This is a genomic window from Croceitalea sp. MTPC5 (assembly GCF_036985505.1).
GTDB lineage: Bacteria > Bacteroidota > Bacteroidia > Flavobacteriales > Flavobacteriaceae > Croceitalea.
This window is the reverse complement of sequence record NZ_BTGQ01000001.1, coordinates 518264-575934: the sequence shown is the minus strand read 5'-3', so window position 1 is coordinate 575934 and position 57671 is coordinate 518264. Positions and strand designations below refer to the sequence as shown.

The following is a 57671-nucleotide window of genomic DNA, read 5'->3' as shown; positions in this document are numbered from 1 at the left end:
CTGGCGGCACGCGAATGCGGCTATGTGGAACAGCCCTTAAAAGAAGGCCAAGAATACGATCTTCCCCAACTTTATAAAAATAGGCCACTACCCATTTTTGTTGATGAATCGTGTCGTTTCGCTACTGATATTCCCAAATGGGCCCATGCCGTTGACGGGGTCAATATGAAATTGATGAAATGTGGTGGTATCACGGGTGCTTTAAGAATAATTGCTACGGCCCATGCCTTTAAATTAAAGACCATGATCGGTTGTATGGGTGAGTCTTCGATTTCAATTGCCGCTGGAGCCGCCGTCTCAGGAATACTTGACCATATTGACCTCGATTCCCATCTAAATTTGAATCCTGACCCCTGTGAGGGGGCACCCTTGGTCAATGAAATTACCATGCCCTTGGATATTGCCGGTCACGGAGGTGCCTTTAAGCATAATTTATAAAACGTTTTTTATGTTCGATTCCACCAAAAAGCTATGCATCTATATGGAAGATGCCTTGGATAACGATTCAGGAAAAATGGGCTATGGCCTTATGCGGTTCTCGAAACACCCCATAACCTGCATTATAGATTCCAACTATGCGGGCATGACCGTGCAAGAAGCGGTCGGCTTACCCTATCAAATTCCGGTTTTGGGCTCCGTTGAAAAAGCTGTTGCCCTTGGTAGTGAAATCATTGTGCTTGGTATCGCCCCCTCTGGTGGGCGGTTTCCCTCAGCATGGGATGAACCCATTTCATATGCCCTAAAAAATGGACTTTCATTGATAAATGGCTTGCACGATGATCTGAATGCCCGTTTTGGCCATTTTTTGACCCAAAAGGAACAGGGCATATGGGATGTTCGAAAACCGGCTCCCTCCTATCCTATTGCCACGGCTAAAGCTGCTAAGCTTGACAACAAACGTATTTTAATGATCGGTACCGATATGGCAGCAGGTAAGATGACCTCAGGCCTTGAACTTTATGCGGCTTTAAAGAAAAGGGGCAACAAAGTCGGTTTCGTACCGACCGGACAAATAGGGATTACCCTTATGGGCAATGGAATACCTTTGGATGCCATCAAGGTAGATCAGGCTGCTGGAGCCGTGGAACAGGCCGTTTTAGAGCAAGCGGACAAAGAAATCATTATTATTGAAGGTCAGGGTTCTTTAGCACATCCAGGTAGTACGGCGACCTTACCTTTGATTCGAGGTTCACAGCCCACACACCTGATACTTTGCCATAAAGCGGCCCATACCCATTTACGCTATCCCGTATCGCATATTAAAATTCCTCCTTTAGATGAATTTATTCGTTTAAATGAGGCCGTAGCAAGCGTTTGTGGTGCACATACCCTGACTAAAACCATAGGGGTTGCCTTAAATACCGTAGGATTAAAGGATGCAGAAGCCCACGGCAAAATTGACGAAATCTCAAAACTTACCGGATTACCCACCACTGACGTGGTGCGTAACGGAACGGAAGTATTGGTCAATGCGATATTTGAAAATTGACTGCTTTGGGTTTAAAAGAAGTGCTACAAGGGGAATATGGTTTTCAGGCACCGGAAATCAAAAAATTGGTGGGCTATGCCAATGCCAACTACTTGGTGGTAAATAATACCAATCGTTTTATTTTTAAAACATACCAGTACACAAAGCCTTTATGGGATATACTTACTGCTGAGAATACCGTTCTTTTGCACTTGGCCAAAACGAATACCGGCGATTACCCAGTTCCTATTCCACTATTGGATTCAAATTACCTCAAGGTGGTCGTCATTGATGGCAAAAAGAATATTATAAGGCTGTTGTCTTTTCTAGAAGGTACTTTCGTGGGTGATGTGACCATCGCTAAAACAATCGCCAAATCGATTGGAACGTTCTTGGGAAAAATGGATATACAACTCGAAAAGTTTGATGATTATGTGTTAAAGGCACGCACCTGGGAGTGGGATCTACAGCACTTTCATTTGAACAAAAAGTTTTTACCGTTCATTGAAAATCGACGAAATCGAAGCCTAGTCCATTATTTTTTCCAACAATATGAGATTCATGTAGCCCCCTTTTTACCGGTGCTTCGCAAACAAGTCATTCACAATGATGCGAACGAATGGAATCTACTCTTAAAAGGAGCACGTGTTTCCGGAATCATTGACTTCGGAGATCTGACTTACGCCCCATTGGTCAATGAGGTTGCCATTGCCATGACCTATATCGCTTATGATAAAGATAACCCTTTGGTATGGGCTTGTTCGGTTCTTCAAGGATATCATGATAGTGTACCCCTTAAAGAGGATGAAATAGCCCTATTGTATTATTTGATTGCCGCACGGCTTTGTACCAGTGTTTGTAATGCTGCCTATGCCAAAAGGATGCATCCAGAAAACAGTTATGTAGCTGTTAGTGAAGAAAATGCGTGGGCTATGCTATACCGATGGATTAAGTTGAATCCAGTAATGGTGAATCAAGAATTCAGAAGTACGGTTGGATTTAAAAACCAAAAAAAGGGTACTACGGATGACCTTTTGAAACGCAGGCAAAAGCACCTGAGCTCTATTTTATCAGTCAGTTATATGAAACCTATCCCTATGTCTGGTTCCGCGTTTCAATACATGTATGATCAAGAGGGGAATACATTTTTGGACGCTTACAATAATATTCCGCATGTAGGCCATTGTCATCCGAAAGTCGTGGCGGCTGCCCAAAAACAAATGTCAGTATTGAATACCAATACCCGCTATCTCTATGACTTATTACCGGAGTATGCCGAAAAATTGCTTTCCAAGTTCCCCAAATCATTGAATAAGGTCTTCTTTGTCAATTCTGGAAGTGCGGCCAGTGACCTTGCCATTCGAATGGCAAAAGCCCATACCAAAAAGGAAAAGATTTGTGTTGTCGAACATGGTTATCATGGCAACACCCAAATTTCCATTGATATAAGCGATTACAAATTCAATAGCGCCAAAGGGCAAGGACAGAAAGATTATATTATAAAAACCAAGCTTCCGGATACTTTTCGGGGTGCCTATACTGGTTCTGGAGCGGGAGCGCATTATGCGGATGATTTCAAAAGCTTGATTGCCAAAAACACCGAACAGATTGCCGCCTTTATTGCCGAACCTATCGTTGGCTGTGGGGGTCAAATACCTTTGGCACCTGATTATTTAAAAAAAGTCTACCCTATGATTAGGGAGCAAGGTGGAATCTGTATCAGTGATGAAGTACAAACGGGATTTGGAAGATTGGGTGATCATTTTTGGGGTTTTGAAATGCATGGTGTCATCCCTGATATGGTGATTTTAGGCAAACCTATGGGCAATGGCCACCCTATCGGCGCTGTAGTGACGACGGATGAAATAGCGGCTTCCTTTGAAAAAGGCGTGGAGTTCTTTAGTTCTTTTGGAGGGAATCCCGTATCATGCGCCGTTGGTCTATCGGTTTTAGAGGTCATAGCAGAAGAAGGCCTGCAACAAAATGCCAAAGCTGTTGGCGATTACTACAAAGAGATGCTTACAGCGCTACAAAAAAAACACAAGACCATTGGTGATGTAAGAGGTTCAGGACTTTTTTTAGGAATCGATATTGTTCATGCCGGTACTACCAATACCCACCATAAACTTGCACAATATCTAAAAAATGGCCTTCGCCAAAGACATATCCTCATTAGTACCGATGGTCCGGATGACAGTGTGCTAAAAACCAAACCTCCCTTGTGTTTTACGAAAACGGATGCCGAACAGGTCGTGGAGGCCTTAGATAAGCTGTTATCTGAATATACCGGCTAAAAACGCATGCATACCGTATAAATGGTAAGCTGTCAGAATACGTATCTTTGCCAGCGCTAGAAAAAGAAAATGCAGCAGATAAACACAAAAACACTTCAAGACTTAGAGTTCCCTACCGTATTGGAGCAACTAAAGGCCCGATGTAATACAGAGTTGGGTAAAGAGGAAGTACTTCATTTAATGCCCTTAGCTGACCAAGGGTCCTTGCTGACCGTTTTAGGACAAACGTCGGAATACCTGGCATCTTTTGCGAATGATAACAGGATCCCCAATCACGGTTTTGATGCGATTACCAAAGAATTGAAGTTATTGAACATCGAAAACACGACTTTAGAGCTTTCCGGTTTTAGAAGGATAGGGGCGTTGTGTAGGCAGGTGACGGTGCATAAAAAATTCTTCAAAAAGTTTAAAGACTATTATCCCCTACTCTTCGCGTATGCCGAATTGTTTGAAGAGAACCTTACCATTCCCAATAGTATTGACAATATCATTGATAAGTTTGGTGAGATCCGCGATGATGCTTCTTTGGATTTGAAACATATCCGTCACCAGATCAACCAAGTACGTGGTAAGATCAACCAAAGCTTTAATGCAGCCATGACCCGCTATCAGACGGCTGATTTTTTAGATGAGATTCGTGAATCGGTTGTGGATAATAGAAGGGTTTTAGCGGTAAAGGCCATGTATCGTAAGAAAGTACGGGGTACCGTAATGGGTGCCTCAAAAACAGGAAGCATCGTTTATATCGTTCCTGAGACCACCTTGCAATTCAGTCAAGAACTCAGTAACCTTGAGTTTGAGGAAAAAGAGGAGATCCAAAGGATACTAAACGCGCTGACCAACGAGATCAGGCCCTATCAAGAATTGTTATCCAATTACCAGCACTATTTTACCCATATTGACATCACTTCTGCTAAGGCAAAGTATGCTGAAGAACTCAATGCTATCCTTCCTGAACTATCTGAAAAACGTCATTTAGTATTGCGTGATGCCTACCATCCACTCTTATATTTAAGCAATAAGTCAAAAAAGGAAAAGACATGGCCCCAGACCATTGAGTTGCATCCTAAAAATCGAATCATTGTCATTTCGGGGCCGAATGCGGGGGGCAAAAGCATTACGTTGAAGACTATCGGGCTGTTACAAGTCATGTTACAAAGCGGTTTGTTGATTCCGGTACATGAACGGAGTAAGGTGTGTTTTTTTGAGAAGATCCTAACTGATATTGGCGACAACCAATCCATTGAAAACCATTTAAGCACCTACAGTTACCGTCTAAAGAACATGAATCAGTTCTTGAAAAAGTGCAACGACAAAACACTTTTTTTGATAGACGAATTTGGCACGGGTTCAGACCCGGAATTAGGGGGTGCCCTGGCCGAGAGTTTTTTAGAGGTCTTTTACGAAAGGGGCGCATATGGCGTCATTACGACGCATTACGCCAATTTAAAGCTTTTGGCCAATGAACTACCACATGCCGCCAATGCGAACATGCGTTTTGACAATAAGACCCTACAGCCTACTTTTCAATTGATTTTGGGTGAAGCAGGCAGCTCATTTACCTTTGAGGTAGCACAGAAAAATGGAATCCCCTACTCACTGATTAATAAGGCCAAAAAAAAGATTGACCGCGGCAAGGTCCGTTTTGATGCGACCATTTCAAAACTACAACAAGAACGTAGTAAAATGGCCAAAACGGGTTCCCGTTTGCAAGATGAGGAAACCAAGGCCCGGGAAGAGGCCAAAAAATTGGAAGCGCTTAACGCCAAGGTCAAATCGAAGTTGGAGAACTACCAAGAGCAGTATGACCACAACCAGCGCATGATATATTTGGGCAATAAATTGAACGATGCCGCCGAAAAGTACTTTTTGGACAATAAAAAGCGGCCGTTGATATCTGAGTTGTTGCGTATTGTGGAAACTGAAAATAGCAAACGCAAAAAGACCACCGCGAAGCAGGCAAAGGCCAAAAAGGCACAAAAGAAGCAGGTTGCCAATGAGCTGGAACAAAAAATAGTCAAGGTCCGTAAAGAAAAGGTCATCAACAAGAAAAAAGCGGCTCAAGCTGAAAAGGCGAAACCAAGACCTGTTTTCAAAGTCGGTGACCGAGTGCGCCTCTTTGACGGAAAAGCTGTAGGAACCATTGATAAGTTGGAAAAAAATAAAGCCGTAGTCAACTATGGCCTATTTACCACGAATGTAAGCGTGGAGCAATTGGATTTGGTCGAAGCCAAAAAATGAACATTGCTTCTTTTAGGACAATTACCTCTTAAATCATAACCAAATTCTGTTGGGAACTTATTATTTTTAACAGAAATACAGAAAACCGTATTTCATAATCGGTGACCAACCCTTAAATCATTTCTTCATGAAACAAAGCACGATCATTACCCTATTAAGTATCATTTTCATCATCTCTTGCCGTACGAAGTCGGCACCTGATTCCGAATCGAATGAAATGACCGAAACGACCCAAGAAGCAGCATCGAAAACACCTGACATTCAAATTTCACTTGCCCAGTGGTCATTTCACAGGGCATTTTTGGGGCCAAAGAAAGAGGGATATTGGGAATGGTTTGTAAAAACGTTGCAAGAATCACCTGATGACATCTTATTGGGGGATGCCGACCCAAGGGATTTTCCAAAGATGGCCGCCGAATTCGGCGTCAACTCCATTGAATTGGTAAACACTTTTTACTACGGAAAAGTCGATGATCAGGCCTTTTGGGACGATTTTAAAAAGCGATGTGAAGAAGCAGGTGTTTCCGTTGGATTGATCATGTGCGATGCATTGGGTAACCTTGGGGATGCGGATGCAGAAACTAGAAAACATGCAGTAGAAAATCACTTTAAATGGGTGGATATCGCTAAGTTTTTAGGTGCTCATTCCATTCGTGTCAATGCGGCGGGAGAAGGAACTGCGGAAGAAGTAGCTGCAAATGCCGTTGATGGGCTCACGCAATTGGGCAAGTATGGCGCTACCCAAGGGATTAATGTTATCGTTGAAAATCATGGAGGATACTCCTCAAATGGAACTTGGTTGGCCGGGGTTATGGCCCAAGTAAATATGGATAATGTAGGCACCCTTCCCGATTTTGGTAATTTCTGTATCGAACGTGGACCGGATGGTTGCCTCGATGAGTATGATCGCTATAAAGGCATGGCTGAGTTAATGCCCTATGCCAAAGGGGTAAGTGCAAAATCACATCATTTTGATGAGCAAGGGAATGAAATCCATACCGATTTCTATAGAATGTTGAAGATTGTAAAAGATTCGGATTTCAAAGGGCATATCGGTATTGAATACGAAGGTGACGGTCTTTCGGAAGAAGATGGAATTGCCGCTACATTGAGTCTTCTAAATAAGGCTATCGATAGCATACATTAAAAGTGAGATAAAAAATAAACAGCCGGCATCAGGTTGTTGAATCTACAACCTGAGCGGCCGACTGCTACCAATATGATTTCTTCTTACTGACAGGTAACCCGCTGTATTTCTAGGCAACATCCTAAAAATCCAGTAGTAGCTCGGTGACAACTATTACTGCTGCTAGTAGTATCCCCTATATCGTATTGATAAATATCAGCTTCATCATCATCTTGCACCCATATTCTGATGTTATATGCCCCATTGGGTGGTTGTATGGTTTTAATTGAACCACTGGTAGTGCTATCCACCCAAAGACCAGCATTTTCCGTTTTATCCAAATCATCTTTGGTAATGGAGCCACCTGACCCCTGCAGCTCATTCTCATAACTCAATGCGAACCTAAAATCACGACCGGTATCATTGATAAAATCAACCGTTCTATGCTGAATACCTTCACTACTGCAAATTTCAGCCTGGTAATTATCCGTATACCCCATCTTGGCAATGGTATTGTCTTTTAAGAAACGTACCGTATACGAAATGGGGGATCCGGGATTATCTCTGCTGTACACCGCATTGGACCCTTGTATGATTGGCGCCAAATCTCCAAAGTCACGGGCTGTAACCGCCTCTGTTGCCACTTCGGCATTACCACCTATGACCACCGTTGTAATACTGGAGTTGGCCAAAATACTCTTCAATGTTGCTTCGCTCTCCACTTCAATGCTATTGTTTTTTCCTGCGGCATATCCTAAGGCAGCTTCTAGCTGAACATCAGTTGATTCATAATTGGTTTCCAATCGGAACATGATGATTCTTCCATAGCTCACTGATTGTATGTATCCCGGAGGTGCACTCGAACTAAAAGTCGAAGCTACATCTTGCGAGCTCAAATTTTCATTGAACACTGCGGTGGGTGAGGCCGGTGGAACCATGGATACTGTATAGAACACTTGTTTGAATACCATATTGGCGACCCTTCTTTCTTTAGTGCTTTGAAAATTGAGTTGTGAGCTAAAGTCAGATGAGGCCCATTCAATATTAATTCCCAATTCCAAACTTACTTGCTTTGAACTATAAGCCGTCTTCTCGCTTGTAAATGAACTTCCTTCATTTACGTAACCTTCATCGTAGGCATTGGCATTCCACCATTCCAGCGCCGTATCAATACCAGCATCTACAGAATTAAAAGTAGGGTTGTCTACAGCTACATTACCATTTTCTCCAATACCTGGTAAATCTACCCTCAAATCAACAGGTGCCCTGCCCAATGTTACTGGAGTGGGAAGTCCACCACGAAGGTCATTATCAATTTTCACCAATGCCCCTGGCCAAATGATACCTGCATTCGGTTTCAAAATGGCAATATCCTCAAAATTCGTTTCTAAACTATAAGTCGTTGTCGTACAATTTGTTGTGACATTGTTTTCAAATTCGGGAGGGGCATCCACGGTATTCGTTGGTACTTTTTGACTGGTAGTGCTTCCTGAACCTACAACTCCTAAAAGCTCGTCGGGATCGTAAGAAAGATTGGCTATAACCTCACTGATGGATTCTTCCCCGACGGGTCCATCATCATCCGAACCTCCAACAGGTTCCATAGAATCATCGCTACTACAGCCAACAATGATGAATAAAATCATAATAGACAAGACCCTTAAGGTAATTTTTAATTGTGATTGATTTGTTTTCATAATTTCTTGGTTTTTAAGATTCAACACCCCAAAACTAGAAGCAGACCGACCTCAGACCTAATTTTGTCCATGGACAAAGTATGGACAGCCTGTATGGATTTTAACAAATCTTGCTATGGACAAGTCACAATTTTAATATGTCCTTATTTTTAGACAAAGTCACTGAAATCAATGTTTAGACGACTATACACGACCTTGTTCCCGCCATATAATTTATGGACTTTTCATGGACAATTGAATTAGAACCGCATCATTTAGGTTTTAATAGTGCGGTTCTATTTAGTACCTTGATCCAATAACACATAACGTTTATGAAAACTAAATTGGCACTACTTTTTTTTAGCTTACTTCAATTCGTTCTCACCTATAGCCAAAATCAAAAGTATATTGATAGCTTAAAAACAGAATTACAAAAAGTATCTACTAATGATTCTGTAAAGGTCGTTTTACTGACTATGCTTCACGAGAATCTTATGTTTTCCAAACCAGAAGTAGCAAAAAAATATGCTGAGCAAGAGATTGATATTTACAACAAAACGGGTTCGGAATTTGCTTATGGCCTGGGAAATTTGCATATCGGAGATTATTTCTACAATAAAAGTATGAACGACACTGCACTATATCATTACCAATTGGCAAAAAAATCCTTTGAGAAAAACAATAAGTCTCGTGGATTAATATTTGTCAATTTTACTTTAGGAGACATTTATAAATCTCAGGGTGACTACGAAAGTGCACTTGAAATTTTTATAAATAGCATCGTAGAAATTGAAAGAAACATAAAAGATGAACCTTATAAAAGTCAATTTCTTGCCTCTTCTCACTTATCTATTGGTTCATGCTATTTTGAAAAAGGAGATTTAAATCTCGCACTCAAAGAATCTATTGTTGCACTCGGTTATTTTGAAAAGATTAAGGATGAACTAAGAACAGCAGATACTTATAAACAAATAGGTGATATAGAGACTAAATTAAATCATCTTACATCTGCTATAGATTATTATAGCAAAGCAATAGAGCTTTATAAAAAAAATGATGATAATATTTATGAAGCGAATACCATAATTTCAATTGGAGCTGTTTATTTGTCACAAGGCAATTTAGTTAAGGCTGAAAGCTTTTATCTCACGGGAATTGATCTTTCAAGAAAATTCAATCTAAAAGGATCCTTATCAAGCGCCTTAAATGATTACGGCCAGATTTTAATCCAAAAAGGAAAATTGAATGAAGCAGAAAATGCCTTGAACGAAGCAAATAATATTGCGACCAAAGAGCAGCTTACTATACAAGCCATTCAATCATTTGAAGGGTTAAGCCAATTAAACTTACAAAGAGGTAATCTTCAAATCGCTCTTAGAAATATTAATAAAGCCATAGATATTGGAACTGGTAGCGGAGTAGTTATTACCCTCCGAGATCTCTACAATGTAAAATCTGAAATACTCGAAAAGGGAGGTGATCATAAAAATGCCATGAGTTTCCTAAGGGAGTCATTTGCTATTCAAGACAGTATAAGTTCAGTCGAAAAGATTAGGCAAGTAGAAGAATTAAAAACAATCTATGAAACCGAAAAAAAAGAGGCTGCAATAGCTTTACAAAAAGAAGAAATCAATACGCTAAATGAAAAAGCCAGGGCGGATAACCTGCAAAAAGGCTTGTATGCCGGTGGAATGGCCTCCGCCCTAGCCCTCTTTGGCCTCTCGGTTTTTGGGTATCGCCAACGAATCAAAAAGAACCGTATCGCCCGCCAAAAACAAGAAGAAATCCTGAAAAATGAAATTGAGCATAAACAAAAAGAGCTAGCCAGTCAAACACTGCATTTGGTACAGAAAAATACCTTTATTCAAGAGTTGATGGAAAATCTAGAGAATGTAAAAAACTCACCCGATAAATTTAAAACGGAGTTTCGGCGAATCGTAATGCTACTTAAAAAAGAGAATGCCTCTGACAAGGATTGGGAAGTTTTTAAAACCTATTTCGCAGAGGTACACAATGACTTTGACCAAAAATTGAAAACCCTTTCTGCTGATATTTCTGAAAAGGAAATCCGCCTTGCGGCATTTTTACGCATGAGTTTGACCACCAAAGAAATTGCCGCCACTTTAAATGTACTACCGGACAGTATCTTAAAGTCAAAATACCGACTCAAAAAGAAATTGGGTCTTGATAAGGAAACTGATTTAAACGGTTTTTTAAATTCGCTGTAGTGCTTGGTGGCTTTGACAAGATGGCATTGTTCGTTTTAAGATAAGTATCTTAAGAAATCGGCATAATTATTGGAACTTCATTTAGGTACAAACCAATACAACACACCCATGACCAAAAAATCAACCGTTCTCATTGGTTGTTTGCTCACTTTTTGTCTGCAAAGCGCCGTAGCATTTCAGCACAATGACCTCGCCAAGAAAAATTTAAAAGGTAAAGTAGAAAAGACCATATCCCATTACTACGAACCTATCCTTAATGGCGAAGGGATTGAAAAAGGGGAAAAGAAAAACACTTTTATTTATGCCTATAATGAGGATGGAAACGAAGTGTTGTATGATGGAGGCCACTATCAAACGATTTCTGAATATAATGAAAAAGGATTCAAGAACAGGCTTTATTTAACGGATGGGGACAAGATATACCAATCGGTAGAAATAGTTGTCGATTCAAATGGCCAACGACGTTCTGAGGTCATCTACGATATCAGAAAAAATATTTTGGGCAAACGGACATATCGGAAAAAGGAAAATCAAGTTGAAATGACGGAGTTTGGCCATACCAATGACACCATCCCAAAAGAGGTCATCATTTATGATCAGCAGGAGAATAAAATCCATAAAGAGAAATACAATCCGCAAGGCGACAAATTATTATCCATAGATTATATGTATGATGGGAGCGGTCGTGTAGTGAGGGAATCCCAATTCAACTTTAAGCCTTGGACGCTTTTTACCGAGACTAAATTTCAATATAATGAAAATGGGGACGTTAGCTATAAAAGAACCTTAAGCAGCCAAAATACGGAAGAATTTAAGTACGATTATGTGTACGATTCAGAACGGAATTGGATTAAAAGAATCAAATATCAAGATAAGAAAGCCATCGAGATCCAAGAGCGCGAAATAGTTTATTTTGATTAGTACCACCAGAGAAATCAAGACTACTTTGCTATGTTACAGATGGCATTTTAAATACTTTTTAGGTTTGGCTTAAAGACCAATAAATCAATAGCGGTCTCCTTAAGATCTTCAACGGAAAAAGGTCTCGCCTGCCTTCCCAAATTCGTCATTCAGACGGGTGCCCAGTCTATCCGTTTGAAATTGCTATAGCTATTACTGACCATAAATTCATTTGTTCGGGCTTTTGGTTTTGATTAGCTTAGAACCATAATTGTCTAAAGTATGGCCATAAAAAACCATTATCGCGTATGCAACCTCTGTGAGGCCATGTGTGGTCTTGAAATAGCGCATGAAGGTGATACGATTATCAGTGTCAAAGGCGATGAAAAAGACCCCTTCAGTAAAGGGAGTATATGCCCCAAAGGCGCACACATTCAAGAGCTTCATGAAAGTCCGGATCGATTAAAAACCCCAGTAAAGAAGAACAAAGAAGGGGGTTGGGATCCAATCTCGTGGGAAGAAGCTTTTGATGAAGTGGGCCGGCGCATTAACAACATTAGGAAAGCGCATGGTGAAAATGCTGTTGGACTTTACTTTGGCAACCCCACGGTTCATAATATGGGTATATTGTTCTATACCAATGAGCTCAAGCGTATTCTGGGGACACACAATGTCTTCACCCCTACCTCAATGGATCAGTTGCCCCATCATGTCATGGCGTATTACCTTTTTGGGCATTCCCTCCGTATTCCGATACCAGACATTGACCATACGGATTATATGATTTTGATCGGGGCCAATCCTGCAGCTTCCAATGGCAGCATTATGAGTGCGGCTGGGGTGACCCAACGCTTAAAAGCGATAAAAAACAGAGGTGGAAAAGTAATTACTTTGGACCCGAGAAAAACAGAAACCTCCCGTTTGGCCAGCGAACACCTCTTTATCCGGCCCGGAGCGGACATTTATTTTCTTATCGGTTTTCTAAAAGTGCTTATTACACATGAAAAAATCAATCCCGGTAGGCTTCAACCCTTTCTTAAAGGGGAAGACACCATTCTGAATTTGGTTGAAAATGCCGATGCTACTCAAATTGCATCCTTGACTGGAATTCCCTCCAGTGTTCTGGAACGCCTGGCCCTAGAGTACGCCGACACACCCAAAGCGGTGTTGTATGGACGAATGGGCATGTCAACACAAGAACATGGCGGGCTGTGCCACTGGTTGATGCAATCCATCAACATCTTAAGTGGCCATTTTGATAGACCGGGCACTACACTGTTCCCCAATCCGGCCGTTCCGTTGATTAAGGAAAAGCATTTCAAGAAAAAACATGGGCGTTGGCATAGTAGGGTCAGTCAAAAACCCGAGTTTCAAGGCGAGTTCCCCGTATCGGTCATGGCCGAAGAACTACAAACCCCTGGAAAGGGTAAGATACGGGCATTGATTACGCATGCGGGTAATCCCGTATTGGCAACCCCCAATGGCAAGGAATTGGAAAAAGGCTTGCAAGAACTGGACTTTATGGTATCCATTGATATCTTTATCAATGAGACCAGTGCTCATGCCGATATCATTTTGCCGCCCGCTTCCCATTTGGAAGTTCCACATTACGATTTGATCTTTAACTTGTTTGCAGTACATAATACCGCGAAGTTTTCCAAACCACTGTTTCCCATTTCCAAAGAACAACGTTATGATTGGCAAATTGCCAAAGCCTTGCTCCTACGCTTTGAAAAAGCATCGCCCAAAAAACTTCCTTGGATATTGAAACGACTTTCTCCGGAACGACTGCTTAATTTAGGGCTGCAACTTGGCCCCTACGGCCGCTTGTCACATCCCAAAAGATGGTTTACCGGCCTTACCCTTGGGAAATTAAAGCGAAATCCCCATGGTTTGGATCTTGGACCGCTTCATTCCCAAATCCCCCAAGTTTTGTTGACCAAAAGCGGAAAGATTGAATTGGACCATGAAGTTTTTGTAAAGCCCTTTACCCAACTTTTAGAAGCACTGCCCGAAAAAAGGGTGGAAAAGGTAAAGGAAAACGAATTTTTACTGATAGGCAGAAGGCATCTGCGTAGCAATAACTCTTGGATGCACAACAGCCCCTCTTTAATGACCGGAAAGAATCGATGTACCGTTATGCTACATCCAGATGATGCCACGCGATTGAACATTTTGAAAAATGACACCGTTTTGGTGCAATCCCGAACGGGACAGTTGCAGATAGCCGCGGAAATCACCCCTAATATCATGCCCGGGGTGGTCAGTATCCCCCATGGATTTGGACATCATCGCAAAGGGACCCGATTACAGGTAGCTTCCAAACATGCGGGAGTTAGCTTAAACGATATCACCGACAATTCAAGAATGGACCCAGTTACCGGCAATGCGGCCTTTTCAGGGCAACCCGTTACGCTTATAAAACAGACTACATGACAAACCAACCTAACATCGAATGTGGGATTTCAGCTACCACAAAGATTTTGATTCGCGGAGTGGACGAAACCGCTGATTTGGAAAATCCCATATATGCCATCAATTGGTTCTATTGCAAACGACCATGGCTCTATGCACTATATACTAAGATAGCTGGTAAAATTGCCCGTGCCAATGGCGCCCAAGCTGTTTTTAAAGGCCAACTAACCGCCACCCTACCTGAGAATGGGGTCAACGAACGCGATACCCTGCTTATAGTGCGCTACCCTTCAGGCCATCATTTCAAGAACTTGGTAGAAAACAAGGTATTCCAGCTAAGCAGTCTCCTACGGAACAAGGCCCTTCAAAAGTTTTCCTTTGGTTTTTCGAAGATGCACCAACTAACGGAGAAGCCGCTTGATGGTAAAACCAACTATCTGCTACAATACTTTGGTTCGGCTCCCAGATCCGCTTCATTTTGGGAGAGTGTAACCGAATTGGCTGCTTCCCATTCTGTAGAACTTTTCTATGGCGGAACCATTCAGGCCAATTTAGTGGTTCAAAAGGAAGAGGAACAAAAAGTGCCTTGTGTGATGGACAGCCTCGTCGTTTTGAGTGGCAATCAAGAGGCTTTAAAAACACTTACCCAATCTGAAGAATATCAAGTACTCCTGGGTAATATGGAGGTGCTTTTTACGGGGTTTCTGAATAGGCAATTGTAATTATTTGTATCATTATCAAATAACCTTTAAAAGAACCCATGGCCCTAGATTCTTAAATCCTTCCTAAAAAATAGGCTTTCCGCATACCCAGTGGTATCTTTACAACGTGGAAGAAGGCAAAAAAATAATCCTTTTTGATGGGGTCTGTAACCTCTGCAACGGCGCTATTCAATTTGTCATCAAGCGCGATAAAAAAGACACCTTTCGGTATGCACCCTTACAAAGTGCGATTGGGGAACAAATGATTGCCGAACGGGGTATTGATACTTCGAAGACCGATTCCATTATCTTGGTAGAACCCGGAGTTTCGTATTACACCAAGTCTGATGCTATATTAGAGATCAGTAGTGAATTTGGTGGCCTTTGGACATTGTTTTCCGTATTTAAATGGCTGCCTACACCAATTCGTAATGGCATTTACGATTTCGTGGCCCGTTACCGCTATCAATGGTTTGGCCGAAAAGATGCCTGTATGATTCCCACCCCCGAGCTACAGGCTAAATTTTTGGGCTGACTAATTCAAATCACCCCTTCCCTAGCCCAATAGGCACGATTGATCATTGTTAATTTTCAAAACAAGTTTTTAAATGGAAGTTTGGTTTAAATTCTAAACTGACCCTCATGAAAAATCTAATAGTATTCGTATTTCTTATTCCCGGCCTTCTTTTGGCCAATGACCTAAAAATTCCTTCTGAAATCAAGAAGGTCACCGTGTATTTAAGCGGCGCTGAAATCACCCGAACGGCTACCTGCCTTTTGAAAGAAGGTTCCAATGAAGTAGTGTTCACAGGGCTTTCCCATAAAATTGATGAAAGTAGCATTCAAGTCTCTGGACTCAATGCCGTTTCCATTCTGTCCATTGCCTATGACATCAATTATTTGAGTGTGCAAAAAAATAGCCCTGAAATTGAAAGGCTTCAAGACAAAATAGAAGCATATGAAATGGAACTTTCAAGGTATAGGAATATTATTTCCGGACTTGAAGAAGAAGAAAAAGTGATTAAAGAAAATAGAACCGTGAACTCTAGATTGAAAGGAATCGATTTGGAAAAAATAATACAAGTTAGTACGTATTACAGAGAGCGTATTACTACTATCAAAAACGAAGTCTTTGAAGCCCATTTAAAGATCAATAAGCTAAATGAAAAAATACGTGCTATACAAAAACAGATGGCTGAATTCAATAATACTCCTGAAAAAGCACAGGGAGAACTTACTTTAAAAGTTGACGTTCCTGTTGCTATAAAGCTATCATTGACCTTGAAATATTTAGTGAACGATGCGGGTTGGATTCCAAACTACGACATCAAATCCAATATGATGAACACCCCGTTAAATCTGGCCTATAAAGCTCATGTTTATCAAAAAACTGGTCAGGACTGGAATAATATAAAACTAATGCTATCTACGGGAAATCCAGAATTCAATATTACAAAACCTAATTTAGGGCCTAAGTATCTAAACTTTACAAACCAGCACAAAACAAAGCCTATTTCTATAAAGAAAAAATCTAAGTATCTATACAATCCAATGGTAAAGCAGATAATCGGTATGGTGACGGATGCAAGTGGTGCAGCTTTACCTGGTGCAAGTGTAAAAATTAAAGGAACATCAAAAACAACTCGGACCGATTTTGATGGCTCATTTAAATTGAATTCAGAAAAAGGACAAGAACTAATAATTTCTTATATCGGTTTTATGACCAAAGAGTTACCTATTTATTCTTCTGTCATGAATATTAGATTAGAAGAAGATACCTCAACATTAGATGAAGTGGTTGTAATAGCTCAAGGGATAAGAAGTGAGAAAAGATCGCTTGGCTATTCCGTAAGTAGCATTGGTTCTGAAAAGGTACTTCGAGGTAAAACACCTGGTATAGATTTAAAGAAGAAATCTAACATCCAAAAAGTATTACGACCTCTATACATCATAGATGGCATTCCTTCTGCTCATTTTGAAGAGGGAGATCTTGATGAAAATGAAATTCAATCTAAGAAAATAGTGGTAGGTGAAGAAGCATCTGCAATCTATGGAACTCGAGGGAGTAACGGTGTTGTAGTCATTACCACCAAAAAGAGTACTTCTAACGAAGGGGCCACCAAAACGGAATTTGCCATCAAAAAATCATATTCCATCCCTTCCGATAACGATATTACCGCAATTGAGATCAATACTTTCAGATTACCAGCGACCTACGAGTACTTTGCGGCCCCTATTATCAATGAAAATGTATTTCTAACGGCTAGTTTTAGCAATTGGGAGCAACACCAACTTTTACCTGGAGAGGCCAACATCTATTTTGAGGGTACTTATGCAGGTAAGACCGTATTAGACCCCTATACCACAAAAAAAGAAATGATACTTTCTTTGGGTATCGACCCGAATATTACCGTTACCCGAGAACAAGAGCGTAACTTTAAGAGTAAATCCTTTACCGGAAGTAACCGTATTTTGGATCGTACCTACAATTTAGAGGTCAAAAACAATAAAGGAATAGCCATTGACTTGAAATTACTGGATCGTATTCCCAAATCACAGCAAAAAGAAATAAAAGTAACCGATATTGTAACGAATACTGCAGATTACGATGTAAAGAAAGGATTGCTTACTTGGAAAATGGAACTACAACCCCAAGAAACCAAAACGGAGAGCTTTTCGTTTCAAGTGAAATATCCTAGAGGCCGTTATATTTCGCTTTAAAAATGTAAGTGTCGTCATTTCGTATTGTCAGACCGACTGCGGTCGAGACCTTATTATATAACCTCTCGACTATAGTTTACACTGAACGAAGTCGATGACCCTTAAGTTGAATTTGTGTTACTTTAAATTATTCAGAATAAAATCCAATGTAGCATTGGTATTCAGTTTTTGTTTGAAAGAGTGGCTTTTGTGTGTAATTGGTTTAACCAAACTTAATGACTTCATATAATTGATAGACTGTTCGTTATCTAATGCTACTTTACCAGTTAATAGAACATCCAAAGGTTCTTCGTTTTGATAGCGCCTGTAGATTTTTCGAAGTCCACTTAGGTACAAGCGGTCTTTGGTAAACCCCCCACCGCGATGTGCGCGGAGTGTTATTGCAAAGGCCTCGTCGCGGTTTAGCTTGTACTGCCCATGAATCAAATCATAGGTATCGGCAAAGGAATAGCCCTTGATCAAGCTGTCTGCTGCCATGACACGATATGCCAGCTCTTTTAAACGCTTAAGGGTCAATGCCCCACCCATATATTCACTAAGCACGGCCAGACCTTCTTGGGTTTCCACATTTTTAGGCAATCCGTTTGAAAAAATGGCCAAGGGCTGTTGTAGTCCATTGTAGGTGGTGACCAAATGAACCCCAATTTCATGATTCGCCAGGGTCAATAGCTGATTTTTACTGAATTTACTGTTCTTTTTTATGAAAAGGGTCTTAGTGGCATTGCTAACCATAGCGTCAGCTGCAATATGCACTGAAAACCGAATGTTCAACGGAAAATCGTATTGCTGCGCAAATTCTTCAAAATAGGTTTTGGCCTCCTCAGGGGAGTACACCTTATCCATATCGGAAGATGTTGGTTCATCTTTGTAATGCAAGATAAACCGGGCATTATCCACATCTTTCTCTGTTGGGGTACCATGCACCCTCAGGGAGTTGTAGTAGAATTTTTTGCCCCTGCCAATAGTTTCGATACATTGGATCATATTGGCGTAGTAATACACCACCTCTTGGTAAAATTTTCTAATGGTATCGTCTTCGATACGTTCTAAGCGCTGCGAAAAAAACAACCGCTGCAACTTGTACGGGTCAAATTTGAGTTTTGGATATTTGAATTCAGGCTCACAAGTGCATTTTGAGGCAAAAAAGCGATGCTTTTCTTTCTCGGTATTCAATGGGTTCACATAGCTTAACAATTCAATACGCTTCACCAATCGATTCAAGTTGGAATCAATATCGAAAAGTGCGGGATATTGCCGTTGCAGCTCGTTTTGTTGTTTTACCGGAATCATAGTTGGGCCAAAAATTCTTCAGTCTGTAAAGGTATCAATTGTTTTAGTCGTTCTTCAACGGTTTTTACCACTTCTGGATAAATAATACCGGTTAACTCATCACAATAGACCTTGGAAATTTCCGTGGCCAGTACCAAAGTGTCCTTAAAGTTCTTGGTGATGTACTTTAAAAAATAACCATTACCCTGAAAGGTATCATTGATCAAGGCCGTCTGTGGAATATCATAAGGGAATTCGATACTCCCCAATTTTGACCGCCACTGCTCAACAATATCACCAAAACGTTGGTTATCAATATTGCTTGTGCCCAAATTCCAAGTGGGTACTTCCCTATCCCATCGTTTCCAATTGTAACTGTGCATATCATACACAATGACTTTATCGTGTAGGGATTCCAGTTTGGCAATAAGCGCATGCACCACTTGGTAGAAATGTTCATGCTTTTGAAGGCTATGGTCTTTTTCTTTTTCAGGAAGTGGGGTTTTCCAAAGCTTTTTACCCCATGCGGTATCAAAAATAGCCGTTTCGGGAGGACGGTTCAAATCGTACTCAAAACGACTGTCACAACCCGCAATTACTATGGGATGTGATCGTACCATTTGTTTGGTACAGGGGTCTTCCTCATACCATCGTTCGTATTCCGTATGCAAACAATTGTCCCAAAGCGATTTTCGGAATTGGTGGCCATCATGGACCGCACCACAGACATAGGGAACGTACTCTTCTATCTTTAACGTAAAGGAATAATCATCGGAAACAGCCTCAAAGGGCTGTTCCATCTCAATTTTTGAAATAATCTGAGCTACGGAAAGCTTAAGCATTCTGTACTTCGTTACGTAGACGTGACCTTCGATTAAAAGCTTCCAGTTTATCTAGGACCTTACTTTCAATAAAATCAATCACCTTGCATTGAATTTTGGTCTTGTACACCTTGTTCATATAGGTAATTCCCCCAGGTGACATTACATTCACCTCGACCAACTTGCCCCCGATAACATCGATACCGACAAAATAAAGGCCATCTTTGACCAATTTGGGGCCAATTTGTTTGCACAGCGCCTTTTCTTGCTTACTTAAACTATGCTTTGCTACGGAACCCCCAGCAGAAACATTGGAACGATGGTCATCATTGCCAGGCACCCTTTTCATGGCGCCAATGGGTTCTCCATTCAATAAAAGAATACGGACATCCCCTTGGTCAGCCCCTTCAATATATTCTTGAAGTATGACATAGTTAGAGGTTCCATCTGAATTAGTTACATAAAAATCCAACAAGGATTTAATGTTGCTCATTGCGGACTTCTCAATCAGAATGACCCCTGAGCCGCCAAAGCCGTTCAGTGGCTTTAAAATCATCTTATCAGCAGCTGATTCCTTGATCTGTCGCACCAAATAATTCTTGTTCTTGGATACGTGGGTAACCGGAATGATATTACTATGACTATCCCCGAAAGCGGCCGTATATAACTTGTTATTGGCCTCTCGTAATCCCTGTAGGGAGTTCACGATGAAGACATCATCCTTTACGGAATCCAAAAAGTTGAGCATTAAGGGATCCAAAGGTGGATTGGCCCTCATGAAAATGACGTCAAAACCAGCTAAAGGCAACATCTCTTCCCGTAAATTGGACTGTTTGTAAAAGGTCTTTAAATTACTGGAGACTTTTTCCATTTTATTGACCACTGTACAAAAAGCGTTGGTAACACTATTGCGAATCGTGAGATTAGCCGGACTGCAAAGTGCCACACCATGCCCCCGTTTTACACATTCATGTATTAAAGCTAGACTCGTGTCGTTTTCAGGGTCGATCTCTTCCCATGGGTACATTAAAAAGCAGATGTTCATGGTTGTTATTTTTGATAATTTACTTTACTTCTTCGTAATGGTCATCCCATTCTTTGATTTTTGGTTTTCCCAATTTACCCACTGATTTGGCCACTACCATGGAAACCGTGGCATCCCCGGTAACATTGACGACCGTCCGGCACATATCCAACGGTCGATCCACTGCGAAAATGAGGGCCAACCCGATGGCCAGTTTGTCGGCAGGAAAACCAATGGTCTCTAAAACGATCACCAACATGACCATACCAGCCCCAGGTACCGCCGCGGAGCCTATAGAGGCCAACAATGCGGTCAAGACAATGGTCAACTGATCACCTAAAGTTAAGTCAAATCCCAGAGCTTGCGAAATAAATACTGCGGCCACACCTTGGTACAGGCTTGTGCCATCCATATTGATGGTAGCCCCTACGGGCAATACAAAACTGGAGACTTCTTTATCGACCCCAATATGTTCTTCCACACGTTCCATCGTAACAGGTAAGGTGGCGGCACTTGAACTTGTGGAAAACGCCAGAAGTTGCGCAGGACTCATCTGTTTTAAAAACCAAAATGGATTTTTCTTGGTCACCGTACCCACTACGATGCCATAAAATACGATCATCAATAGTAACCCGACCACGACCGTAGCGGAATATTTAAGTAAGGCAAGCAATAAATCGGGATCACTCGACGAAACGACTACACCTGCCAAAAGTGCAAAAACGGCATAGGGTGCCGAAAGCATGATCAAATCTACCATTTTAAGCACGACGTCATTTAGGGAGTCAAAAAAATCTTTTAGGGGTTTTGCCCTTTTTTCCCCAATCAATAGCATCGAAATACCTAGAAAAATGGTAAAGAAAATGACTTGCAACATCAAACCGTTATCACTCATCGCCTTTAGGGCATTGTCGGGAACCATATCGACCAAAAATTGAAGTGGTCCGCTACCCTTTTGCTTCATGGCTTCATCCATTTTTTTGGTAACACCCTCAGAACTGGCATACGTATCAGTCAATTTAGTGACCGTTTCTTCAGAAATACCGTTGCCAGGTTGTACGATATTTACCAAAACCAAGCCGATGGTAATCGCAACTACGGTAGTGACGATGTAAATGCCTATGGTTCTTAGACCGATATTTCGAAACTTCGAAATGTCCTTCAAATCAGATATTCCCTTGACCAAGGAGGCTATGATGAGTGGTATGGCGATGAGCTTCAAAAGCTTTACGAAGATAGTCCCTAAGGGCTGTATCCAGTCCCCAACGAATGAAGCGCCCCAATCAAACCCGGTCATCAAAAATCCAAATAGAATACCCAGGACCATCCCAATCAGGATTTTCCAATGAAGTTCAAGTTTACGCATAGTAGAAATTTGCGAGGTAAGATACTATTTAAAGTAAGAAGTTCAAACTCAAGTTCAAATTCAAGTTTAAACTCAAATACAAAAATCGAAAACAAATACAACTTCAAAGATTACGGACCAAGTATTGCATTTATCCTTGTTCCATAAAATTCACGAAATGGGATTTTTTATAATTAGGAAAATAAGAAATTAGAGGTATGCCCTAAATATTGTATCAAACCTTATTTGTTCTGGCCAAAAGGGTATGATCGGCCAAAACCAAGGCCGCCATTGCTTCCACAATCGGTACCGCCCTGGGCACTACACAGGGATCATGCCTGCCCTTACCTTGGGTAGTCACCTTATTTCCATCTTTGTCGATAGTGTCATAGGCCTGTAAAACCGTGGCTACCGGCTTAAACGCGATATTGAAGTAGATATCCATGCCATTACTGATACCGCCTTGTATGCCTCCACTTAAATTGCTACGGGTACTGCCATCACTGTTGTACTGATCGTTGTGTTCGCTGCCCTTCATCTCAACGCCGGCAAATCCGCTACCGTATTCAAAACCTTTGACGGCATTAATGGAAAGCATGGCCTTGCCCAGTTCAGCATGCAATTTATCAAAAACTGGCTCTCCAAGACCGATTGGTACATTTTGAACCACACAACTAATAACACCCCCAATGGTATCACCTTGTTTTTTGATGAATTTAATGTATTCCTCCATTTTAGCTGCCGTAGCGGTATCAGGACATCGAACGGCATTCGATTCAATCGCATCAAAATCCAATTCTTGGTACGGGGTGTCCAATTTCAAGGTACCCACCTGTGAAACAAATGCATGAATGCGTATGTCTGACAAGAACTGTTTGGCAATAGCGCCAGCTACGACTCTACTGGCCGTCTCACGTGCCGAACTGCGCCCGCCACCCCGGTAATCTCGAAACCCGTATTTTTTGTCATATACGTAATCGGCATGTGAGGGGCGATACGAATCTTTAATATGTGAATAGTCCTTCGATTTTTGATTGGTATTGTGAATGGCAAACCCGATAGGGGTTCCTGTGGTTTTTCCTTCAAAAACCCCGGAATAAATTTCCACGGTATCTGGTTCCTTTCGTTGTGTCACAATAGCCGACTGCCCTGGTTTACGTCGGTTGAGCTCATCTTGAATGGCTTTGAGATCCAATGCTATCCCTGCAGGGCAACCATCTAGAACACCACCAAGCGCCCTGCCATGTGATTCACCAAATGTGGTCAGTTTGAAAAGTGTTCCGAACGTGTTGCCAGCCATAGTCTTGTTTTAAAAGTTCTCAAAGGTAAATGTTAATTGTTTTTTAGAAAAGGATATATGCACTTAAGGATTTCTAAACATTGCTATTTCTTGGTAATATTAACTTAACGATATGCTTATAAATACTTGACCTCAAATTAATTGTAGGTTTATGATTACGTTCGTTCTTTGCAAAAAACTAATCGGTATTGAAAAAGCGTAAGGTAGAGGTAGCGGTAATTTCAGACGTGCATTTGGGCACCTATGGTTGTCATGCGGATGAATTGCTCGCTTATTTGAACAGTATTGACCCTAAAACCCTAGTGCTCAACGGAGATATCATTGATATCTGGCAATTCAACAAGCGTTATTTTCCGCCCTCACATTTACGTGTGGTAAAGAAAATCATCGGAATGGCGGCCAAGGGCACCAAGGTGAATTACATCACCGGAAATCATGACGAAATGCTCAGAAAGCTTGACGGCACTTCTTTGAACAATATTCAAATTTCGAATAAAGTAGTTTTAAACCTAGACGGGAAAAAAGCATGGATTTTTCACGGTGATATTTTTGATGTGTCCATTCAGAATGCCAAATGGCTGGCCAAACTTGGTAGCAAGGGTTATGATTTGTTGATTTTACTGAATCGTATGGTCAATTGGGTACTTCAAAAACTGGGGAAGGGGAAATATTCACTATCCAAAAAAATCAAGGCCAGTGTCAAAGGCGCTGTAAAGTATATCAATAATTTTGAAAAGACGGCCACTGACCTGGCTATAGAGAATCATTACGACTACGTTATTTGTGGGCATATACACCAGCCCAAAAAAGAGCTGTATGAAAACAGGCATGGTAAGACCCTATATTTGAATTCTGGGGATTGGGTAGAAAACCTTACCGCACTTGAATACTCTTTTAAACGCTGGAAGATCTACCATTACGACCATGACAAGTTGTTACCCTTTTATGTGGATGATGATGTGAAGCATATGGATATGGATGAGCTTGTCGCTTCGATATCCGAACAGTCCGCGAGGGAAAACGAGCCTATTCCGTCGTCTGAAAAAATGAAAGCAGATTTAGGGGACTAATGCTTGTTTTAAGATGCTGACGGGGTGCAGTGCGGCTCTTTTGGTGCCATCCATGATTTGATGACGACAACTGGTGCCATTTGCAGCAATTATCGTATCTACCGGTGCTTTTCTAACCGCTGGAAATAATTTTAGTTCCCCAATTCGCATGCTCACATCGTAATGTTCTTTTTCATAACCAAAAGAACCCGCCATACCGCAGCATCCTGATGCAATTATGGTCACTTCATAGTTTTCGGGTAAATTCAAAATATCAAAAGTCACCTTTTGATTGGATAGGGCCTTTTGATGGCAGTGGTTATGGATTTTCACCTGTTTTTGCTCTTTGGTGAAGTAAGTACTGTCCAATTTGCCTTTTTCAATCTCGCGCGCAAGAAATTCCTCTATCAAAAAGCAATTGTCCGCTATTTTATTGGCCAATACGACATCACCATGCAATCTTTTGTATTCGTCCCTAAAAGATAATATGGCTGAAGGTTCCAGCCCAATAACCGGTAAGTTTTTATCTGCGTAGCCACCTAATATTTGACTATTATCGACGGCCAATTGTTTCGCTTCCCTTAAAAAACCTTTCGATAAATAGGTGCGTCCACTCTCGGCATGGAATAGTTCGACCCCGTAACCCAAACCGGTTAAAAGGGAGATGGCATCTTTACCAACTCCGACATCAAGATACTTCGTGAACTCATCTATATAGAGTATGACTTTTCCCTTACTGTTTGACTTAATCTGCAAAGCCTTTAAATAGGATTCAAAATCAAAGTCGTATACTTTTGGAAAACTGCGTGCTGCGGCAACTCCCGATACTTTTTTGAGCAAACTCCCCAAAGGCGACTTATAGACCGTATTCGTCAAGCCAGCTACCTTACTCGCCAACTTATTTATTTTGGTATTATGCGCAAACAACTTACTACGATTAGAGTAACCTTTCGTTTCTTGGTATTGGTACTGAAATTCAGCCTTTAAGCTTGCTATATCAACATTACTCGGACATTCACTGGCACAGGCCTTACAGCTTAAACATAGGTCAAAAACAGTTTTTAGCGACTCATGATCGAATTGGTTGGGCTTATCTGAATTGGTCAAAAACTCCCGCAGCGCATTTGCCCTGGCCCGAGTAGTATCTTTTTCATTTTTGGTCGCATGGTAACTGGGGCACATAGCCCCAGGCATTTGATGTGTTTTGCGACAATCACCGCTTCCGTTGCATTTTTCAGCTGCCTTTAAAATGCCCTCACTATCTGAAAAATCCAATAACGTGCTAATCTTCGGCTCCTCACGGTCTATTTCATATCGCAGTGATTCATCCATAGGAAAAGCATTCACAATCTTGCCCGGGTTAAAGATATTTTGGGGGTCGAACGCCTTTTTAATACGTTTGAGCAACTCGTAATTGCGCTCCCCTATCATTAAGGGGATGAACTCTGCCCTTACAATTCCATCACCATGCTCCCCGCTAAAACTACCTTTATACTTTTTTGTCAATTTGGCAACATCGGTAGTAATGGATCGAAAGAGTTTCACATCGTTCGATTCTTTAAGGTTCAGTATCGGGCGTAAATGCAGTTCCCCTGCCCCAGCGTGGGCATAATACACTGCACTTTGCCTGTACCCTTTCATGATGTGGGTGAATTCTCCAATAAAATCCTTTAAATCCTCCAAGGCTACAGCAGTATCTTCGATACAGGCCACTGCCTTTCGATCGCCGACCATATTACCCAAAAGGCCCAAGCCTGCTTTTCTCAGCTCAATTGCTTTTTGAATGTCGTCACCGTAAAGCACGGGACTCGCATAGCTTAATCCTGATTTCGAAATTGTCTGTTGTAGTTTAGAGACTTCATCTTTAAGTTTTTCTTCGTCATTCGTCTTCACTTCCAACATTAAGATAGCAGCTGGATCACCTTCTACAAAAAATCGATTGGAAAGTTGTTGCCGGTTATTTTTGGTACAATCTAAAATGACCTTATCCATCATCTCGCAGAGATGAAGGCTGTGCTGCATTACTGGGGCGACATCACTCAAACAATCTTCAAGGGTATGGTAATGAGTAGCGACCATAGCAGCAAATCTAGGAGGTAAGGGGTCTAATGCCAAGGTAATCTCCGTGGTGAATGCCAAGGTGCCCTCACTGCCGCTGAGCAACTTGCACATATTGAAGTCTTCATAGGTTTCGTCAAAAACTGAACTCTTTAGCACTTCATCGACAGCGTAACCTGTATTACGCCTATGAATTTGTGGTTTCGGAAACGCCTTCCCAATTTCTTGTTGGGTGTCTTTGTTTGATAGTTCGTTCCATAATGTGGCATAAATCGTTCCCTCTAACCCCGTTTCCTTTGTTTTTTCTTCAAATTCTTTTTTAGACAAGGCCTTGAAAGTCGCTTCGTTTCCGTCAGATAAAACTGTTTTTAAGGTCATTGTCTTGTCTCGGGTCACCCCATATTGAATCGAAGTCGTACCCGAAGAGTTGTTACCCACCATGCCACCGATCATGCAACGGTTCGAAGTAGAGGTATTCGGCCCAAAAAACAAACCATGCGGCCTTAAAAACTGATTGAGCTCGTCGCGCACTACCCCGGGTTGCACCGTTACTTCCCTTTTTTCTTTATCGAGATGTAGAATTTCAGTAAAATGCCTTGAGGTGTCGACCACAATACCGTCCCCAACGCATTGTCCGGCCAAAGAAGTTCCTGCAGTTCTTGGTATTAAACCAATTTGATTTTCAGCAGCGAATGCTATCAATGTTTTGATGTCCCCAATATTTTTAGGATAAGCAACTGCCATAGGCAACTTGCGGTATACAGAAGCATCGGTGGCATAAAGGGCCTTTGTCAAATCATCGTTTAACAATTCCCCATTTAAACTTTGTGAAAGGCTTGAAAACAATTTTTTTTTCAATTTGGAACAATTTTTAGACCGAAAAATAAGTTTAATTTCAACATAGCTGAAACAAAGCTATTCTTAATTTTCAACTAAAAGAGCAACTTATGAAGATTACCACAATTTTTACCTGTGTTTTCGTATTTACAACAGTATTTGTAAGTGCCCAAAGTATCTCAGAACACACCCTTGGGCTCCGCTTGGGGGATAGCGATGGTTTTGGAGCAGAAATATCATACCAAAAATCCATCGGTCGTTACAACAGGGCCGAATTCAATCTCGGAATACGGAACAGTCGTGAATTCAACGCCTTTAAGTTGGCCGGAGTCTACCAATGGGTACACAATTTAGATGGCGGTTTTAACTGGTATTATGGTGTTGGTGGCGGTGTCGGGAGTGTCGATTTTGAGCCCATCCCCAGTGGTGAGGACAACGATGGTATTTTTGTATTCGTAGCAGGTAACCTAGGTATTGAATATGATTTTGATATTCCCTTGTTGATCTCATTGGATATTAGACCTGAGATTGGCTTGTTAGGATTTGATGGATTTGACAACGACTTTCTGTTTGATATTGCTTTAGGACTTCGGTATCAATTTTAAGGCATCATCTTTTTAAAGATTCATAGTGCTTCAATGGAGCACTTTTTTTATGCCTTGTATATAAGTAACTTTGTAAAAAAATATTTTATGTTCAAAAAAATTGCTCTAGGTCTGTTTGCCCTTTTGCTTTTTGCAAAGTGTAACACGAAACCGGAAAGTTTCGAAATAAACGGACAATTTACGGGGGAGATTGAAAATGGAACCAAAGTCTTTCTTAAGACCGCTGATTCCCTAGCCAGAAATCTGATAGAAGTGGATACTGCTGCCATAACGAATGGTACTTTTCAATTTCAAGGGAAGGTTGATGAACCCCGTGTGCATTATATAATGATAGACGGACAAGAAGGTAATTCACCTTTAATTGTAGAGAACGGAAACATCTCTTTTGAGGCACAAAAAGATAGTTTGGCTTTTGCCAAGGTCAAAGGTACCCCACAAAATGTCGTTTTTATGGAGTACTTGGATGAGGGTCGAAAAATGGCATCTATTTCAAAATCATTTAGCAATGATCTTAGAAATGCAAGGTTAAAACAGGATACTGCTGCCATGGAATCATTGCGCGAAGAATACTTCGATTTACAAGAACAGGCCAAGAATTATGAGATTGATTTTATCAAAGAGCACCCAGATGCGTTGATTTCTGTTTTGATTCTTGATAAAACGGTAACCACCAAAGCACTTTCGGTTAAAGAACTGAAAGAACTTTATGATTTTTTGACACCTGAAATAAAGACTACCGAAACGGGAAAGCGTGTCGAAAAGAAACTCAAAGAGTTGTCGGCCACGGCCATAGGTTCCCCAGCTCCGGAATTTTCGGGTCCAACGCCAACCGGTGATGTATTGGCTTTAAGCGAAGTTAAGGGAAAAGTTATCCTCATAGATTTTTGGGCAGCTTGGTGTAAGCCCTGTAGAAGGGAAAACCCAAACATAGTATCGGTTTATAATAAATATAAGGATAAGGGATTGAACATAGTGGGGGTTTCTTTGGATAGGAAAGCGGAGGATTGGACCCAGGCCATAGCGGCGGATGGATTGGAATGGAACCATATCAGCAACCTTCAATATTTTCAGGATCCCATTGCCCAAATGTATAATATCAATGCGATACCCGCAGCTTTTTTATTGGATGAAAATGGGGTTATCATCGCAAAAAACCTAAGAGGTCCCGCCTTGGAAGAAAAGGTTGCAGAACTGCTGAATTGAGAAACTTTCCAATTGAAAAAGTCTAAACGGGTTCATTAATAAAAAGCCGCTATCTAATTTAGATAGCGGCTTTTATTTTGCAATTATTTATATTCAGAATTTACCTTGAATATCCTCAAAATCACCAAGCACGTTGGCATCGGCATCTTTGTCTACGCTTCCGAAGATGTTGACCCTGGAATCTGGGCCAATAAACTCAATGGTAGCCCCTTCTTCCAATATCAGGTCGCCATATATGGTCAAATCTCCCTCGACCCTAAAAGTAGCGTTCTCCCCTACAGTGATATTTCTCCTTCTATTGTTTCTGGCACATATAAATGTTCCGCGCATTTCAAAAAGACCATTTTCGAAAATAGTCACATTATTATTGACCGTCCAAGTCCCACATAATAGTAAGGAACCTTCCACTTCAATCCGACGAAAACGTTTTGATCCACTGTAAGCCAAGGTCTGTGATGCTCCAACACGTAAATTTGAACTTCCAGAATAACGGGGTGTATCCGCACACCTCGCTTCTAAATCGTCAGAAGGTTTGTTCATTTTTATGATTTGGAGTCCTTCCCGCCCTGAAGCAGCAAAAATATAATCTCCCTTTGATGCCACATAGTTGATGGAACCGTCCAATTCTATGATACCAACCAAATCTACAGAACCATTATCCTCAGAGAGGCATAGTCCCGCTCCCCCGTTGGCCATTAACAATGCCCCATCGTTCAATGCAGTTGCATTGGTAACAATATTCGTGTCTGCAACGTCATCTGGCCTAATAAGTATGGGTACGTATTCTTGAAACGCACCAGTATTCGCATTGTATATACCTGCACCCCTTTCCCCTTCTGCCACAACAATTTGGTTTCCAGAGAAATCAAGGGTTCTCTTATCCGCCACCCTAAAATCAGAGTTGATGGCAATTTGGTTGGTCATCTCTAGATTATCGTCTAATACCAATACGCCAATACTAGCATCCAATACCATGGTTCTCCCTTCTTTGGCGACTACCGATCGTAAATCTTGATAAGGGGCCTCGGTAATAATCTCTAAGCTATTTTTATCAAATGCAGTCACATAACCGTCTTTTCCACTGGTCATGAGCACATTTTCATTCGTAACCGAGATATCCGTGGCCACAAACCCCTCTTGAAAGCCATAAGTGATTCCGCCACTAAAATCAAACCTGCCATTGAATACGGGAAGTTTGGCAACAAATGAGTTTGCCGTCGCCAATGCCGATTTTTCAGCATCCACACCACCTACGGCATAAACAAAACCATTGTCGTATTGTAATGAGCTGATGTCAGCATTGGTATAATACAGACGTGAAGTGATCCGAGGCCTATTGGGGTCGCCTACGTAAATGATGTCAATACCACCGGCATATATGTCATTTACCGTATTGTAAGAAACATAGGCATAGTCACCGTCAATGTGCACATGGGATGCGGTTAGATTTTCCCCACCACCGCTGTACGAAGGAGGTTGCACTTGGGCAACCAACGTCAACGGGTAATCACCGGCCTGTTCATCGACAAATCTTGCCTGTTCCCCTCCATTAGTGTCTTCTCCATAGATTTCAAGAACACCACTTTTATCAAAAACAAGACTGTTTTCCAATACGGCATTATTGGTTTCTAGTTGTAGGTTATCGGTTTCCTGCTCAAAAACAGTGGTAGTATCAGAACATGAAAAAATAAAAAGCACCAATACAAGAACCGGGGGTAATTTCTTATACATAACTAGTAGGTTTGGTTTGTAAGTTCACTATCTAACGTGCAAGTTCTAAACTTATTACCGCATGAAAACCAGATTTCGACGAACGACAACCTACTGCATGTGAACGAATCAAAAATTACTTTAAGTGTATTCGCCCGCTACTTTACTTTAGATTTTGCTCATTTTTGCTAAAACGAAGAGAATAACAATGGGAAGTGCCAATAATAGCACCATAAGCGTATCCGTAACCAAAAGACTCGGTCTGAAGAGTAACGTGATCACATAGCCCCCAATGGCCCCGCCAAAATGTGCGGTATGTCCAATATTGCCCAAGCGGCTCTTCATTCCGTAAATGGAATACAACAGATATCCAATACCGAGAACATAAGCTGGTAGGGGAATCGGAATGAACAAAATACCCAATTGCATATCGGGTTTTAAAAGAATGGCTGCATACAATATACCCGTTACCGCCCCGCTAGCCCCAACTGCACTATAGTAAGGCTCATCTTTATGAAAAAACAAAGCCAGTAAACTACCCGCTACAAGACTGATAAAATAAATGATCAAAAATTTGGTCGGTCCGAACCAAGTAATGACCACATTCGCAAAAAAATAGAGCGTGAACATATTGAAAAAAAGATGCGATATGTCAACATGTAAAAAACCTGACGTAAACATACGTTCCCGTTGGCCGGCTTTAATGGCCCCGATACTGAACTTATATCGTTCAAAGAAATTTTGATCGTTGAAACCACGAAGTGAAACCAATACATTGGCGGCTATAATCGCTATTGTAGCTAAATGCAAATTATACATGGCAGCTTAAGTTTGGCGTCAAATATAGCTATATTTGCGCATACGTTTTTTACATGCAATTGTTAGTTTTCTATCTGGTTTACCCCATACTCTGGGTAATCTCGAGACTTCCATTCAAAATTATTTATACGATTTCAGATGTACTGTTCCATCTTATTTATACAGTCATCGGATATCGTAAAAAAGTAGTACAGAATAATTTGGAATTGGTTTTTCCCGATAAATCAAAAGATGAAATTCTCAAGATCCAGAAAAAATTCTATCGCCATATGTGTGATATGTTTTTAGAAATGATCAAAACCCTTGGTATTTCCAATGAAGAGATGCAACGGCGTTATAAGATTACCAATATTTCCGTTTTAAACGAATTGGAGCAAAATGGATACAACTGTATGACCATGATATCGCATTATGCCAGTTGGGAATGGGCCTTGTCCATAAACACACAAATGGATTCCCATGGCTATGGCATTTATCAAAAAATCCAAAATAAATATTTCGACAGACTAATTCGTGATATCAGGGGAAAGTTCGGCACCAGGCTTATCAGAACTTATGAGGCCCCCCGTATTATTTCAAGACTGTCGAAGGGTGAAGAAACCTTTACAGTAGGTATTTTAAGCGACCAATCGCCCATGGTTTCCAGAACCAAGTATTGGCGAAAATTCATGGGTATAACGGTTCCTGTGCATGTGGGAGGGGAAGAGCTCTGTAAAAAGTACAATTTGATTCCGCTCTATCTTAAGGTTAGGAAATTAAAAAGGGGGCACTATGAAGCTACCTTCAAATGCCTTACCGAAACACCAAGTACAGTACCGAATTATGAAATAACGGATGCTTTTCTAGCCGAGACTGAAAAAGCCATATACGAAGCCCCCGAATATTATTTTTGGACCCACAAACGTTGGAAGCATCGAGGTAAACAGCAAAATGCGGTTTGAATTGGTTTTTTGTATCTTCTTAGCCAATTTAATTGAAAATGACCGACCTTGAAATTGCTCGAAAAGTAACGTTAAGACCTATTGCGGAAATAGCTGGGAAATTTGGTGTTCAACACAATGATTTAGAGCCATACGGAAAGTATAAGGCCAAATTACCATTATCATTGATCAATAAGGAAAAAGTCGCCGAATCAAATTTGATCTTGGTATCGGCCATATCCCCTACTCCTGCTGGTGAGGGAAAAACGACCATGTCCATCGGATTGACGGAAGGGTTGAATCAGCTTGGCAAAAAGACGACTGTCGTGCTACGGGAACCATCATTAGGTCCGGTTTTCGGAATCAAAGGGGGAGCGACCGGTGGTGGATATTCGCAAGTATTGCCCATGGAAGATATCAATCTTCATTTTACCGGTGATTTTTCCGCTATTGAAAAAGCGCATAACCTTTTGGCCGCTTTAATAGATAACAATATTCAGAGTAAGACAACTTCACTTAACCTCGACCCAAGAACAATTTCTTGGAAACGTGTTATCGATATGAACGACCGTGCCCTAAGGCATACCATAGTAGGATTGGGCGGTACTGGTTCTGGAATACCCAGGGAAACAGGTTTTGATATTACCGCTGCCTCTGAGATCATGGCCATTTTATGTTTGGCGGGGGATTTGATGGACCTCAAAAAAAGATTGGGTGCTATTTTTATTGGATACACCTTTGACAAAAAGCCCATTTATGCTCGTGACTTAAAGGCTGAAGGGGCCATGACGGCATTATTAAAAGAGGCCCTACAACCTAATTTAGTTCAAACCATTGAGGGAAACCCAGCTATTATCCATGGTGGACCTTTTGCCAATATTGCCCAGGGAACCAATTCGGTCATTGCTACCCGAATGGGCATGACCTTTTCAGATTATGTCGTGACCGAGGCTGGATTTGGATTTGACCTTGGTGCTGAAAAGTTCTTTGACATCAAGTGTCAAAGTGCAGGGTTATCGCCAAAAGTAGTAGTGCTTACCACTACGATACGAGCCTTAAAATACCATGGGTGTGCTGCCCTAGACCGACTAAAAGAAAAAGATACGGAGGCACTCTTAAAGGGGATGCCCAATTTAGAGAAACACATTGAAAACATAAAACAGTTCAATGTTACACCAATAATCGCCATCAATAAGTTTGTGTCCGATAGTGATGAAGAAATAGCATTGGTACGAAAAATCGCAGCAAAGCTCGATGTCGAAGTTGCGCTCGCTGAAGGTTGGGAAAAAGGAGGCAAGGGAACTTTGGACTTGGCAAAAAAGGTAATTGCAATAGCCGAGAAATGTACCACGCAATTCACACCAATGTATCGATGGGATACCCCGGTTAAAGAGAAGATAACGCAGATTGCTACTAAAATTTATGGTGCACGTCATGTTGATTACGCTGCTCAAGCCCTGCGGGACTTGAAGAAAATCGAAGATCTGGGATTGGACCACTTGGCGATATGTATCGCCAAAACACAAAAATCGCTCTCTGATAATCCAAAATTATTGGGGCGACCAAAAGACTTTATAATTACCGTTCGGGAAATCGAAATTGCAGCGGGAGCGGGCTTCTTAATCCCTATAACGGGAAGCATCATGCGAATGCCCGGGTTACCTGCGCATCCTTCTTCAGAAAAAATCGATGTTGATTCTGAAGGAAATATTACAGGACTCTTTTAAAAGTTGTAATTTTCAGTAAGTTTTTCGACTAAAAAACCGATTTTTCACAATCTCAACTCAACCAAAAGGTCTTGAAGAAAGTTTTAAAAAAAAGATATTTCATTTTCCTTTTTTTGATTGCCTATGTTTCATTCAACCATTCTTGTTTGACTTTAAGATCCTCTAAAAAAGAGACTGCCCGTTATTTTCAAGAGAAAGGTGTTGCGTACATTGATTCAACCGTCTTGATTGGGAAGCGAAAGCTCCACTACCTCGAAACCGGCAAAAAAGATGCACCGAACTTGGTCTTCATACATGGGTCCCCAGGAAGTTGGGATGGCTGGAAGGCTTACCTATCAGACTCCATTCTAATGGATGATTATAGGCTTATTGCCCCAGATAGACCTGGCTTTGGTAAAAGTAATTTTCGTCGAAGTTTATCGCTTGAACCACAAGCGAAAATTTTGAACGAACTATTGACCCAACTTGATAATGGAAAACCCATCACCTTGATAGGGCATTCTTATGGAGGGCCATTAATTGTAAAAATGGCGTTGGAGAACCCGAAATTCTATGAAAACCTAGTTATTCTGGCAGGTGCGCTCGACCCTGAAGCGGAGAAGCCGGAAAAATGGCGAAAGCCTTTGCTTTATTTCCCTTTAAAACACCTGGTTCCGGGGGCATTAAGGCCTTCTAATGATGAGCTTTGGGCACTTAAAAAAGACTTGTTTGAACTACAACCCGAACTCCACCAACTTTCTGAAAGGGTTCTGATCATACACGGTACGGTCGACAATCTGGTTCCCTATCAAAATGTCGGTTATATGGAACGTGAATTTACCAACGTCGATACCTTAAAAACCATCACCTTGCAAGATGAAAGGCATTTCATTGTTTGGGAAAGGGAAAAATTGGTCAAAGACTCCATTCTTTCCTTTATCGAATAATCATTTTAAATTTTTTCACTCTTTTCTGTAAGCTTTCAATCGGTACGTGCGACCTACCCAAAAAAAATGCTATGAAAAAGATTTTTTATGTAATCGTATTTGCTTTCACCATAGGTTTTAATCTTAACGCACAAGATTTCAATACGATACCGTACAATACCCAACTGAAATCATTCGCTGATGGATGGTACCAACTTGAATTGGAAGGTGTACAATTGGATGTTGAATTGCGGGCCGGTAAGTATGTCAAAGGAAACGTGACTTGGCCTGATGGCGCTTCGTACTCAGGAGGGCTTTCTGGAGCTAAACTTTCAGGAAAAGGTACTTATGTTTGGTCAAATGGCCATCGCTATGAAGGCGCTTTTAAAAACCATCAACGTCACGGTATAGGTTCTCAAATTGATGCCGATGGCATGAAATGGAGCGGTAAATGGAAAGGAAATCAAAAAAACGGAAAGGGAAAGGTATTTGATCCTAACGGTATGGTTACCCAAAAAGGAGTTTGGGCCTCAGACGAATTGGTGGCCAGAAAATAATCTTTATTCATAAACAGAATGCACAAAGAAAGTGGCTTATGCGACACTTTCTTTGTTGCTTTACAAGTTTGCGATTTCTTTTATTTGACCTATAATACGTTCCGCTAGTCCATCCGCTTCCTTTTGACTCTTTGCCTCTGTGTAAATGCGTATGATTGGTTCCGTATTTGATTTACGTAGATGCACCCAATTCTGGGGAAAATCAATTTTCACACCATCAATGGTCGAAACATCTTCATTCTTATATTTTTCGGCCATAGCACTTAAAATTCCGTCTACATCTAATTCGGGGGTCAATTGAATCTTATTTTTACTCATGAAATAGCTTGGGTAACTTGCCCGCAATTCGGCAACCGTACCTCCCTTTTCGGCCAGTAACATCAAAAACAAGGCAGTACCTACCAAAGAATCACGGCCATAATGGCTTTCGGGGTAAATAATACCGCCATTGCCCTCACCACCAATGATGGCATCAGTGGCTTTCATTTTTGCGACTACATTCACTTCACCAACAGCAGCAGCTTCATAGGTGCCTCCATGCTGCTGTGTGATATCGCGAAGTGCCCTGGAAGAAGAAAGGTTGGAAACGGTATTCCCTTTGGTCTTACCCAGCACATAATCAGCACAGGCTACGAGGGTATACTCTTCTCCGAACATTTCCCCATCATTACTGATGAAGGCCAAACGATCCACATCGGGATCCACGACGATACCAAAATCAGCACCTTCTTTGACCACCAAGCCACAAATGTCACCAAGATGTTCTTTTAAAGGTTCAGGGTTGTGGGGAAAGTGCCCGGTAGGATCACAATAAAGTTCAATTACCTCTGCACCCAGCTCTTTCAATAACTTCGGTATCGCAATACCCCCTGTACTGTTTACACCATCAACGACCACTTTGAATTTTTTAGCTCGAATAGTGTTGGCATCTACCAATGGTAATTTTAAGACCTCATCAATATGTATATCTATATATGCGTCGTTTCTGACGATACTTCCTAAATCATCCACTTCGGCGAAATCAAAAGCTTCCTTTTCTGCCAACCCTAAAATTAGGGCCCCTTGTTCGGCATCTAAAAACTCCCCTTTCTCATTTAACAGTTTTAAGGCGTTCCATTCTTTCGGATTATGACTTGCCGTCAATATGATTCCACCATCAGCACCCTCAATAGGCACGGCAATTTCTACGGTTGGTGTTGTCGATAGCCCTAAATCAATAACATCAATACCCAAGCCCACCAAAGTGGACACCACCAAATTTTGTATCATCTCACCAGACAATCGGGCATCTCGACCGATAACTACTTTCAGTTCTTCTTTCTGTGCATATTGCTTTAACCAGGTTCCATAAGCAGCGGCGAATTTAACCGCATCGATTGGGGTAAGGTTATCCCCTGTGCTTCCTCCAATAGTTCCCCTAATTCCTGAAATGGATTTTATTAATGTCATGGTGTTTATAAAGTTTTTGCAAATATAGATTGATGACTGTTATTACGTGTACCTTATTCGTAAATTCCAACAGTGAATTTTTTGGCACACATATATCTATCATTTGATCATCCTGAAATTACATTGGGCAATTTTTTTGCAGATCATATTCGTGGCAATAAATACAAACACTTACCGCTTACCATTCAAAAAGGTATTTTACTACATCGCGAAATAGATACTTACACGGATACCCATCCTATACCTAAAAAAAGTAGCAAACGTCTTCACAAGAACTATGGCCATTACAGTCGTGTTATCGTGGATATTTTTTATGATCATTTTTTAGCAAAAAATTGGAAGGAATATTCGAACGTACCCCTAAAGGAATATGTTCAAGTGTTTTACCACTTATTGGAAAAGAATTATGAACTATTGCCTTCAAAAACCCAAAATATGATGCCTTTTATGCTGGCTGATGATTGGTTGTACAATTATTCGAATTTAAAGGGGATATCCCAAGTATTGGAAGGCATGAACCGAAGAACGAAGAATAGATCTAAAATGAATCTTGCCACACGGGATTTAGAGATGTATTATTCCGATTTTGAAAAGGAGTTTACCGCTTTTTTTGAAGAATTGATTACCTTTTCACGACATAAATTTAACTCACTATGCGAAAACTAATACTACTTTTCATTGTCATCCCATTAATCAATTGTCGAAAGGCTCCGGTGATACCTACCGGCGAAATAGCCGAAAAGGCGATGGTCGTCTCCGCTCGCGAGGAAGCTTCAAGAATTGGGGTTGAAATCATGCAAAAGGGAGGAAACGCTTTTGATGCCATGGTTGCTACGGAGATGGCATTGGCAGTTGCCTATCCATTTGCAGGTAATCTAGGCGGTGGTGGTTTTATGGTCTATCGAAATGCAAATGGCGACGTAGGCGGATTGGATTATCGCGAAAAGGCGCCTTTAGCGGCCCATGCCGATATGTATTTAGATTCATTGGGCGATGTTATACCCAACATGAGTACGGTTGGAGCTACTGCAGTTGGCGTACCAGGCACGGTAGCAGGTGTCATTGAGGTCCATAAAAAGTATGGTTCTTTATCATTGGTCGAAATTTTGGAACCGGTAATTGCCCTGGCCAAAAAAGGGGTTGTCGTTACTGAAAAACAAGCGAAAAGATTGGATAGTTATAAAGAACGCTTCGTTGCGGTAAATGGTGATAGCACCAAATTTGCCCAAGGATATGCCGAAGGCGATACTATAAAATATCCAGAACTGGCAAATACCTTGACCAAAATCATGAAGGAAGGGCATGATGGTTTTTACAAAGGTACCGTAGCAGAAAAAATAGCTTCTTTTGTTCAAGAAAATGGGGGGTTCATCACCAAAGAGGATTTGGAAAAGTATAAAGCGATATGGCGTTATCCGGTAATATTTACGTACAAGGATTTAAAGATCATATCCATGAGTCCACCTAGTAGCGGGGGCGTTACCATGAATCAGATGTTCAAAATGATGGAACCCCACGATTTGGCATCTTATGGTCATAATTCAGAAAAAACAATCCAAGTGTTTACCGAATCGGCCAGAAGGGCCTATGCGGATAGAAACTACTTTTTAGGAGACCCTGATTTTGTGGATATCCCATTGGATATCCTGCTTTCAAAAGACTATTTGACCGAGCGTATGGAAAGCTTTTCATTTGAGGGGGCAACCTCGTCCGCTGATGTTTCGCATGGCGAAGTTGAAATAATCGAAAGTATGGAAACGACCCATTACTCCATAGTCGATGCAGAAGGTAATGCCATTTCGGCAACCACCACCTTGAACGGGGGGTATGGTTCAAAACTATACTCTGAAGAATTAGGTATTTTCTTTAATAATGAAATGGATGATTTCAGTGCAAAACCCGGGGTACCCAATATGTTTGGGTTAATCGGTGCAGAAGCAAATAGCATAGCCGCTGAAAAAAGAATGCTAAGTTCAATGACACCAACGATTGTGGAAAAGGATGGCAGATTATGGCTGGTGGTAGGTACACCAGGCGGATCTACGATTATTACTGCGGTAGCGCAGACCATTTTAAACACCTATGAATTTAATTTAAGCATGCAAGAGGCGGTAAACGCCCCTCGCTTTCATCATCAATGGCTGCCTGATGTCATTATGTTTGAAGAAGAAGGTTTTTCCCTAGAATTAAAAGACGGGCTCAAAGCCAAGGGCTACCAAATTTTGGAAGGAAGAACCCCTATTATTGGTAAAGTAGATGCCATAAAGGTACTTGCTGATGGACGTTTGGAGGGGGGTGCCGATAAACGTGGGGATGACAAGGCAGTTGGGTTTTAAAATTCAAGTTCAAATGTTAAGTTCAAATTCATCAAAGTCTATTGAAATACACCAATCCAATGTAAAAAAGGAATTTTGTGAATTACATTTCAAAAAGGGAGTATGAGGTTTGATATTACCTTGTTGACGGAGCAGAAATATATCGCGCCGGCCAAAATCGACACCTATAATACAAATATCATGTTAGAAGACAAATTGGTCTTCGACGCCCTTACTGAGATAGGACTCAAGGTGAATCGTGTGGCATGGAACGATGTTGATTTTGACTGGAATACAACAAAATTTGCCTTGTTCAGAACCACTTGGGATTATTTTGACCATTTAGATGCATTTTCCAATTGGTTTGTAAAGACCGCCAAACAGACCACTTTCATAAATTCTAAAGACCTTATTGATTGGAATATTGACAAACATTATTTAAGGGATTTGGAAAATAAAGGGATTGCTATACCCAATACCCTTTTTATGGAACCCAAAGAAGACCTTAATTTGTTGCAAGCAATTCAAAAAGCTAAGGATTCCCATGGTTTTAATACGGACACTTTTGTATTAAAGCCCTGCATTGCGGCCGGGGCGAGGCACACCTATAAATTTCATTATTCCAACTGGGAAAAATTAAATCAAACCTTTAAGGATTTGATTTCACAAGAAGCTTTGATGCTCCAAGAATTTCAGAAGAATATCGTTACCAAAGGTGAGGTTTCCATGATGCTTTTTGAGGGAAGGTTTACCCATGCCGTATTGAAAACTGCCAAAAAGGGTGATTTTAGGGTTCAAGATGATTATGGAGGTGCCGTTCATGAATATAAGGTAAACCAAAGGGAGATTTCCTTTGCTGAAAAGGTTATAAAGGCCTGTCCAGAACTACCATTATATGCCCGAGTGGATATTTTTGAGGATAATTCAGGGGAAATTGTCCTGGCAGAGCTTGAACTGTTCGAGCCAGAGCTTTGGTTTCGCTTGAATACTGAAGCCGCCAAATATTTCGCAAAAAGGTTAAAAGAAAGGTATTTCAGATGAAACAGGTATTTCGAAATGTTGAACGGTGTCAATTGCAATTAATCACTAAAACGTAGTCGGATGAAAAAGCTTTTAAAATACCTTGGCGTATTCTTGGGTCTTGTGCTCGTATTTCTAGTCGTATTTGCCTGGATAAAAAACGAACCCTTACCTAAGGGTAGACAAGGTCAAGAAGCCGATGAATTGGCTCGAAAAATGCTTGCCGCATTGAATTATAAGGCCTACGAAGATACCCGGTATTTGGAATGGTCATTTCAAGGTGGTGCCAACAAGTATGTCTGGGATAAGAAACTGGGTAGCGTTAAGGTTAGTTGGAAAGACTATGCCGTTCACCTCAATTTAATCAATACATCCCAGAGCACGGTGCTGCGAAAAGATACTCAAATAATGGGCTCGAAAAAAGCAAAGCTTATTGAAAAGGCACTTAACTATTTTAATAATGATTCCTTTTGGTTGGTGGCACCATACAAGGTTTTTGACAAGGGCACGAAAAGAAGCTTGGTAGTATTGGAAGATGGCACGAACGGTCTTTTGGTCACTTATGAAAGTGGAGGTAGCACTCCGGGGGATAGTTATCTGTGGCGATTGAATCCCAACGGATTCCCCAACAGCTATAAAATGTGGGTTCAGATAATTCCGATTGGTGGATTGGAGGCTAGTTGGGATGACTGGATGGTTAGTGAAAGTGGGGCTTTTTTACCAAAATCACATTCCCTTGGCCCTATGTCACTTGGTATGGGAGATGTTCGGGGGTATAACTAGTCAATTCAACTTTTGAAATTTCAATTACAGAACAACCGAATTCGAATCACACCACTATCCCAGACTGATGCACTTTTCATGTATGGATTGATGAACACCCCCAAGTGGATTAAATTCATCGGAGATCGCGACATCAATTCGGTTGCTGATGCCAAGGGATACCTTAAAAGTTCCATTATAGCCCATTATGAAACCCATGGTTTCGGACTTTATAAAATAGTTTTAGTTCACAGTGGTGAACCAATCGGGATATGCGGTTTTCTTAAAAGGGAGTATTTGAATCATATGGATTTAGGATTTGCCATACTCCCGGAATTTGAAAGAAAAGGATATGTAAAAGAAGCATCTGAAATACTACTTTCGTATGCGCATACAACATTGAAGGTAAAAACGATCATGGCAATAACTACGGTTCAGAACTTCGCCTCAATTGGCCTATTGCTCAAATTGGGGTTTAAAAAACATCGTAGGGTACGGCCCAATTTAGAAAAAGAACCGCTTTTGGTGTTCATCAAAAACCTATAATTCCGTTAAGCCATATTCAGATAGTACGATTCCCCATTCCTGTGTTTCCATAATCTCAAGAATACGTTGTGAGATAACCTGTTCTAAGAGCATGGAATCTTTTCTGATTCCGAAGGCATAAAATTGCACGTCGAACTTCATCGGCAAAAGTTCCACTTTACGCAATGAAGGATCTTTTCGAATACGGTATTGTAAAATTGGTTCATCGTAGATAAAAGCATCGATTTTATGCTTACTTAGATCTTGAAGACCGGGCACAAGTCCTTTATACAAAGAAACATCCCTAAAAAAATGACTTTTCAAAAAAGCGTCAGCTTCCGAGATTTTGACCGTACCTACCCTCTTTTTTTTGAAGGAATTCAAATCGTCTGAGCTACTCTCCAATTGGTTCACGGTCAAACTTGAAGCAATACTTGCCGTTAAACCTGAGACGAACAACAACCCACTGAGCATGAGTCCGAATGCTATCACCTTGCCAGAACGGGTTTTTGGGGCCTTATCACCGTAACCGACTGTGGTTAGGGTCACTATCGACCACCAAAGACCATCCCAAATCCCTTTTAATCCAGGTCTGAATTCCTCTGGATTCCCCTTTCTTTCCGTAAGCCATGCAAGACTGCCAAAAAATAACAGCAATACCAATAAAAGTAAAAAGCCCCTTAAAAAATTGATATGGAAAAAAGACCCTAAAAATTGTTTGACTTTTTGAAAAGACGATTTCTGGGCGATTGCTATCGTTGAATGTGAGGCATAAAAAGAATGGGTAAACTCCATTGTTTTACTGCGTTCCCCGGTAATGGTCAGGGGATTGATAGAGACATCGATCGCCCCAAGTTTTAACGAATCCAACATGTTGGCAAAATCCATTTGAACCATTTTATAATTCAGGTCCAAATCTTCAGCAACCCTTTTCCAAAGCCATACATTAATACCCTCTAAAAATCCATTTTCTTGAATAATAAAAGGTGCCGCAGGGGTATAGCCCACGATTAAGGTATCTTTGGTTTCTTGGGCGGATAAAGCATTGAAAATGAGAAAAAAAAGTAAAACGAAATAACGTCGTTTCATATTAGTAGGGTTGGTTAACGACCTAAAGATAATCGAAAACCCTAAATGCTAACGTTGCCCTACTTGTCTTTTCAGTTCTTCCATCGACTCTTGTAGTTGTCGTAACAACCCTCGGTCCGAAGTGGCATCGACATTAAAGGTTAATTTACTGCTCACTTCCCATATTTCTTGAATCTGAAAAGGTTTGATATCGTACGGGGGATAAGTCTCATTTAACGAGACCAGGGTAATGTTATTGGAATTGGGTCTTTTCTCAATCTTCTTGACCATTATGGAATCTTGTAAGACGACAACATACATTTTATTTGCACTTACATGGTCAATATGCTCTATGGCCCTTGCGAGTACCCATTCGCCAGGATGGAGATTGGGTAACATACTATCCCCTTCTACTTGAAAACCACGATAGGTGGCATTTCTAAATTCCGGTATGGGCATATCAAATGCCGGCAATTGTTGATACCAACTGGTGTCTGCTATATTTTGTGGGTATCCAGCGGCGGCCTTGGCATTTACCAATACCATATTGTCTTGGTCTGAACTGTCGACCGTGACCACTTTCGGAATTACGCTCGTGTGTGATGTTTCGAGATATTTGGAAGCGTTCTCACCGAACAACCAGATAGGATTGATCTTAAATTGACGTAGTAACTCTGCAACGACCTTACCTGAAAGTTTCGTGCGACCACGTTCGATATCGGCGGTGGTATTCGAAATACCAAGAAGTTTGGCAAACTCTACTTGGGTGTACCCCAAATCCCTTCGAATTTCTATAAAACGCTTTAAGGTCAATTCATTTTCCATATATCAAAATCTTTTTGTCATTCCCGCGAAGGCGGGAATCCAGTTATTTTTACTGACCAAGTTCTATTCTTGCATCAGCAGTCAATAAAACAGTCATTAGACTTAAATCTCTAGAATCTTTAAAACCAAGTTCTTTTCTCATTTCCTTGAGAAATACATTAGCATTATTCAGAAATACTTTGGAGTTTTTTTCATGGATAGCATTATAGTTCTCATAATCGATAAACTTTTTAATTAATTCTTCACTTCCCCAATTCATTAAACCCTTTTTAAAAAGTGCCATTTCATCAATAGCTGTCTTGGAAAGCCCATTCCTGTTGTTCTTAATATTCTTGAAAATCTCGAAAAATGAATTATAAAAATGCTCACAAACCTTTTGTTTTTCCTTTAATATATGAAGTTCATATTCCCTTTCACGGACCTTCTTATTATTAATATTTACAGTCATAACGGAAGTAAAAGCAGCAACAATTAATGCTACAATACCAAATATGGCAATTTTCGAATCTATACTCTCAATGTAGAAAACACCCCAGATAGAAAGTGAGACTAGAATAAAGATTAGAATACTAAGCCACATCCCTATAAAAAAATTACTAGACATATAAAGTAAACTGTTTCAAATATAGGTAATTTGGATTATTTCCAAAATAATTTATGGAATAATTCCATTATTTGGATTATTTCCATATTTTTGATTGGATTATTTCCAAGATATGGATTTCGAACGTGTAAAAGAAAAACTCAATATTCTCGCTGACGCTGCCAAGTATGATGTTTCCTGCGCCAGTAGTGGCAGTGACCGTAAAAACCAAAATAAGGGTTTGGGTAACGCCTCTCGAATGGGTATTTGCCATAGCTATACTGAAGATGGCCGTTGCGTCTCGTTATTAAAGATCTTGATGACCAATCATTGCATTTTTGACTGCGCCTATTGTGTTACCCGTAAGAGTAATGATGTAAAACGGGCGGCTTTTAAGATCCAGGAAGTGGTTGACTTGACCATTAATTTCTATCGTCGCAATTATATTGAAGGTCTTTTTTTGAGTTCGGGAATCTTTAAAAGCCCTGATTATACTATGGAACGCCTGATTGCGGTAGCTAAAAAACTACGTGAAGAAGAACGGTTCAACGGATATATCCATTTAAAATCCATTCCGGGCTGTAGTGATGAATTAATGTATGAGGCCGGATTGTATGCCGATCGTTTGTCGATCAACATAGAAGTCCCCACCATATCCGGTCTTCAATTATTGGCCCCAGACAAAAAACATGAAGACTTTACCAAACCAATGTTGAAAGTAAAAAATGAGCTGATACGCTATAAAAATGAACGTAAGCTCATTAAAAGTACGCCCAAATATGCCCCGGCCGGACAAAGTACCCAAATGATCATCGGGGCAACAGGCGAAAGTGATAAAGATATCATGTATTCGGCTACGTACTATTACAAAAAGTATCAAATGAAACGGGTGTATTATTCAGGCTATGTGCCTGTAACCGAAGATAGCCGTTTGCCCTCGATGGGTTCGCAAGTGCCCATGCTTAGGGAAAATCGCTTATATCAAAGCGATTGGCTATTGCGTTTCTATGGATTTGCCGTTAATGAAATCGTCAATGATGACCATCCGAATCTGGATATCGATGTAGACCCAAAACTTTCATGGGCCTTGCGAAACATGCATTATTTTCCGATAGATATCAATAAGGCCGATAAACGTATGTTGGCAAGGGTGCCTGGGTTGGGAATACAATCGGTGACAAGGATCTTAAAGGCACGTAAGTTTCGAAAATTGAATTGGGAGCACCTAAAGAAAATCGGGGTTGCCCTTAACCGTGCAAAATATTTCATGGTATGTGATTCGCGAAATTGGGAAAGTCGTGATTTGGATGCAAATAAAATTAAAGGCATGATTTTACAATCATCGACAAGCAAGTATAAAAATCAATACCATCAACAATTATCATTATTTAACTAATTATGGAAAGAGCGTCACAAGAACATAGTTATCTAGAGCGTAAACGTAAGACCATTTTAGATTTTGGGTATGATTGCGTCCGTTTTAGAAGTAGAACCAAGAAGTCTTTGGTACAATTAAAAAGTATTATCAAAAATAATGTGTGTCATTTTGAAGGAGTTCTCGACTAATATAATAGCCTGGTTTTCTTTTACATAGAAAAATGACAGCATATTAAAATTAAGCAGTATGAAAAATGCAACAACATTAATTTACGATGGCAGCTTTAATGGCTTTCTCACAGCGGTATTCATAGCCTTTGAAGAAAAGCTAAAAGTGATGGACATCCAAAAGAACGGGCAAACCCAGAATGGCCTATTCTCTGAAAATGAGACCATCTTTACCCATGTTGAAAAGGCGAAAAGGGTCTGGAATGGGGTTCGAAATAAAAGTTACAATGCCATTACCAATATTTATTTTGCCTTTTTAAGTGAAGCCGAAGGTATTGAAATGATGTTGTTTGAATATATCAAAAAATTGATGGCCCATAAGGGAAAGCAATCTGATTTCTCTGATGAAACCATGCTGTATATTTCACAAATGGCTCGAAAAGTAGGTCGCGAAAAACATCGTATGGAGGCTTTCGTACGCTTTCAATTGACCAAAGACGACATCTATTTTGCCAATATAGAACCTGATTTTGACGTGTTGCCCTTAATTTCAAAGCATTTTCGTAATCGTTATGCAGACCAGCAGTGGTTGATCTACGATGTAAAACGGAAATATGGGATTTTTTATAATTTGGAACGTGTTGAGCTGATCTCATTGAATTTATCTGAAATCCACTTTAACCGTTCGCGAAAAAGCCAAACGTTTACCGAAGGGGAATACGACTATCAAGATCTTTGGAACAACTATTTTAAAAGTACCAATATTAAATCACGAATAAATAGAAAACTGCATACGCAACACGTACCAAAACGGTATTGGAAGTATCTTAGTGAGAAAAAGGAGGCTGTTTAAGCACGTGGTGGTATTCAATCTTTTTTGCAATGAAAACCTTCTAGCAACAATTTATATTCTTTACTTTTTTCTAGCTTTAAAGCACATAAAAGCTGGAAATTCATTCAATTCTTTATAATGCCTTGGGTCATATTTCTCAAATTCCTTAACTGGCAAGGGTTCTACCAACTCTTCAATGTAGAAACCATTTTTAGTAAAGGGCATTAAACATTCGAGTAACGGGCGTCTATAACTTGGCACGGTCACACGTCCCCCGAATCCCCTCCAAATTGCGCTGACTTCCTCAATTTCGAAATACTTTTTTGACTTAAAATAATTGTATTCAAAAAAAGGATGTTCTATGGATATCACCACCTCCCCCTCTTTTTTTAAAACCCTATGAAATTCAGTAACCACCGGATTCCAATCTTCAATATAATGCAAGGCCAAGGCACAGAGTACCCGGTCAAATCGTTCAGCTTCGAACATATCGAGTGGATTGGTCAAATCATGAACAAAAAAACCATCGGCATTTTGATTGCGTTCTTGGGCAAACGCCACCATTTTGGGGCTTAAATCAAAGCCTATTACTTCAGCCCCTTTGTTCGTAAGCGCTTCGGCATACTTACCAGGACCGCATGCTGCATCGAGAATTGATTTTCCCTCAACCTCGCCGAGCAATTTTAATGTATTAGGTCTATCGTAATAAGCGTTATGTGGCTTATGATCGATTAAGTCGTGATAACGTTCGGCTATTTTTTCATAGGCAGCGAGTATCCTCGCTTTGGTAGTGGCTTTATTTACTTCTCTCCCCCACAAATTGGTCGCTTTTATTTTTAAAGAAGACATTAAAACTCGTCAATGAACCATAAATACGGGTAATGTATTGTTGAAGGTCCACCTTTTCTTGATCATCTAAATTTTTACTGCTATTGATTTTTTGCTCCATGACGCGTATTCTGTCGCGAACCATGACAATTTTATGAAAAAAGGTAGCAATGGGCATTTCTTTGTTTGCAGTTGTATCGCCGGGCTCCATAATCAATTTACCACCTCGCCATTTATCTGCTATTGCTACTTTTTCGTGGGTATCACTCCATTTTTCCAAAATCTTGACCAAAGAACTTTCGATATCAAAAAAGCTCACCGAATCCACTTCATCTTCGACCCCTTCGATAATTTCAAATTCGCTATCCAAATCAATGGTCTCCAACCCGTTTTCTAAAAAAGTAACCCAATAGTGCTTTGATGATACATTCGTGACTACCCCTTTTCCGTATTCTGGGTGGTCGATTCGAGAGCCAATGCCCAATAATTTCATAAGATGTGTTTTATACTGAACTTGTTTAATACCAAAAATACCCTACTCCTTCCCAAAAGCCAAAAGCGTAGCATAAAAATCCGCGTATATCGCATCCGCATCAATCGTATCATAAAAGGTAATAGATCGATTACCGCTGTCTTTTGAGGTATGTACTACTTTTGTGGTTGCTAGGCTTGGTTTTATAAAGGCCGTAATCAACGCGAGGTCCCAAAGTATTCGATTTCGCCTTGAACCATCCAAATGGTCTTCCCAACGTTTCATCAAAAATCCCCCCAAAAAATGATTGCCGATTTTCGTATTCATTTCATCAAAATCAACTTGCATAGCGAGGGCCACACTAACCGGCATAATATGCATATTGACTTTGGAATTCAATAGGTAGTCAAGGGCAAATTGATCCATCATTGGGTTAAAATCATTCCGTTTGAGCACTCCGGTCTCAAATTCCATTTCGGTACCCAACCAATAAACATCCAATTTTTCTGCAATGCTCGGTTCAATGAACACGGCCGAAGCTACATTGGTCAGTGCTCCTAGCACTAAAATAGTCACACGCCCAGATCCTTGGGCTTGTTCAATAATTTCATATGCTGCCGCTGAATGTCTTGCGCGGTCGCCCCAATCATACATTCTTGCCAACCCACCACGATTGGTTTTCAGCTGTATATTCATTTCACCCAATAGCTGTTGGTTCAATCTATGGCTGTTTTCCATGGTTTCTGCTATGGCCCAGTGACTGGTCTGCCAATGTGCTGCATTTAACGCAGTAACCTTTACGGAGGGTTCCAATAAAATCCGTGCCAAGGCATAAAAATCATCTACCTCATTTCCAGTGTCCGCATCCACGATAACATTGCGTTGTGAAACTGCCTTGACACCAAAAAATAGCATAACAATCTGGAAAAGTACAATTAACCTTATTCTGACGGGTCCCGTTCTTCGCATTTAAGAGTGTTTTTTGACAAGATAATTGAAAGCGTTTACTTAACAAAATCATAGTAGGCCCGGCTTCTTTTTTAAGTACCAAATGATTACTTTTGAAGCTTGGGCTATGATTAACTACGAAGAAAACATTGAAGTACGCGGTGCACGCGTGCACAACCTCAAAGACATTGATGTAACCATACCACGTGAAAAGCTGGTAGTCATAACGGGGCTATCTGGAAGCGGAAAATCTTCACTTGCTTTTGACACTATCTATGCAGAAGGCCAAAGGCGTTATATCGAAACGTTTTCGGCGTACGCCAGGCAGTTTCTAGGCGGTTTAGAACGCCCAGATGTGGATAAGATAGATGGTCTTTCGCCGGTTATTGCCATTGAGCAAAAAACCACCTCTAAGTCCCCGAGGTCTACAGTGGGTACCATAACCGAGGTCTATGATTTTTTGAGATTACTTTTCGCCAGGGCCGGTGATGCCTACAGTTACAATACGGGTGAAAAGATGGTCAGCTATAGTGATGACCAAATCAGGGATTTGATCATCGAGGCCTATCAAGATAAAAAAATCAATATTCTTGCACCCATTATCAAATCGCGTAAGGGGCATTATCGAGAGTTGTTCGAACAAATAGGCAAGCAAGGCTTTGTGAAGGTACGCGTCGATGGCCATGTCGTGGATATCACCAAGGGAATGAAGGTCGATCGCTATAAAACACATGACATAGAGATTGTCATTGATCGTTTAAAGGTGACCATTGGTGAAGATTTTGATAAAAGATTGTCAGAGACCATCAATACGGCAATGTACAGTGGCAACAATGTACTCATGGTCTTGGAGGAAGGGGAAAAAGTACCCCGCTATTTCAGTCGCGATTTGATGTGCCCGAGTACGGGCATCTCCTATCCTACCCCGGAGCCCAATACATTTTCTTTCAACTCACCAAAAGGAATGTGCCCACATTGCAACGGACTCGGGCATGTATATGAAGTCAATGAGGACAAGATTTTTCCTAACAGGAAATTATCAATAAAAACGGGCGGCATAGCACCTCTGGGGGAATATAAAAAGTCTTGGGCCTTTAAACAATTGGAGACCATTGCACAGCGTTATAAGTTCGATTTGGAAACGACCATTGATAAAATACCTGCTGAAGGCCTTGAAGTGATACTGAATGGTGGTAAAGAAAGTTTTACGGTAGATTCAAAGACCTTAGGTGTTAAACGTGAATACCGCATTGACTATGAAGGTATCTCCAACTTCATCAAAAACCAGTTCGAAGAAGCGAATTCAACTTCCATTAAACGTTGGGCCAAAGAATACATGGACAAAATCATTTGTCCTACCTGCAAAGGTTCCCGTTTGCGCAAAGAATCATTATACTTTAAAGTAGGCGAAAAGAATATTGCCGACTTGGCCCATATGGACATTTCTGAGCTGGCCGATTTTTTTGATAACCTTAATGCCAAATTAAAAGGCAACCAAAAAAAAATAGCGGAGGAAATCGTTAAAGAAATCCGAACCAGGATCCGTTTTCTCTTGGATGTCGGATTGGATTACCTTTCCCTGAACAGAAGTTCTAAATCACTGTCGGGAGGCGAAGCCCAAAGAATTCGATTGGCTACCCAGATTGGTTCGCAACTTGTGGGCGTACTCTATATACTTGATGAACCAAGTATCGGTTTGCATCAACGCGACAATGAAAGATTGATACACTCATTGGCCTCCCTTCGGGATATTGGCAATTCGGTCATCGTTGTTGAACATGATCGTGATATGATCGAAGCAGCGGACCATGTGATTGATATAGGCCCTAAGGCGGGCAAGCACGGTGGCAGGATCATTTCAGAAGGTCCGCCGTCAGAATTGCAAGACCATAGTACCCTGACCGCAGATTATATTAGTGGCGAAAAACAAATAAAGGTACCTGAGAAAAGAAGAAAAGGTACAGGTAAAAAACTGGTGCTCTCGGGTTGTACCGGAAACAACCTGAAAAATGTTACTGCCGAATTTCCGCTTGGTAAGATGATCGGGGTGACCGGGGTTTCGGGTAGTGGTAAATCAACTTTGATCAATGAGACCCTTTACCCGATTATGAATGCCCATTATTTCAATGGGGTCAAAAAACCAATGCCATATAAAAAAATTAAGGGCCTAGAGCATATTGATAAGGTAATTGACATCAACCAATCCCCAATCGGCAGGACTCCAAGGTCAAATCCGGCGACTTATACCGGTGTCTTTAGTGAGATACGCTCCCTGTTCGCAAAAACCACTGAAGCAACCATTAGGGGCTATAAGCCAGGTAGGTTCAGTTTTAATGTTCAGGGTGGCCGCTGTGAGACTTGCCAAGGGGGCGGATTAAAGGTTATAGAAATGAATTTTCTGCCTGATGTGTATGTAGAATGTGAAACCTGCAATGGCAAACGCTTTAACAGGGAGACCTTAGAAATACGATACAAGGGCAAATCGATTGCGGACGTTTTGGAAATGACCATGAACGAGGCAGTTGATTTTTTTGAGAACATTCCCAAAATCCATCGTAAACTGAAAACGATAGTCAACGTAGGCCTCGGGTATATTTCGCTAGGGCAACAATCAACAACACTATCGGGTGGTGAGGCACAACGGGTTAAGTTGGCAACTGAGCTTTCAAAGCGCGATACGGGCAATACCTTTTATATTTTGGATGAACCCACAACAGGGCTCCATTTTGAGGACATTCGCGTCTTAATGGACGTGTTGAACCAATTGGTCGACAAGGGCAATACGGTATTGGTCATAGAACACAATATGGATGTAATCAAAATGGTCGACCATATCATCGATATCGGTTATGAAGGCGGCCGGGGCGGTGGCATGATTGTTGCGAAAGGAACCCCGGAACACGTCGTTAAAGACACAAAAAGTTACACTGCGCGATTTTTGAAAAAAGAACTGGAAGCAGGTCAAAAAGAAATGACCAAAGTAGTTTAAACATAATTGTATGAGGAAAGAACAGCACCCAAAAGGTTGGAACGAAATTAAAACCAATGATTCCTGGGCCATTTTTAAGATTATGGGTGAATTTGTGAACGGTTTTGAACGAATGAGTGAAATAGGACCCTGTGTCTCCATTTTCGGTTCTGCCAGAACGAAGCCCGGAGCACCTTATTACGAGACCGCGGTAGCAGTTGCCGAAGCCATCGCAACAGCAGGTTATGGGGTTATCACCGGTGGGGGACCCGGTATTATGGAAGCAGGCAACAAAGGCGCCAACAAAGCCGGGGGAACTTCGGTCGGACTAAATATCGATTTACCCTTTGAACAGCATGACAATCCGTTTATTGACCCAGATAAAAGTCTTGATTTCGATTATTTTTTTGTGCGTAAGGTCATGTTCGTAAAATATTCACAAGGCTTTGTGGTCATGCCCGGTGGTTTTGGTACGTTAGATGAATTATTTGAGGCAATTACCTTAATCCAAACCAATAAAATCGGCACTTTCCCGATTATCTTGGTAGGTAGTGATTTTTGGGGAGGCCTTTTTGATTGGATTAAAAATACGATGCTCGAGGCAGGAAATATCAGTCCGAAAGACCTTGACTTGATCAAACTGGTTGACAATGCGGATGAAGTTGTCGAAATTATTGACAGCTTCTACAAAGGTCATGTCATGAGCCCAAATTTTTAATTGACGATACGCTTGAAAAATAAATACCTACTTATTTTTTTAATGCTACATGCATTAGCGGTTATTGCCCCTAGTGTTACGTTCGCACAGCATCAAAATACCATTTCGGCAACACTGGATGGAACCAACAACACAGTTGAAATAAAGCAGGTATTTGTTTACAAGAATAGTGGCGACATAGGGATTAACACCATCTATTTCAATGATTGGAACCATTCGTATTCAAGCAATAAGACGGCTTTGGCAAAAAGATTTGGTGAAGAATTCAATAAGAGCCTGCATCTGGCCAAAGAGAAAAATCGGGGAAGAACCGAAATCGTTAGTATTGTTGATGACGAATACAATGGCCTGGAATGGAATCGGTCAAGGGCCGCGGATATCATCGAGGTACTTTTACCCAAAACGCTTTCCCCTGGTAATTCAGTCACATTACATCTTACGTACACCCTAAAATTACCCAACAGTCGTTATACAGGCTATGGACACGGTTATAAAGGAGGGTATAATTTAAAGGATTGGTATTTGACCCCAGCTGTTTTTGATAAGACATGGAAGTTGTATTCCAATAAAAACCTCAATGATCTAAACACCGATGTCACACATACCGAGATTTCACTGCGATTCCCTAAAGACCTTCATTTAGCTACCAATTATACGACTACTTCCATAACCGATTTTTCTTTAGGAAACCATGCCAGCCTTTCCGGCAGGGAAAGGAAAAGTGCGCAGGTTTTCTTAACCCCAAAAAAGAGATTTACCACGCATCGTACCGAGGCCATGACGGTAACCACTGATTTAGAGGCTTCGAAGTATGATGGTATTTCACAAGGACTCTCCATAAACAGGGTGCTCGATTTCATTAAGGATAGACTTGGGGCATATCCCCATGAAAATCTATTGGTCTCTGAATACGACTACAATCGAAACCCACTATTTGGTATCAACCAGCTTCCTAATTTTATCAGGCCTTACAGCGAACAGTTTCAATTTGAAATGAAGTTGTTGAAAACGGCCTTGAATCATTTTGTACAAGAAACATTGTTTCTTGATGAACGCAAAGAACGTTGGGTAAATGATGCCATCGTCAACTATTTGCTCATAGCCTATGTAGCAGAAAAATATCCAAATCAAAAATGGGCAGGGAAATTGTCCCGTTTATGGGGTTTTCGAGCCTATAACTTGGCACAAATGGACTTTAATGAGCAGTACTACCTGCTACAAATGGTTTCAGTGCGAAGAAATGATCATCAGGCTCTTTCGACCCCTAATGATTCCTTGACCAAATGGAACCAAAAAATCGCCAATCGTTATAAAGCCGGTCTTGGCATGTCATATTTAGGCGAATACATTGGTTCAGAGAAGATCAACGAGGGTATTAGAAGCTTTTATGAAACCTTTAAACTAGTGCCCAATGTCAAAGCAGCCGACTTGGAAGAGTTGATAAAGGGCAAAACGGATAAGGACATCGATTGGTTCTTTAAAGAATACGTAGGATTAAGGAATAACATCGATTTTAAAATCAAGGAAGTTTCCAAGGCAGACGGTTCCATAACGTTTACCATTAAAAATAAAACTGGTTCCAAAGTCCCTATTTCGCTTTTCGGACTTCAAAAAGATTCCGTTATTTCCAAATATTGGTTTAGGGGCATTGATAGTTCAAGTACTTTTACCATTCCGGACAAAGGAGAGAATAGGTTGGTTTTAAACTACGACAAGAAAGTTCCTGAAGTCAACCAAAGGGATAATTGGAAGAGCCTTAACGGATTTCTATCAAGCAATAAAAAATTGCAGCTTCGATTTTTTAAGGATATCGAGAATCCTTATTTCAATCAAATTTTCTACGTTCCTGAATTTCGATTCAATGTAAATAATGGGCTTACTGCCGGTATTTCCATCAATAATAAGACTTTTATAGACCGCCCTTTTCTCTTTAATATAAAACCACAATACTCTTCACGTGAAGAAGCGGTTGTGGGTAGTGCCGGACTTAGATTTCGCTATTTTTTCAATGAAGGTAAATTGAATTCGGTAAGCTATGCGCTTGGTGGTGGAACCTCTTTTTTTGATATCAATTCAAGGTTCACGACCATAACGCCTTCGGTCTCCTTTACCTGGCGTCCAGAGGATTTTATGGCCAACAGAAGACAATTTTTATTGTTCAGGTTACGTAATGTATTTCGAACCATCGATGAAAGCATAAAGGACCAAATAGATACGGAGCCCGATTTTTCAGTATTCAATGCACGTTTTGGTGATATCGACAACAACATCATCCATTTCAAATCGTGGGTGGTGGATGCCCAATTGGCAAGGGATTTTTCAAAGCTATCCTTTGAATGGGAAAACAGGAGATTGTTTGACAACAATCGTCAGCTGAATTTGAGATTCTATGCAGGTAAGTTCTTGTTCAATGATACGGGGTCCGATTTTTTTAGTTTCGCCTTAGACCGCCCAACGGATTATTTATTTGATCTGAATTACCTAAACCGTTCGCAAACCGCTTCAGGTATTACAAGTCAACAGTTCATTCTTGCAGAAGGAGGTTTCAAATCAATATTTGACGAACGATTTGGCAATGATTGGATCGTGACGGCCAATGCCAGTATCAATATCTGGCAATGGATCGAGGTTTATGGGGATATCGGTGGTATACGAAACAGAGGGGAACAAGCAAGGTTTTTTTATGACTCTGGGGTGCGATTGAATTTGGTCACCGATTTCTTTGAGCTTTATTTTCCGATGTATTCCACCAACGGTTTTGAACCCTCTTTTAATGATTACGGTGAACGTATTCGATTTGTCGTTACTTTAAGCCCAAAAACCCTGATTGGGCTATTTACCAGAAAATGGTTCTAATTACGAAATCAACAAAATACAGGCCTTAATCCCGCTTTATTTTTCAAAATATGCATTAATATAACTTTTTTTTGTGATTTCATGAATAAAAAGCGGGGTTTGCCGTTAGTAGTAATCGACGCTTTTTAGTACTTTTGCAAAAACTTGTTAGCTATATGAAGTCAGATTCCAAAACAAGCAGTGAAATTTCCTTTGATGATTTTCAGTCCCAGATCTTAGATGATTATAGGGTTGCCGTTATCAGTAGGGAGTGCAGTTTGTTAGGGCGTCGTGAAGTTTTGACCGGTAAGGCAAAATTTGGGATTTTTGGTGATGGCAAGGAACTACCCCAATTGGCAATGGCCAGGGCCTTTCAAAATGGGGATTTTAGAAGTGGCTATTACAGAGATCAAACTTTTATGATGGCTTCGGGCCACCTTGATCCCATAGCATTTTTTCACGGACTATATGCCACTACCGATATCACAAAAGAACCCATGAGCGCTGGTAGGCAGATGGGCGGGCATTTTGTGACGCACAGTATGAATGATGATGGTACTTGGAAAGATCTTACCAAGCAAAAGAACAGTAGTGCCGATATTTCATGTACAGCTGGTCAAATGCCTAGATTACTGGGTCTTGCACAAGCATCAAAGGTATATAGGAATGTAAAAGGTATCGACCAAACCAATTTCTCAAATAATGGCAATGAGGTCGCCTGGGGTACTATCGGTAATGCAAGTACTAGTGAAGGACATTTTTTTGAGACACTTAATGCGGCTGGGGTACTACAGGTGCCAATGGTAATCAGTGTATGGGATGATAATTACGGTATTTCCGTTCCAGCGGAATTCCACACCACTAAAAGCGATATTTCAGAGATTCTGAAGGGCTTTAAGCGTGACGCCGAAAATGACGGGTATGAAATCTTAAAAGTAAAGGGTTGGGATTATACCGCTTTGATCCATGCTTATGAAAATGCTTCTGACATAGCACGTGAAGAACATGTTCCTGTGCTTATACATGTAACGGAGCTGACCCAACCGCAAGGGCACTCCACTTCTGGTTCACATGAACGCTATAAAAGTGCGGAACGTTTGGAATGGGAGCGTGAGAACGATTGTAACAAACGGTTCAGGGAATGGATTTTGGAAAATAATATTGCTACGGAAGCATCCCTGAAAGAACTGGAAAAGTCTTGTAAGCAAGAAGTGCGAAATGCAAAAAAGCAGGCTTGGGCCGAGTTTTTAAAACCGCATCAAACAGCTAAAAAGGAACTTATTGAAATCTTGACAAAGGCTGCTGCCTCAAGCCCAAATAGGGCTTTTATCACTAAGGTGCTCAATGACCTGATTGCCATCGAAGAGCCTATAAAACGTGATTTGGCCGCCCACGGTAGGCAGGCATTACGGTATCTTATCGGTGAGCAGGGTCAAGAAAAAACGAATCTACAAAACTGGGTGAATAATTTTCTAAAAGAGACCCAACCCATATATAGCTCGCAATTATACAGCGAATTGGAAAACAAGGCCACGAATATTGGGGCCATCGCCCCTGTTTACGCAGAAGAACCCGAATTGGTGGACGGTAGGATCATTTTGAGGGACAATTTTGACAGGCTTTTTGATAAGTATCCTGAGGCTATGATCTTTGGTGAAGATACCGGTAATATTGGTGATGTCAACCAAGGTTTGGAAGGTCTTCAAGAAAAATACGGGGTTCACCGTATTGCCGACACAGGTATTCGAGAAGCAACGATAGTTGGGCAAGGTATAGGGCTTGCACTGCGTGGTTTACGACCCATAGCTGAAATTCAGTACTTGGATTACATCATGTATGGCCTACAAACATTGAGTGATGATTTGGCTACCCTACGTTATCGTTCGGTGGGTAAACAAATAGCACCGATGATCATTCGTACTCGTGGACATCGTTTAGAGGGTATCTGGCACTCCGGTTCTCAAATGGGCGGTTTGATACATTTTTTGAGGGGTATTTATATATTGGCGCCAAGAAACATGACGCAAGCTGCTGGTTTTTACAATACATTGATGAAAAG

Annotated in this window: 46 protein-coding genes (2 of these 46 running past the window's edge); 30 read left to right on the top strand and 16 right to left on the bottom strand. The window is 40.9% G+C overall.

Features of this window, described 5'->3' with window-relative positions:
- The 5 genes from AACM45_RS02595 to AACM45_RS02575 form a co-directional block, all read left to right on the top strand.
- Window positions 1–438, top strand: partial view of a dipeptide epimerase gene (locus AACM45_RS02595; RefSeq protein WP_339140554.1) — the 3' portion only. Its footprint begins 606 nt before the window's first position; only the last 438 of its 1044 coding nucleotides appear in the window; its start codon lies beyond the left edge, outside the window; the stop codon is at window positions 436–438.
- Window positions 439–448: 10 nt separating this feature from the next.
- Window positions 449–1489, top strand: a complete 1041-nt coding sequence (locus AACM45_RS02590) for a DUF1611 domain-containing protein (RefSeq protein WP_339140552.1) — start codon at window positions 449–451, stop codon at window positions 1487–1489.
- Between the two features lie 5 nt (window positions 1490–1494).
- A complete protein-coding gene (locus AACM45_RS02585; protein ID WP_339140550.1) occupies window positions 1495–3762 on the top strand; it encodes an aminotransferase class III-fold pyridoxal phosphate-dependent enzyme in 2268 nt (755 codons plus the stop codon).
- Between the two features lie 69 nt (window positions 3763–3831).
- The gene (locus AACM45_RS02580; RefSeq protein WP_339140548.1) at window positions 3832–6003 is read left to right on the top strand and encodes an endonuclease MutS2; all 2172 of its coding nucleotides are present in this window, start codon (window positions 3832–3834) and stop codon (window positions 6001–6003) included.
- A 127-nt stretch (window positions 6004–6130) separates the two neighbouring features.
- Entirely contained in the window at window positions 6131–7150 is a 1020-nt protein-coding gene (locus AACM45_RS02575; RefSeq protein ID WP_339140546.1) for a sugar phosphate isomerase/epimerase family protein, read from the top strand.
- Between the two features lie 83 nt (window positions 7151–7233).
- Here the strand turns inward: AACM45_RS02575 and AACM45_RS02570 are convergent, their stop codons facing one another.
- Entirely contained in the window at window positions 7234–8826 is a 1593-nt protein-coding gene (locus AACM45_RS02570; protein ID WP_339140544.1) for a thiol-activated cytolysin family protein, read from the bottom strand.
- Window positions 8827–9137: 311 nt separating this feature from the next.
- Between AACM45_RS02570 and AACM45_RS02565 the strand changes: the two genes are divergently transcribed.
- From AACM45_RS02565 to AACM45_RS02540, 6 genes are all read left to right on the top strand, one after another.
- Window positions 9138–11033 carry a tetratricopeptide repeat protein gene (locus AACM45_RS02565; RefSeq protein WP_339140542.1) on the top strand — a complete coding sequence of 632 codons (1896 nt, stop codon included), beginning with the start codon at window positions 9138–9140 and terminating at the stop codon, window positions 11031–11033.
- 108 nt (window positions 11034–11141) lie between these two features.
- Window positions 11142–11954: a hypothetical protein gene (locus AACM45_RS02560; protein WP_339140539.1), complete on the top strand. Its 813-nt coding sequence runs from the start codon at window positions 11142–11144 to the stop codon at window positions 11952–11954.
- Window positions 11955–12215: 261 nt separating this feature from the next.
- Window positions 12216–14369 (top strand): molybdopterin oxidoreductase family protein, encoded by a 2154-nt coding sequence (locus AACM45_RS02555; RefSeq protein ID WP_339140537.1) that lies wholly within the window; start codon window positions 12216–12218, stop codon window positions 14367–14369.
- Window positions 14366–15070 (top strand): hypothetical protein, encoded by a 705-nt coding sequence (locus tag AACM45_RS02550; protein WP_339140535.1) that lies wholly within the window; start codon window positions 14366–14368, stop codon window positions 15068–15070. The genes AACM45_RS02555 and AACM45_RS02550 overlap by 4 nt, the downstream gene beginning before the upstream one ends.
- A 106-nt stretch (window positions 15071–15176) precedes the next feature.
- On the top strand, window positions 15177–15584 hold the full coding sequence (locus tag AACM45_RS02545; protein ID WP_339140533.1) for a thiol-disulfide oxidoreductase DCC family protein: 408 nt from the start codon (window positions 15177–15179) through the stop codon (window positions 15582–15584).
- Between the two features lie 107 nt (window positions 15585–15691).
- Complete coding sequence (locus AACM45_RS02540; RefSeq protein ID WP_339140531.1) at window positions 15692–17770, top strand: mucoidy inhibitor MuiA family protein; 2079 nt, start codon at window positions 15692–15694, stop codon at window positions 17768–17770.
- A gap of 117 nt (window positions 17771–17887) precedes the next feature.
- Here AACM45_RS02540 and AACM45_RS02535 read toward each other — a convergent pair whose 3' ends face one another.
- The 5 genes from AACM45_RS02535 to aroC form a co-directional block, all read right to left on the bottom strand.
- Entirely contained in the window at window positions 17888–19060 is a 1173-nt protein-coding gene (locus AACM45_RS02535; protein WP_339140529.1) for a flavohemoglobin expression-modulating QEGLA motif protein, read from the bottom strand.
- Entirely contained in the window at window positions 19057–19881 is an 825-nt protein-coding gene (locus tag AACM45_RS02530; RefSeq protein WP_339140527.1) for an N-formylglutamate amidohydrolase, read from the bottom strand. The genes AACM45_RS02535 and AACM45_RS02530 overlap by 4 nt, the downstream gene beginning before the upstream one ends.
- Complete coding sequence (gene gshB, locus AACM45_RS02525; RefSeq protein WP_339140525.1) at window positions 19874–20905, bottom strand: glutathione synthase; 1032 nt, start codon at window positions 20903–20905, stop codon at window positions 19874–19876. Before gshB ends, AACM45_RS02530 begins: the two co-directional genes overlap by 8 nt.
- Before the next feature lie 19 nt (window positions 20906–20924).
- Window positions 20925–22250, bottom strand: coding sequence for a dicarboxylate/amino acid:cation symporter (locus AACM45_RS02520; protein WP_339140523.1), 1326 nt, complete (start codon window positions 22248–22250; stop codon window positions 20925–20927).
- 214 nt (window positions 22251–22464) lie between these two features.
- Entirely contained in the window at window positions 22465–23529 is a 1065-nt protein-coding gene (gene aroC, locus AACM45_RS02515) for a chorismate synthase (protein ID WP_339140521.1), read from the bottom strand.
- A 188-nt stretch (window positions 23530–23717) separates the two neighbouring features.
- Here aroC and AACM45_RS02510 point away from each other — a divergent pair, with 188 nt between their 5' ends.
- Entirely contained in the window at window positions 23718–24599 is an 882-nt protein-coding gene (locus AACM45_RS02510) for a UDP-2,3-diacylglucosamine diphosphatase (protein WP_339140519.1), read from the top strand.
- On the opposite strand, the gene AACM45_RS02505 is transcribed toward AACM45_RS02510, so the two are convergent.
- Window positions 24588–27494 carry an FAD-binding and (Fe-S)-binding domain-containing protein gene (locus AACM45_RS02505; protein ID WP_339140517.1) on the bottom strand — a complete coding sequence of 969 codons (2907 nt, stop codon included), beginning with the start codon at window positions 27492–27494 and terminating at the stop codon, window positions 24588–24590. The two genes, AACM45_RS02510 and AACM45_RS02505, sit on opposite strands and share 12 nt — an antisense overlap.
- Before the next feature lie 89 nt (window positions 27495–27583).
- On the opposite strand from AACM45_RS02505, the gene AACM45_RS02500 reads away from it, so the two are divergent.
- Together AACM45_RS02500 and AACM45_RS02495 are read left to right on the top strand one after the other, a co-directional pair.
- Window positions 27584–28078: a hypothetical protein gene (locus tag AACM45_RS02500; RefSeq protein WP_339140515.1), complete on the top strand. Its 495-nt coding sequence runs from the start codon at window positions 27584–27586 to the stop codon at window positions 28076–28078.
- An 87-nt stretch (window positions 28079–28165) separates the two neighbouring features.
- A complete protein-coding gene (locus AACM45_RS02495; protein ID WP_339140513.1) occupies window positions 28166–29281 on the top strand; it encodes a TlpA disulfide reductase family protein in 1116 nt (371 codons plus the stop codon).
- 93 nt (window positions 29282–29374) lie between these two features.
- On the opposite strand, the gene AACM45_RS02490 is transcribed toward AACM45_RS02495, so the two are convergent.
- Window positions 29375–31012, bottom strand: coding sequence for a hypothetical protein (locus AACM45_RS02490; RefSeq protein ID WP_339140511.1), 1638 nt, complete (start codon window positions 31010–31012; stop codon window positions 29375–29377).
- A gap of 147 nt (window positions 31013–31159) precedes the next feature.
- Window positions 31160–31810, bottom strand: a complete 651-nt coding sequence (locus tag AACM45_RS02485; protein WP_339140509.1) for a rhomboid family intramembrane serine protease — start codon at window positions 31808–31810, stop codon at window positions 31160–31162.
- A 53-nt stretch (window positions 31811–31863) separates the two neighbouring features.
- On the opposite strand from AACM45_RS02485, the gene AACM45_RS02480 reads away from it, so the two are divergent.
- From AACM45_RS02480 to AACM45_RS02465, 4 genes are all read left to right on the top strand, one after another.
- Window positions 31864–32751, top strand: a complete 888-nt coding sequence (locus tag AACM45_RS02480; protein WP_339140507.1) for a lysophospholipid acyltransferase family protein — start codon at window positions 31864–31866, stop codon at window positions 32749–32751.
- Window positions 32752–32789: 38 nt separating this feature from the next.
- Window positions 32790–34457, top strand: coding sequence for a formate--tetrahydrofolate ligase (locus AACM45_RS02475; protein ID WP_339140505.1), 1668 nt, complete (start codon window positions 32790–32792; stop codon window positions 34455–34457).
- 146 nt (window positions 34458–34603) lie between these two features.
- On the top strand, window positions 34604–35383 hold the full coding sequence (locus tag AACM45_RS02470; protein ID WP_339140503.1) for an alpha/beta fold hydrolase: 780 nt from the start codon (window positions 34604–34606) through the stop codon (window positions 35381–35383).
- Between the two features lie 71 nt (window positions 35384–35454).
- Window positions 35455–35919: a hypothetical protein gene (locus AACM45_RS02465; RefSeq protein ID WP_339140501.1), complete on the top strand. Its 465-nt coding sequence runs from the start codon at window positions 35455–35457 to the stop codon at window positions 35917–35919.
- A gap of 60 nt (window positions 35920–35979) precedes the next feature.
- On the opposite strand, the gene glmM is transcribed toward AACM45_RS02465, so the two are convergent.
- Window positions 35980–37368: a phosphoglucosamine mutase gene (glmM, locus tag AACM45_RS02460; RefSeq protein WP_339140499.1), complete on the bottom strand. Its 1389-nt coding sequence runs from the start codon at window positions 37366–37368 to the stop codon at window positions 35980–35982.
- A gap of 72 nt (window positions 37369–37440) precedes the next feature.
- On the opposite strand from glmM, the gene AACM45_RS02455 reads away from it, so the two are divergent.
- The 5 genes from AACM45_RS02455 (at window position 37441) to AACM45_RS02435 (ending at window position 42011) form a co-directional block, all read left to right on the top strand.
- Window positions 37441–38034 (top strand): acyl carrier protein phosphodiesterase, encoded by a 594-nt coding sequence (locus AACM45_RS02455; protein WP_339140497.1) that lies wholly within the window; start codon window positions 37441–37443, stop codon window positions 38032–38034.
- On the top strand, window positions 38022–39704 hold the full coding sequence (ggt, locus tag AACM45_RS02450; RefSeq protein ID WP_339140495.1) for a gamma-glutamyltransferase: 1683 nt from the start codon (window positions 38022–38024) through the stop codon (window positions 39702–39704). The genes AACM45_RS02455 and ggt overlap by 13 nt, the downstream gene beginning before the upstream one ends.
- A gap of 102 nt (window positions 39705–39806) precedes the next feature.
- A complete protein-coding gene (locus tag AACM45_RS02445; protein ID WP_339140493.1) occupies window positions 39807–40724 on the top strand; it encodes an ATP-grasp domain-containing protein in 918 nt (305 codons plus the stop codon).
- A 60-nt stretch (window positions 40725–40784) separates the two neighbouring features.
- Entirely contained in the window at window positions 40785–41486 is a 702-nt protein-coding gene (locus AACM45_RS02440) for a hypothetical protein (RefSeq protein ID WP_339140491.1), read from the top strand.
- A gap of 12 nt (window positions 41487–41498) precedes the next feature.
- Window positions 41499–42011: a GNAT family N-acetyltransferase gene (locus AACM45_RS02435; protein WP_339140489.1), complete on the top strand. Its 513-nt coding sequence runs from the start codon at window positions 41499–41501 to the stop codon at window positions 42009–42011.
- Here the strand turns inward: AACM45_RS02435 and AACM45_RS02430 are convergent.
- The 3 genes from AACM45_RS02430 to AACM45_RS02420 are packed head-to-tail and all read right to left on the bottom strand — an operon-like array spanning window position 42006 to window position 44487.
- Window positions 42006–43079, bottom strand: coding sequence for a transporter substrate-binding domain-containing protein (locus AACM45_RS02430; protein WP_339140487.1), 1074 nt, complete (start codon window positions 43077–43079; stop codon window positions 42006–42008). The genes AACM45_RS02435 and AACM45_RS02430 overlap by 6 nt on opposite strands.
- Window positions 43080–43127: 48 nt before the next feature.
- Entirely contained in the window at window positions 43128–43883 is a 756-nt protein-coding gene (locus AACM45_RS02425; protein ID WP_339140485.1) for an XRE family transcriptional regulator, read from the bottom strand.
- 49 nt (window positions 43884–43932) lie between these two features.
- Window positions 43933–44487 carry a hypothetical protein gene (locus AACM45_RS02420; RefSeq protein WP_339140483.1) on the bottom strand — a complete coding sequence of 185 codons (555 nt, stop codon included), beginning with the start codon at window positions 44485–44487 and terminating at the stop codon, window positions 43933–43935.
- 112 nt (window positions 44488–44599) lie between these two features.
- Here AACM45_RS02420 and AACM45_RS02415 point away from each other — a divergent pair, with 112 nt between their 5' ends.
- From AACM45_RS02415 to AACM45_RS02405, 3 genes are read left to right on the top strand one after another with little or no spacing between them, the layout of a single operon-like run.
- Entirely contained in the window at window positions 44600–45862 is a 1263-nt protein-coding gene (locus AACM45_RS02415; RefSeq protein ID WP_339140481.1) for a putative DNA modification/repair radical SAM protein, read from the top strand.
- Between the two features lie 2 nt (window positions 45863–45864).
- The gene (locus tag AACM45_RS02410) at window positions 45865–46032 is read left to right on the top strand and encodes a hypothetical protein (RefSeq protein ID WP_339140479.1); all 168 of its coding nucleotides are present in this window, start codon (window positions 45865–45867) and stop codon (window positions 46030–46032) included.
- Window positions 46033–46090: 58 nt separating this feature from the next.
- The gene (locus tag AACM45_RS02405) at window positions 46091–46864 is read left to right on the top strand and encodes a TIGR03915 family putative DNA repair protein (protein WP_339140477.1); all 774 of its coding nucleotides are present in this window, start codon (window positions 46091–46093) and stop codon (window positions 46862–46864) included.
- A 60-nt stretch (window positions 46865–46924) separates the two neighbouring features.
- Here AACM45_RS02405 and AACM45_RS02400 read toward each other — a convergent pair whose 3' ends face one another.
- Genes AACM45_RS02400 through AACM45_RS02390 form a run of 3 tightly spaced genes read right to left on the bottom strand, consistent with a single transcriptional unit; the run spans window position 46925 to window position 49112 of the window.
- The gene (locus tag AACM45_RS02400) at window positions 46925–47692 is read right to left on the bottom strand and encodes a class I SAM-dependent methyltransferase (RefSeq protein ID WP_339140475.1); all 768 of its coding nucleotides are present in this window, start codon (window positions 47690–47692) and stop codon (window positions 46925–46927) included.
- A complete protein-coding gene (locus AACM45_RS02395) occupies window positions 47640–48164 on the bottom strand; it encodes a hypothetical protein (protein ID WP_339140473.1) in 525 nt (174 codons plus the stop codon). Before AACM45_RS02395 ends, AACM45_RS02400 begins: the two co-directional genes overlap by 53 nt.
- A 42-nt stretch (window positions 48165–48206) precedes the next feature.
- Window positions 48207–49112, bottom strand: coding sequence for a nucleoside hydrolase (locus tag AACM45_RS02390; protein ID WP_339140471.1), 906 nt, complete (start codon window positions 49110–49112; stop codon window positions 48207–48209).
- Between the two features lie 106 nt (window positions 49113–49218).
- On the opposite strand from AACM45_RS02390, the gene uvrA reads away from it, so the two are divergent.
- The 4 genes from uvrA to AACM45_RS02370 all read left to right on the top strand — a co-directional run.
- Entirely contained in the window at window positions 49219–52080 is a 2862-nt protein-coding gene (gene uvrA / locus AACM45_RS02385) for an excinuclease ABC subunit UvrA (RefSeq protein WP_339140469.1), read from the top strand.
- A gap of 10 nt (window positions 52081–52090) precedes the next feature.
- Window positions 52091–52777, top strand: coding sequence for an LOG family protein (locus tag AACM45_RS02380; RefSeq protein WP_339140467.1), 687 nt, complete (start codon window positions 52091–52093; stop codon window positions 52775–52777).
- 42 nt (window positions 52778–52819) lie between these two features.
- The gene (locus AACM45_RS02375) at window positions 52820–55633 is read left to right on the top strand and encodes a metalloprotease (protein ID WP_339140465.1); all 2814 of its coding nucleotides are present in this window, start codon (window positions 52820–52822) and stop codon (window positions 55631–55633) included.
- Between the two features lie 155 nt (window positions 55634–55788).
- Window positions 55789–57671, top strand: partial view of an alpha-ketoacid dehydrogenase subunit alpha/beta gene (locus tag AACM45_RS02370; protein WP_339140463.1) — the 5' portion only. The gene runs 529 nt beyond the window's last position; 1883 of the gene's 2412 nt are visible here — the first part of the coding sequence; it begins with the start codon at window positions 55789–55791; the stop codon falls past the right edge of the window.

What these genes read in the sequence shown, in the direction of transcription:
- AACM45_RS02590 (WP_339140552.1), top strand. Translation starts at nt 449, where the DNA reads ATGTTCGATTCCACCAAAAAGCTATGCATCTATATGGAAGATGCCTTG.
- AACM45_RS02580 (WP_339140548.1), top strand. Translation starts at nt 3,832, where the DNA reads ATGCAGCAGATAAACACAAAAACACTTCAAGACTTAGAGTTCCCTACC.
- AACM45_RS02575 (WP_339140546.1), top strand. Translation starts at nt 6,131, where the DNA reads ATGAAACAAAGCACGATCATTACCCTATTAAGTATCATTTTCATCATC.
- AACM45_RS02570 (WP_339140544.1), bottom strand. Translation starts at nt 8,826, where the DNA reads ATGAAAACAAATCAATCACAATTAAAAATTACCTTAAGGGTCTTGTCT.
- AACM45_RS02565 (WP_339140542.1), top strand. Translation starts at nt 9,138, where the DNA reads ATGAAAACTAAATTGGCACTACTTTTTTTTAGCTTACTTCAATTCGTT.
- AACM45_RS02560 (WP_339140539.1), top strand. Translation starts at nt 11,142, where the DNA reads ATGACCAAAAAATCAACCGTTCTCATTGGTTGTTTGCTCACTTTTTGT.
- AACM45_RS02555 (WP_339140537.1), top strand. Translation starts at nt 12,216, where the DNA reads ATGGCCATAAAAAACCATTATCGCGTATGCAACCTCTGTGAGGCCATG.
- AACM45_RS02550 (WP_339140535.1), top strand. Translation starts at nt 14,366, where the DNA reads ATGACAAACCAACCTAACATCGAATGTGGGATTTCAGCTACCACAAAG.
- AACM45_RS02540 (WP_339140531.1), top strand. Translation starts at nt 15,692, where the DNA reads ATGAAAAATCTAATAGTATTCGTATTTCTTATTCCCGGCCTTCTTTTG.
- AACM45_RS02535 (WP_339140529.1), bottom strand. Translation starts at nt 19,060, where the DNA reads ATGATTCCGGTAAAACAACAAAACGAGCTGCAACGGCAATATCCCGCA.
- AACM45_RS02530 (WP_339140527.1), bottom strand. Translation starts at nt 19,881, where the DNA reads ATGCTTAAGCTTTCCGTAGCTCAGATTATTTCAAAAATTGAGATGGAA.
- gshB (WP_339140525.1), bottom strand. Translation starts at nt 20,905, where the DNA reads ATGAACATCTGCTTTTTAATGTACCCATGGGAAGAGATCGACCCTGAA.
- AACM45_RS02520 (WP_339140523.1), bottom strand. Translation starts at nt 22,250, where the DNA reads ATGCGTAAACTTGAACTTCATTGGAAAATCCTGATTGGGATGGTCCTG.
- aroC (WP_339140521.1), bottom strand. Translation starts at nt 23,529, where the DNA reads ATGGCTGGCAACACGTTCGGAACACTTTTCAAACTGACCACATTTGGT.
- AACM45_RS02500 (WP_339140515.1), top strand. Translation starts at nt 27,584, where the DNA reads ATGAAGATTACCACAATTTTTACCTGTGTTTTCGTATTTACAACAGTA.
- AACM45_RS02495 (WP_339140513.1), top strand. Translation starts at nt 28,166, where the DNA reads ATGTTCAAAAAAATTGCTCTAGGTCTGTTTGCCCTTTTGCTTTTTGCA.
- AACM45_RS02490 (WP_339140511.1), bottom strand. Translation starts at nt 31,012, where the DNA reads ATGTATAAGAAATTACCCCCGGTTCTTGTATTGGTGCTTTTTATTTTT.
- AACM45_RS02485 (WP_339140509.1), bottom strand. Translation starts at nt 31,810, where the DNA reads ATGTATAATTTGCATTTAGCTACAATAGCGATTATAGCCGCCAATGTA.
- AACM45_RS02480 (WP_339140507.1), top strand. Translation starts at nt 31,864, where the DNA reads ATGCAATTGTTAGTTTTCTATCTGGTTTACCCCATACTCTGGGTAATC.
- AACM45_RS02475 (WP_339140505.1), top strand. Translation starts at nt 32,790, where the DNA reads ATGACCGACCTTGAAATTGCTCGAAAAGTAACGTTAAGACCTATTGCG.
- AACM45_RS02465 (WP_339140501.1), top strand. Translation starts at nt 35,455, where the DNA reads ATGAAAAAGATTTTTTATGTAATCGTATTTGCTTTCACCATAGGTTTT.
- glmM (WP_339140499.1), bottom strand. Translation starts at nt 37,368, where the DNA reads ATGACATTAATAAAATCCATTTCAGGAATTAGGGGAACTATTGGAGGA.
- ggt (WP_339140495.1), top strand. Translation starts at nt 38,022, where the DNA reads ATGCGAAAACTAATACTACTTTTCATTGTCATCCCATTAATCAATTGT.
- AACM45_RS02445 (WP_339140493.1), top strand. Translation starts at nt 39,807, where the DNA reads ATGAGGTTTGATATTACCTTGTTGACGGAGCAGAAATATATCGCGCCG.
- AACM45_RS02440 (WP_339140491.1), top strand. Translation starts at nt 40,785, where the DNA reads ATGAAAAAGCTTTTAAAATACCTTGGCGTATTCTTGGGTCTTGTGCTC.
- AACM45_RS02430 (WP_339140487.1), bottom strand. Translation starts at nt 43,079, where the DNA reads ATGAAACGACGTTATTTCGTTTTACTTTTTTTTCTCATTTTCAATGCT.
- AACM45_RS02425 (WP_339140485.1), bottom strand. Translation starts at nt 43,883, where the DNA reads ATGGAAAATGAATTGACCTTAAAGCGTTTTATAGAAATTCGAAGGGAT.
- AACM45_RS02420 (WP_339140483.1), bottom strand. Translation starts at nt 44,487, where the DNA reads ATGTCTAGTAATTTTTTTATAGGGATGTGGCTTAGTATTCTAATCTTT.
- AACM45_RS02415 (WP_339140481.1), top strand. Translation starts at nt 44,600, where the DNA reads ATGGATTTCGAACGTGTAAAAGAAAAACTCAATATTCTCGCTGACGCT.
- AACM45_RS02410 (WP_339140479.1), top strand. Translation starts at nt 45,865, where the DNA reads ATGGAAAGAGCGTCACAAGAACATAGTTATCTAGAGCGTAAACGTAAG.
- AACM45_RS02405 (WP_339140477.1), top strand. Translation starts at nt 46,091, where the DNA reads ATGAAAAATGCAACAACATTAATTTACGATGGCAGCTTTAATGGCTTT.
- AACM45_RS02400 (WP_339140475.1), bottom strand. Translation starts at nt 47,692, where the DNA reads ATGTCTTCTTTAAAAATAAAAGCGACCAATTTGTGGGGGAGAGAAGTA.
- AACM45_RS02395 (WP_339140473.1), bottom strand. Translation starts at nt 48,164, where the DNA reads ATGAAATTATTGGGCATTGGCTCTCGAATCGACCACCCAGAATACGGA.
- AACM45_RS02390 (WP_339140471.1), bottom strand. Translation starts at nt 49,112, where the DNA reads ATGCGAAGAACGGGACCCGTCAGAATAAGGTTAATTGTACTTTTCCAG.
- uvrA (WP_339140469.1), top strand. Translation starts at nt 49,219, where the DNA reads ATGATTAACTACGAAGAAAACATTGAAGTACGCGGTGCACGCGTGCAC.
- AACM45_RS02380 (WP_339140467.1), top strand. Translation starts at nt 52,091, where the DNA reads ATGAGGAAAGAACAGCACCCAAAAGGTTGGAACGAAATTAAAACCAAT.
- AACM45_RS02375 (WP_339140465.1), top strand. Translation starts at nt 52,820, where the DNA reads ATGCTACATGCATTAGCGGTTATTGCCCCTAGTGTTACGTTCGCACAG.